The organism is Pseudomonas sp. Lb2C2, assembly GCF_052112205.1.
Taxonomy (GTDB): domain Bacteria; phylum Pseudomonadota; class Gammaproteobacteria; order Pseudomonadales; family Pseudomonadaceae; genus Aquipseudomonas; species Aquipseudomonas kilonensis.
Genome location: NZ_JAUTYW010000001.1, coordinates 918,752 through 974,852, shown reverse-complemented (window position 1 = coordinate 974,852; position 56,101 = coordinate 918,752). Strand labels below are relative to the sequence as shown.

The 56,101-nt window shown below is 60.6% G+C and carries 52 protein-coding genes and 3 tRNA genes (1 of these 55 only partly in view); 29 read left to right on the top strand and 26 right to left on the bottom strand.

Features of this window, described 5'->3' with window-relative positions:
- Positions 1-114 precede the first annotated feature (114 nt).
- From tpx to nudC, 7 genes are all read left to right on the top strand, one after another.
- A complete protein-coding gene (gene tpx / locus Q7F16_RS04135) occupies positions 115-615 on the top strand; it encodes a thiol peroxidase (RefSeq protein ID WP_046065784.1) in 501 nt (166 codons plus the stop codon).
- Positions 616-805: 190 nt separating this feature from the next.
- Positions 806-2,122, top strand: a complete 1,317-nt coding sequence (locus Q7F16_RS04130; protein ID WP_409557225.1) for an MdtA/MuxA family multidrug efflux RND transporter periplasmic adaptor subunit — start codon at positions 806-808, stop codon at positions 2,120-2,122.
- Positions 2,119-5,214: an MdtB/MuxB family multidrug efflux RND transporter permease subunit gene (locus Q7F16_RS04125; protein WP_046065786.1), complete on the top strand. Its 3,096-nt coding sequence runs from the start codon at positions 2,119-2,121 to the stop codon at positions 5,212-5,214. The genes Q7F16_RS04130 and Q7F16_RS04125 overlap by 4 nt, the downstream gene beginning before the upstream one ends.
- A gap of 151 nt (positions 5,215-5,365) precedes the next feature.
- Positions 5,366-8,470, top strand: coding sequence for an efflux RND transporter permease subunit (locus tag Q7F16_RS04120; RefSeq protein ID WP_046065402.1), 3,105 nt, complete (start codon positions 5,366-5,368; stop codon positions 8,468-8,470).
- Positions 8,467-9,948 carry an efflux transporter outer membrane subunit gene (locus Q7F16_RS04115; protein WP_046065401.1) on the top strand — a complete coding sequence of 494 codons (1,482 nt, stop codon included), beginning with the start codon at positions 8,467-8,469 and terminating at the stop codon, positions 9,946-9,948. The genes Q7F16_RS04120 and Q7F16_RS04115 overlap by 4 nt, the downstream gene beginning before the upstream one ends.
- Positions 9,949-10,188: 240 nt before the next feature.
- Complete coding sequence (locus tag Q7F16_RS04110; RefSeq protein WP_003201737.1) at positions 10,189-11,001, top strand: crotonase/enoyl-CoA hydratase family protein; 813 nt, start codon at positions 10,189-10,191, stop codon at positions 10,999-11,001.
- Between the two features lie 6 nt (positions 11,002-11,007).
- The gene (gene nudC / locus Q7F16_RS04105; protein ID WP_046065400.1) at positions 11,008-11,838 is read left to right on the top strand and encodes an NAD(+) diphosphatase; all 831 of its coding nucleotides are present in this window, start codon (positions 11,008-11,010) and stop codon (positions 11,836-11,838) included.
- Here the strand turns inward: nudC and Q7F16_RS04100 are convergent.
- A complete protein-coding gene (locus Q7F16_RS04100; RefSeq protein ID WP_046065399.1) occupies positions 11,806-12,585 on the bottom strand; it encodes a TSUP family transporter in 780 nt (259 codons plus the stop codon). The genes nudC and Q7F16_RS04100 overlap by 33 nt on opposite strands.
- Positions 12,586-12,976: 391 nt before the next feature.
- On the opposite strand from Q7F16_RS04100, the gene Q7F16_RS04095 reads away from it, so the two are divergent.
- From Q7F16_RS04095 to Q7F16_RS04085, 3 genes are all read left to right on the top strand, one after another.
- Positions 12,977-13,050, top strand: a tRNA-Cys gene (locus Q7F16_RS04095).
- A gap of 193 nt (positions 13,051-13,243) precedes the next feature.
- Positions 13,244-13,330: transfer RNA gene (locus tag Q7F16_RS04090), tRNA-Leu, on the top strand.
- A 230-nt stretch (positions 13,331-13,560) separates the two neighbouring features.
- Positions 13,561-14,028 carry a hypothetical protein gene (locus tag Q7F16_RS04085; protein WP_225919186.1) on the top strand — a complete coding sequence of 156 codons (468 nt, stop codon included), beginning with the start codon at positions 13,561-13,563 and terminating at the stop codon, positions 14,026-14,028.
- 99 nt (positions 14,029-14,127) lie between these two features.
- On the opposite strand, the gene Q7F16_RS04080 is transcribed toward Q7F16_RS04085, so the two are convergent.
- Complete coding sequence (locus Q7F16_RS04080; RefSeq protein ID WP_046065398.1) at positions 14,128-14,490, bottom strand: NUDIX hydrolase; 363 nt, start codon at positions 14,488-14,490, stop codon at positions 14,128-14,130.
- Positions 14,491-14,775: 285 nt separating this feature from the next.
- Here Q7F16_RS04080 and Q7F16_RS04075 point away from each other — a divergent pair, with 285 nt between their 5' ends.
- Positions 14,776-14,961, top strand: coding sequence for a hypothetical protein (locus tag Q7F16_RS04075; protein ID WP_041475900.1), 186 nt, complete (start codon positions 14,776-14,778; stop codon positions 14,959-14,961).
- 174 nt (positions 14,962-15,135) lie between these two features.
- Here Q7F16_RS04075 and Q7F16_RS04070 read toward each other — a convergent pair whose 3' ends face one another.
- Positions 15,136-15,366: a hypothetical protein gene (locus tag Q7F16_RS04070; protein ID WP_003201752.1), complete on the bottom strand. Its 231-nt coding sequence runs from the start codon at positions 15,364-15,366 to the stop codon at positions 15,136-15,138.
- Positions 15,367-15,518: 152 nt separating this feature from the next.
- Positions 15,519-15,773, bottom strand: coding sequence for a DUF6555 family protein (locus Q7F16_RS04065; protein WP_014338120.1), 255 nt, complete (start codon positions 15,771-15,773; stop codon positions 15,519-15,521).
- Between the two features lie 221 nt (positions 15,774-15,994).
- Here Q7F16_RS04065 and Q7F16_RS04060 point away from each other — a divergent pair, with 221 nt between their 5' ends.
- On the top strand, positions 15,995-16,894 hold the full coding sequence (locus Q7F16_RS04060; RefSeq protein WP_409557224.1) for a polysaccharide deacetylase family protein: 900 nt from the start codon (positions 15,995-15,997) through the stop codon (positions 16,892-16,894).
- A gap of 103 nt (positions 16,895-16,997) precedes the next feature.
- Positions 16,998-17,189 carry a DUF2188 domain-containing protein gene (locus Q7F16_RS04055; RefSeq protein ID WP_079303114.1) on the top strand — a complete coding sequence of 64 codons (192 nt, stop codon included), beginning with the start codon at positions 16,998-17,000 and terminating at the stop codon, positions 17,187-17,189.
- Between the two features lie 141 nt (positions 17,190-17,330).
- Here the strand turns inward: Q7F16_RS04055 and Q7F16_RS04050 are convergent, their stop codons facing one another.
- From Q7F16_RS04050 to Q7F16_RS04040, 3 genes are all read right to left on the bottom strand, one after another.
- Positions 17,331-19,127, bottom strand: coding sequence for a DAHL domain-containing protein (locus Q7F16_RS04050; RefSeq protein ID WP_409557223.1), 1,797 nt, complete (start codon positions 19,125-19,127; stop codon positions 17,331-17,333).
- Between the two features lie 263 nt (positions 19,128-19,390).
- Entirely contained in the window at positions 19,391-20,245 is an 855-nt protein-coding gene (locus tag Q7F16_RS04045) for an SPFH domain-containing protein (protein ID WP_018601987.1), read from the bottom strand.
- Positions 20,246-20,369: 124 nt separating this feature from the next.
- Positions 20,370-20,457: transfer RNA gene (locus Q7F16_RS04040), tRNA-Ser, on the bottom strand.
- Between the two features lie 124 nt (positions 20,458-20,581).
- Between Q7F16_RS04040 and Q7F16_RS04035 the strand changes: the two genes are divergently transcribed.
- Complete coding sequence (locus tag Q7F16_RS04035) at positions 20,582-21,253, top strand: Bax inhibitor-1/YccA family protein (RefSeq protein WP_014338124.1); 672 nt, start codon at positions 20,582-20,584, stop codon at positions 21,251-21,253.
- A gap of 198 nt (positions 21,254-21,451) precedes the next feature.
- Here Q7F16_RS04035 and mhpT read toward each other — a convergent pair whose 3' ends face one another.
- Positions 21,452-22,675 (bottom strand): 3-(3-hydroxy-phenyl)propionate transporter MhpT, encoded by a 1,224-nt coding sequence (gene mhpT, locus Q7F16_RS04030; RefSeq protein WP_014338125.1) that lies wholly within the window; start codon positions 22,673-22,675, stop codon positions 21,452-21,454.
- Positions 22,676-22,988: 313 nt separating this feature from the next.
- On the opposite strand from mhpT, the gene Q7F16_RS04025 reads away from it, so the two are divergent.
- Positions 22,989-24,296, top strand: a complete 1,308-nt coding sequence (locus tag Q7F16_RS04025) for an OprD family porin (RefSeq protein ID WP_409557222.1) — start codon at positions 22,989-22,991, stop codon at positions 24,294-24,296.
- A gap of 156 nt (positions 24,297-24,452) precedes the next feature.
- On the opposite strand, the gene Q7F16_RS04020 is transcribed toward Q7F16_RS04025, so the two are convergent.
- Positions 24,453-24,938, bottom strand: coding sequence for a MarR family winged helix-turn-helix transcriptional regulator (locus Q7F16_RS04020; protein WP_046065392.1), 486 nt, complete (start codon positions 24,936-24,938; stop codon positions 24,453-24,455).
- 213 nt (positions 24,939-25,151) lie between these two features.
- Here Q7F16_RS04020 and Q7F16_RS04015 point away from each other — a divergent pair, with 213 nt between their 5' ends.
- The 3 genes from Q7F16_RS04015 (at position 25,152) to Q7F16_RS04005 (ending at position 29,558) form a co-directional block, all read left to right on the top strand.
- Positions 25,152-25,982, top strand: a complete 831-nt coding sequence (locus tag Q7F16_RS04015) for a p-hydroxycinnamoyl CoA hydratase/lyase (RefSeq protein ID WP_003202420.1) — start codon at positions 25,152-25,154, stop codon at positions 25,980-25,982.
- 108 nt (positions 25,983-26,090) lie between these two features.
- Entirely contained in the window at positions 26,091-27,539 is a 1,449-nt protein-coding gene (locus tag Q7F16_RS04010) for an aldehyde dehydrogenase (RefSeq protein ID WP_409557221.1), read from the top strand.
- A gap of 141 nt (positions 27,540-27,680) precedes the next feature.
- A complete protein-coding gene (locus Q7F16_RS04005; RefSeq protein ID WP_409557220.1) occupies positions 27,681-29,558 on the top strand; it encodes a feruloyl-CoA synthase in 1,878 nt (625 codons plus the stop codon).
- Between the two features lie 180 nt (positions 29,559-29,738).
- Here Q7F16_RS04005 and Q7F16_RS04000 read toward each other — a convergent pair whose 3' ends face one another.
- Complete coding sequence (locus tag Q7F16_RS04000; protein ID WP_014338130.1) at positions 29,739-30,056, bottom strand: DUF883 family protein; 318 nt, start codon at positions 30,054-30,056, stop codon at positions 29,739-29,741.
- Positions 30,057-30,217: 161 nt separating this feature from the next.
- Between Q7F16_RS04000 and Q7F16_RS03995 the strand changes: the two genes are divergently transcribed.
- Complete coding sequence (locus Q7F16_RS03995) at positions 30,218-30,472, top strand: hypothetical protein (protein WP_003181187.1); 255 nt, start codon at positions 30,218-30,220, stop codon at positions 30,470-30,472.
- Between the two features lie 3 nt (positions 30,473-30,475).
- Here the strand turns inward: Q7F16_RS03995 and Q7F16_RS03990 are convergent, their stop codons facing one another.
- A complete protein-coding gene (locus Q7F16_RS03990) occupies positions 30,476-31,384 on the bottom strand; it encodes a LysR substrate-binding domain-containing protein (protein ID WP_079303879.1) in 909 nt (302 codons plus the stop codon).
- A gap of 86 nt (positions 31,385-31,470) precedes the next feature.
- Here Q7F16_RS03990 and Q7F16_RS03985 point away from each other — a divergent pair, with 86 nt between their 5' ends.
- Positions 31,471-32,394: a carbon-nitrogen hydrolase family protein gene (locus tag Q7F16_RS03985; RefSeq protein WP_003202409.1), complete on the top strand. Its 924-nt coding sequence runs from the start codon at positions 31,471-31,473 to the stop codon at positions 32,392-32,394.
- On the opposite strand, the gene Q7F16_RS03980 is transcribed toward Q7F16_RS03985, so the two are convergent.
- On the bottom strand, positions 32,395-32,865 hold the full coding sequence (locus tag Q7F16_RS03980; RefSeq protein WP_014338133.1) for an LEA type 2 family protein: 471 nt from the start codon (positions 32,863-32,865) through the stop codon (positions 32,395-32,397). It abuts the gene before it with no gap.
- Between the two features lie 300 nt (positions 32,866-33,165).
- On the opposite strand from Q7F16_RS03980, the gene Q7F16_RS03975 reads away from it, so the two are divergent.
- The 4 genes from Q7F16_RS03975 to Q7F16_RS03960 all read left to right on the top strand — a co-directional run bounded on the left by Q7F16_RS03975 (position 33,166) and on the right by Q7F16_RS03960 (position 36,138).
- Positions 33,166-33,882 (top strand): helix-turn-helix transcriptional regulator, encoded by a 717-nt coding sequence (locus tag Q7F16_RS03975; protein WP_014338134.1) that lies wholly within the window; start codon positions 33,166-33,168, stop codon positions 33,880-33,882.
- Between the two features lie 51 nt (positions 33,883-33,933).
- Positions 33,934-34,275, top strand: coding sequence for a nuclear transport factor 2 family protein (locus Q7F16_RS03970; RefSeq protein ID WP_072348557.1), 342 nt, complete (start codon positions 33,934-33,936; stop codon positions 34,273-34,275).
- 189 nt (positions 34,276-34,464) lie between these two features.
- On the top strand, positions 34,465-35,586 hold the full coding sequence (gene zapE, locus Q7F16_RS03965) for a cell division protein ZapE (protein ID WP_046065388.1): 1,122 nt from the start codon (positions 34,465-34,467) through the stop codon (positions 35,584-35,586).
- Positions 35,587-35,643: 57 nt separating this feature from the next.
- Positions 35,644-36,138, top strand: a complete 495-nt coding sequence (locus Q7F16_RS03960; protein WP_046065387.1) for a GNAT family N-acetyltransferase — start codon at positions 35,644-35,646, stop codon at positions 36,136-36,138.
- A 24-nt stretch (positions 36,139-36,162) separates the two neighbouring features.
- On the opposite strand, the gene Q7F16_RS03955 is transcribed toward Q7F16_RS03960, so the two are convergent.
- Positions 36,163-37,902 carry a phosphoethanolamine transferase CptA gene (locus tag Q7F16_RS03955; protein ID WP_409557219.1) on the bottom strand — a complete coding sequence of 580 codons (1,740 nt, stop codon included), beginning with the start codon at positions 37,900-37,902 and terminating at the stop codon, positions 36,163-36,165.
- 383 nt (positions 37,903-38,285) lie between these two features.
- Positions 38,286-38,459: a DUF6026 family protein gene (locus Q7F16_RS03950; RefSeq protein WP_014338139.1), complete on the bottom strand. Its 174-nt coding sequence runs from the start codon at positions 38,457-38,459 to the stop codon at positions 38,286-38,288.
- A 250-nt stretch (positions 38,460-38,709) separates the two neighbouring features.
- On the opposite strand from Q7F16_RS03950, the gene gnd reads away from it, so the two are divergent.
- The 3 genes from gnd to Q7F16_RS03935 are packed head-to-tail and all read left to right on the top strand — an operon-like array spanning position 38,710 to position 42,049.
- Entirely contained in the window at positions 38,710-39,714 is a 1,005-nt protein-coding gene (gene gnd / locus Q7F16_RS03945) for a phosphogluconate dehydrogenase (NAD(+)-dependent, decarboxylating) (protein ID WP_268748629.1), read from the top strand.
- Positions 39,711-41,231 carry a glucose-6-phosphate dehydrogenase gene (zwf, locus tag Q7F16_RS03940; protein WP_409557218.1) on the top strand — a complete coding sequence of 507 codons (1,521 nt, stop codon included), beginning with the start codon at positions 39,711-39,713 and terminating at the stop codon, positions 41,229-41,231. Before gnd ends, zwf begins: the two co-directional genes overlap by 4 nt.
- Entirely contained in the window at positions 41,228-42,049 is an 822-nt protein-coding gene (locus Q7F16_RS03935) for a Cof-type HAD-IIB family hydrolase (RefSeq protein ID WP_046065383.1), read from the top strand. Before zwf ends, Q7F16_RS03935 begins: the two co-directional genes overlap by 4 nt.
- A gap of 158 nt (positions 42,050-42,207) precedes the next feature.
- On the opposite strand, the gene nhaB is transcribed toward Q7F16_RS03935, so the two are convergent.
- The 3 genes from nhaB to Q7F16_RS03920 form a co-directional block, all read right to left on the bottom strand.
- Positions 42,208-43,710 (bottom strand): sodium/proton antiporter NhaB, encoded by a 1,503-nt coding sequence (nhaB, locus tag Q7F16_RS03930; RefSeq protein ID WP_409557217.1) that lies wholly within the window; start codon positions 43,708-43,710, stop codon positions 42,208-42,210.
- A gap of 95 nt (positions 43,711-43,805) precedes the next feature.
- Positions 43,806-44,807 carry a hypothetical protein gene (locus Q7F16_RS03925; RefSeq protein ID WP_409557216.1) on the bottom strand — a complete coding sequence of 334 codons (1,002 nt, stop codon included), beginning with the start codon at positions 44,805-44,807 and terminating at the stop codon, positions 43,806-43,808.
- Between the two features lie 183 nt (positions 44,808-44,990).
- Complete coding sequence (locus Q7F16_RS03920) at positions 44,991-45,257, bottom strand: hypothetical protein (protein ID WP_014338145.1); 267 nt, start codon at positions 45,255-45,257, stop codon at positions 44,991-44,993.
- A 341-nt stretch (positions 45,258-45,598) separates the two neighbouring features.
- Here Q7F16_RS03920 and Q7F16_RS03915 point away from each other — a divergent pair, with 341 nt between their 5' ends.
- Positions 45,599-46,924 carry a sigma-54 dependent transcriptional regulator gene (locus Q7F16_RS03915; RefSeq protein WP_046065380.1) on the top strand — a complete coding sequence of 442 codons (1,326 nt, stop codon included), beginning with the start codon at positions 45,599-45,601 and terminating at the stop codon, positions 46,922-46,924.
- A gap of 167 nt (positions 46,925-47,091) precedes the next feature.
- Here Q7F16_RS03915 and Q7F16_RS03910 read toward each other — a convergent pair whose 3' ends face one another.
- From Q7F16_RS03910 to Q7F16_RS03870, 9 genes are all read right to left on the bottom strand, one after another.
- Positions 47,092-48,375 carry a transporter gene (locus tag Q7F16_RS03910; protein ID WP_041475902.1) on the bottom strand — a complete coding sequence of 428 codons (1,284 nt, stop codon included), beginning with the start codon at positions 48,373-48,375 and terminating at the stop codon, positions 47,092-47,094.
- A 46-nt stretch (positions 48,376-48,421) separates the two neighbouring features.
- Positions 48,422-49,168 carry a hypothetical protein gene (locus tag Q7F16_RS03905; RefSeq protein WP_014338148.1) on the bottom strand — a complete coding sequence of 249 codons (747 nt, stop codon included), beginning with the start codon at positions 49,166-49,168 and terminating at the stop codon, positions 48,422-48,424.
- A gap of 59 nt (positions 49,169-49,227) precedes the next feature.
- On the bottom strand, positions 49,228-49,908 hold the full coding sequence (locus tag Q7F16_RS03900; protein ID WP_014338149.1) for a C39 family peptidase: 681 nt from the start codon (positions 49,906-49,908) through the stop codon (positions 49,228-49,230).
- 172 nt (positions 49,909-50,080) lie between these two features.
- Positions 50,081-51,043, bottom strand: coding sequence for a heme utilization protein (locus Q7F16_RS03895; RefSeq protein WP_409557215.1), 963 nt, complete (start codon positions 51,041-51,043; stop codon positions 50,081-50,083).
- Between the two features lie 62 nt (positions 51,044-51,105).
- Positions 51,106-51,699, bottom strand: a complete 594-nt coding sequence (locus Q7F16_RS03890) for an adhesin (protein WP_204126699.1) — start codon at positions 51,697-51,699, stop codon at positions 51,106-51,108.
- Position 51,700: 1 nt separating this feature from the next.
- The gene (locus Q7F16_RS03885) at positions 51,701-52,147 is read right to left on the bottom strand and encodes a hypothetical protein (RefSeq protein ID WP_014338152.1); all 447 of its coding nucleotides are present in this window, start codon (positions 52,145-52,147) and stop codon (positions 51,701-51,703) included.
- A gap of 322 nt (positions 52,148-52,469) precedes the next feature.
- Positions 52,470-52,994 carry an AAA family ATPase gene (locus Q7F16_RS03880; RefSeq protein WP_409557231.1) on the bottom strand — a complete coding sequence of 175 codons (525 nt, stop codon included), beginning with the start codon at positions 52,992-52,994 and terminating at the stop codon, positions 52,470-52,472.
- Complete coding sequence (pnuC, locus tag Q7F16_RS03875; RefSeq protein WP_079303863.1) at positions 52,991-53,554, bottom strand: nicotinamide riboside transporter PnuC; 564 nt, start codon at positions 53,552-53,554, stop codon at positions 52,991-52,993. The genes Q7F16_RS03880 and pnuC overlap by 4 nt, the downstream gene beginning before the upstream one ends.
- Before the next feature lie 264 nt (positions 53,555-53,818).
- The gene (locus Q7F16_RS03870) at positions 53,819-55,453 is read right to left on the bottom strand and encodes a methyl-accepting chemotaxis protein (protein WP_095962193.1); all 1,635 of its coding nucleotides are present in this window, start codon (positions 55,451-55,453) and stop codon (positions 53,819-53,821) included.
- 273 nt (positions 55,454-55,726) lie between these two features.
- Between Q7F16_RS03870 and Q7F16_RS03865 the strand changes: the two genes are divergently transcribed.
- Positions 55,727-56,101: the 5' portion of an undecaprenyl-diphosphate phosphatase gene (locus tag Q7F16_RS03865; protein WP_079303861.1), read on the top strand. The gene runs 456 nt beyond the window's last position; 375 of the gene's 831 nt are visible here — the first part of the coding sequence; it begins with the start codon at positions 55,727-55,729; its stop codon lies beyond the right edge, outside the window.

The following is a 56,101-nucleotide window of genomic DNA, read 5'->3' as shown; positions in this document are numbered from 1 at the left end:
GCTTAGGAGGTGAGGTCGACGCCATGTCTTTTTATGTCCGGCCATAGGTCGCGCAAGCATTTCGTGGTTAACTCCGGCCTCACCATTTTCAAACCTGTCAGAAGGAATCCGTTCATGGCTCAAGTCACCCTCAAAGGCAACCCGGTCCAAGTCAACGGCCAGTTGCCACAAGCCGGTTCCAAGGCGCCAGCCTTTTCCCTGGTTGCCGGCAATCTGTCGGACGTTTCCCTGAAGGACTTCGCCGGCAAGCGCAAAGTGCTGAACATTTTCCCAAGTGTCGACACGCCGACCTGCGCCACCTCCGTGCGCAAGTTCAATGCCCAGGCCAACGACCTGACCAACACCGTGGTGCTGTGCATTTCCGCCGACCTGCCGTTTGCCCAGGCGCGTTTCTGCGGTGCCGAAGGCCTGGAAAACGTCCAGAACCTGTCCACACTGCGCGGTGCCGAATTCATCCAGGACTACGGCGTGGCAATTGCTGATGGCCCGCTCAAAGGCCTCACCGCCCGTGCCGTGGTGGTGCTGGACGAAAACGACACTGTGCTGCACAGCGAACTGGTCAAGGAAATCGGTGAAGAGCCGAACTATGACGCTGCCCTGGCCGTTCTGAAATAAGTGGAATGAAATAAGGTATTTATTACAATTGTTAACGGCCTGGCTTATCCAGGCCGTTTTCTTTTGTACTTCAAGGCTTTAGCCGACTATGTGCCAGGTAAGCCCAACGTAAATTGCCGGTAAAGGCGCTTTGCTAAACACCCGCCAGTGCTTATCGTTCAGCCTCCCGTAAAAGAAGTCCACGCGCCCAATGGTTGATCACTCCATGCAATCCTCTGTTTCCCGCAATTCCCGTCGCTGGCTGTTCGGCCTGTTCATCGTATTGGTTGTCGCGGTGCTGGCCTGGAAGTTCTGGCCCAGTGGCTCGGCCCAGAAGCCTGGGGAAGGGGATAAAGCCGCGGCGGGGCACATGGGGCGTTCGGGTGGTATGCGGCCAGGGTTCGGTGGGGCGACGGGGCCGATCCCGGTTCGGGTGGCGCCGGTGGTGACCGGGGATTTTCCGCTGTACTTCAAGGCGCTGGGCACGGTCACGGCCCTCAATACCATCAACGTGCGCAGCCGCGTGGGCGGCGAACTGGTCAGGATCGCCTTCGAAGAAGGGCAAATGGTCAAGGCTGGAGACTTGCTGGCCGAGATCGACCCGCGTCCGTACCAGAACGCCTTGCTCCAGGCCGAAGGCACGCTGTTGCAGAACCAGGCCCAGTTGAAAAATGCCCAGGTAGACTTCGAGCGGTATCGCGGCCTGTACGCCGAAGACAGTATTGCCAAGCAGACCCTCGACACCGCCGCGGCGCTGGTAGGCCAATACCAGGGCACGGTCAAGACCAACCAGGCGGCAGTCAACGACGCCAAGCTCAACCTCGAATTCACCAGGATCCGCGCGCCCATCTCCGGGCGGGTCGGCCTGCGGCAGCTGGACACCGGCAACCTGGTGGCGGCCAACGACACCACCGCCCTGGCGGTCATCACCCAGACCCAACCCATCAGCGTCGTGTTCACCTTGCCGGAGAACAACCTCGACACGGTGCTCGCCCGTTACCGCAGCGGGGCGAAACTGCCGGTCGAAGCCTGGGACCGGGGCGACGTGAAGCTCCAGGCCAGCGGTGTGTTGCAAAGCCTGGACAACCAGATCGATATCACCACCGGCACCCTGAAGTTCAAGGCCCGCTACGAGAACCGTGACCAGTCGCTGTTCCCCAACCAGTTCGTCAATGTCCACCTGCTGGCCGACACCCTCAAAGGCGTGACCCTGGCGCCGACGGCGGCCATCCAGTTCGGCACCAATGGCACCTTCGTCTATGCCCTGGAGGGCGACAAGAAGGTCACCATCAAAAAGCTGAAGATCGGCGCCAGCGACGGTGCGAACACGGTCGTCACCGAAGGCTTGGCCGCCGGTGACCGGGTGGTGCTCGAAGGCACCGATCGCTTGAAGGAAGGCAGCGAAGTGGAAGTGGTCAGCGACAGCCAGGAAGTGCCCACCACGCCGACCGAGCACCTGCAGGGCAAGTCCGCAGCGGCGCCCACTGAGCCGGCCGCGGCCGACCAGGCGAAAAAGGGCGGCGCATGAATTTCTCGCGACTGTTCATCCTTCGCCCGGTCGCCACGACACTGAGCATGCTGGCGATCATCCTGGCCGGCCTGATCGCCTATCGGCTGCTGCCGGTGTCGGCACTGCCCCAAGTCGATTACCCGACCATCCGCGTGATGACCCTGTACCCGGGCGCCAGTCCCGATGTGATGACCAGTGCGGTGACCGCGCCCCTGGAGCGGCAGTTCGGACAGATGCCGGGCCTGACGCAAATGGCCTCCACCAGTTCCGGCGGTGCGTCGGTGATTACCCTGCGCTTCAACCTCGACATCAACATGGATGTCGCCGAGCAGCAGGTGCAGGCTGCGATCAACGCCGCCACCAACCTGCTGCCCGACGACCTGCCGGCGCCGCCGGTGTACAACAAGGTCAACCCGGCCGACACCCCGGTGCTGACCCTGGCAATCACCTCCAAGACCATGCTGCTGCCCAAGCTCAATGACTTGGTGGACACGCGCATGGCGCAGAAGATCGCCCAGATCAGCGGTGTGGGCATGGTCACCATCGCCGGTGGCCAACGCCAGGCCGTGCGAATCAAGGTCAATCCCGAGGCCCTGGCGGCCAACGGCCTGAACCTGGCCGATGTACGCACGCTGATCGGCGCTTCCAACGTCAACCAGCCCAAGGGCAACTTCGACGGCCCGACCCGGGTCTCGATGCTAGATGCCAACGACCAACTGACCTCGCCCAAGGACTACGGCGAGCTGATCCTGGCCTACGCCAATGGCGCGCCGTTGCGGCTCAAGGACGTGGCACAGATCGTCGACGGCGCCGAAAACGAACGCCTGGCTGCATGGGCCAACGAAAACCAGGCCGTGCTGCTGAACATCCAGCGCCAGCCGGGGGCCAATGTCATCGAGGTGGTGGACCGGATCAAGGCCCTGCTGCCGAGCATCACCGACAACCTGCCGGCCGGCCTGGATGTCACCGTGCTGACCGACCGCACCCAGACCATCCGCGCTTCGGTTACCGATGTGCAGCATGAATTGCTGATCGCCATTGCGCTGGTGGTCATGGTGACCTTCCTGTTCCTGCGTCGGGTCAGCGCCACGATCATCCCGTCGGTGGCCGTGCCGTTGTCGCTGATCGGCACCTTCGGCGTGATGTACCTGGCCGGTTTTTCCATCAATAACCTGACCCTGATGGCCTTGACGATTGCCACCGGTTTTGTGGTGGACGATGCCATTGTCATGCTGGAGAACATCGCCCGTTACATCGAGGAGGGCGACAGCCCGTTGCAGGCCGCGCTCAAGGGCGCGAAGCAGATCGGCTTTACGCTGATTTCCCTGACGCTGTCGCTGATTGCCGTGCTGATTCCGCTGCTGTTCATGGCCGACGTCGTGGGGCGGTTGTTTCGTGAGTTCGCCATCACCCTGGCGGTGGCGATCCTGATTTCCCTGGTGGTGTCCCTGACCCTGACGCCGATGATGTGCGCCCGCTTGCTCAAGCGCGAGCCCAAGGAAGCAGAGCAGGGCCGTTTCTATCGCGCCAGCGGCGCCTGGATCGACTGGTTGATCGCCGCCTACGGACGCAAGTTGCAGTGGGTGCTCAAGCATCAGCCACTGACCCTGTTGGTGGCGGTGGGCAGCCTGGTACTGACGGTGGTGCTGTACCTGGCCGTGCCCAAGGGGTTCTTTCCGGTGCAGGACACCGGCGTGATCCAGGGCATTTCCGAGGCGCCGCAATCGATCTCCTTTGCCGCCATGAGCGAGCGCCAGCAGCAACTGGCGAAAGTGATTCTCGCCGACCCGGCGGTGCAGAGCCTGTCGTCCTACATCGGCGTGGACGGCGATAACGCCACGCTCAACAGCGGGCGCCTGCTGATCAACCTCAAGCCCCACAGTGAACGGGATGACAGCGCCACCGAGATCATTGCCCGCTTGCAGCCGCAATTGGATCGGCTGGTGGGCATTCGCCTGTTCATGCAGCCGGTGCAGGACCTGACCATTGAAGACCGGGTCAGCCGCACCCAATACCAGTTCAGCCTGTCATCGCCGGATGCCGAGTTGCTCAGCCTGTGGAGCGGGCGCCTGGTCGAGGCCCTGGCCCAACAGGCGGAGCTGACCGATGTGGCCAGCGACCTGCAGGACAAGGGCCTGCAGGTCTACCTGGTGATCGACCGCGACGCGGCCTCACGCCTGGGCGTCTCGGTGTCGAACATCACCGATGCACTCTATGACGCCTTCGGCCAGCGGCAGATTTCCACCATCTACACCCAGGCCAGCCAGTACCGCGTGGTGTTGCAGGCCCAGGCCGGGGAACGGATCGGGCCCCAGGCGCTGGACCAGATTCACGTCAAGACCACCGACGGTGGGCAGGTGCGGCTGTCGAGCCTGGCCCGGGTCGAAGAACGCCAGGCGCAACTGGCGATTGCCCACATTGGCCAGTTTCCGGCGGTGATGATGTCGTTCAACCTCGCGCCGGGCGTGGCCCTGGGGCATGCGGTGGACGTGATCGAAAAGGTCCAGCAGGACATTGGCATGCCGGTGGGTGTGCAGACCGAGTTCCAGGGCGCGGCCCAGGCATTCCAGGCGTCGCTGTCGAGTACCTTGCTGCTGATCCTGGCAGCGGTGGTGACCATGTACATCGTGCTGGGCGTGCTGTACGAAAGCTACATCCACCCGATCACCATTCTTTCCACCTTGCCCTCGGCGGCCATCGGTGCCTTGCTGGCCTTGATCCTCAGCGGCAATGACCTGGGCATGATCGCGATCATCGGCATCATTCTGCTGATCGGCATCGTCAAGAAGAACGCGATCATGATGATCGACTTCGCCCTCGACGCCGAGCGCAACCAGGGCATGGACCCGCAGACAGCGATCTACCAGGCTGCATTGCTGCGCTTCCGCCCGATCCTGATGACCACCCTGGCGGCCTTGTTCGGCGCAATACCGCTGATGTTCGCCACCGGCTCCGGCGCCGAACTGCGTCAGCCCCTGGGCTTGGTGATGGTAGGTGGGTTGTTGGTGAGCCAGGTGTTGACGCTGTTCACGACGCCGGTGATCTACCTGTATTTCGATCGACTGGGGCGTCGGTTTGCCAGGCCTGAAGCGGATGAGGTGGAGGTATGACGGCATTCTTGGCGTGCAAGGGCTTTTCGTGGCGAGGGAGCTTGCTCCCGCTGGGCTGCGCAGCGGCCCTTTTTGTGAGCGCTGCGCACTCAAGCGGGAGCAAGCTCCCTCGCCACGAAAGCCTGTCCATTGAAGCAAGGGGCTGTGGTCGATGAACCTCTCCGGCCCCTTCATCCGCCGCCCGGTCGCAACCATGCTCCTGAGCTTCGCCATCATGCTGCTCGGTGGCGTGAGCTTCGGCCTGCTGCCGGTTGCGCCGCTGCCGCAAATGGATTTCCCGGTGATCGTGGTCCAGGCCAACCTGCCCGGGGCCAGCCCCGAGGTGATGGCTTCAACGGTGGCTACGCCCCTGGAGCGTTCCTTCGGCGCCATCGCCGGGGTCAACACCATGAGCAGCCGTTCCAGCCAGGGTTCTACCCGCGTCATTCTGCAATTCGACCTGGACCGTGACATCAACGGCGCTGCCCGGGAAGTGCAGGCGGCCATCAATGCGTCGCGCAACCTGTTGCCCAGCGGCATGCGCAGCATGCCCACCTACAAGAAGGTCAACCCGTCCCAGGCGCCGATCATGGTGCTGTCGCTGACCTCGGATGTATTGGAAAAAGGCCAGCTCTACGACTTGGCATCGACCATTCTCTCCCAGAGCCTGTCCCAGGTGGCGGGTGTCGGCGAGGTGCAGATCGGCGGCAGTTCGTTGCCGGCGGTGCGCATCGAACTGGAGCCGCAGTTGCTCAATCAGTACGGCGTGGCCCTGGACGATGTGCGCACGGCCATTGCCGATAGCAACGTGCGCCGGCCCAAGGGGTCGGTGGAGGACGACCGGCGCATGTGGCAGGTCCAGGCCAATGACCAGTTGGAAAAGGCCAAGGACTACGAAACGCTGATCATCCGTTACCAGGACGGCTCGGTATTGCGGCTCAAGGACGTGGCGAAAGTCACTGACAGCGTCGAGGATCGCTACAACAGCGGTTTCTTCAACAACGATGCCGCCGTGTTGCTGGTGATCAACCGCCAGGCCGGGGCCAACATCATCGAGACGGTCAACGAGATCAAGGCGCAACTGCCAGCGCTGCAGGCCGTGCTACCGGCCAGCGTCAAGCTGAACCTGGCGATGGACCGCTCGCCGGTGATCAAGGCCACCCTGCATGAAGCGGAAATGACCTTGCTGATCGCCGTGGCCCTGGTGGTGCTGGTGGTGTTCCTGTTCCTCGGCAATTTCCGCGCCTCGCTGATCCCGACCCTGGCGGTGCCGGTGTCGCTGGTGGGCACGTTTGCGGTGATGTACCTGTACGGTTTTTCCCTGAACAACCTGTCGCTGATGGCGTTGATCCTGGCGACCGGGCTGGTGGTGGACGACGCCATCGTGGTGCTGGAGAACATCTCCCGGCATATCGACGAAGGCGTGCCACCGATGAAGGCCGCGTACCGGGGAGCCGAGGAGGTGGGCTTTACCCTATTGTCGATGAACGTCTCGCTGGTGGCGGTGTTCCTGTCGATCCTGTTCATGGGCGGGATCATCGAGAGCCTGTTCCGCGAATTTTCCATCACCCTGGCGGCGTCCATCGTGGTCTCGCTGGTGGTCTCGCTGACCCTCACACCGATGCTCTGCGCCCGTTGGCTCAAGCCCCACGTGCCGGGGCAGGAGAACCGCCTGCAGCGCTGGAGCCAGCGGCTCAATGAGCGCATGGTCCGTGGTTACGCGATCAGCCTGGACTGGGTGCTGCGCCATCGACGCCTGACTTTGTTGAGCCTGCTGGTGACCATCGGCGTGAACGTCGCGTTGTATGTGGTGGTGCCGAAAACCTTCATGCCGCAGCAGGACACCGGCCAGTTGATCGGTTTCGTGCGTGGCGACGACGGGCTGTCGTTCAACGTGATGCAGCCGAAGATGGAAATTTTCCGCCGCGCCGTGCTCAAGGACGAGGCGGTGCAAAGCGTCGCCGGTTTCATCGGTGGCAACAACGGCACCAACAACGCCTTCATGCTGGTGCGCCTCAAGCCGATCAAGGAGCGTAATATTTCTGCACAAAAGGTCATCGAGCGCCTTCGTAAAGAAATGCCCAAGGTCCCCGGCGCTCAATTGATGTTGATGGCCGACCAGGACCTGCAGTTCGGTGGCGGTCGCGAGCAGACCACCTCGCAGTATTCCTACATCCTGCAAAGCGCCGACCTGGCGTCGCTGCGCGCGTGGTACCCCAAGGTCGTGGCGGCCTTCCGGGCCTTGCCGGAGCTGACTGCCATCGATGCTCGTGACGGTGGCGGGGCGCAACAGGTGACGCTGGTGGTGGATCGCGACCAGGCCAAGCGCCTGGGCATCGACATGGACATGGTCACCGCGGTGCTCAACAATGCCTACAGCCAGCGGCAGATATCCACCATCTACGACAGCCTCAACCAGTACCAGGTGGTGATGGAGGTCAATCCCAAGTATGCCCAGGACCCGAGTACTCTCGAGCAGGTCCAGGTGATCACCGCCGATGGCGCGCGCGTGCCGCTGTCGGCCATTGCCCACTACGAGAACAGCCTGGAGGACGACCGGGTCAGCCATGAAGGCCAATTCGCGTCCGAGGGCATTTCCTTTGACATGGCCGAAGGTGTCACGGTGGAGCAGGGCACCGCGGCCATCGAGCGGGCACTTGCCAAGCTTGGGATGCCTGAGGACGTCATCGCGAAAATGGCCGGCACCGCCGATGCGTTCGCCGCCACCCAGAAAAGCCAACCGTTCATGATCCTCGGGGCGTTACTGGCAGTGTACCTGGTGTTGGGTGTGCTCTATGAAAGCTACATCCATCCGCTGACCATCCTGTCTACGTTGCCATCGGCCGGGGTCGGCGCGTTGCTGTCGATCTACGCGCTGGGTGGCGAGTTCAGCCTGATCTCGCTGTTGGGACTGTTCCTGCTGATCGGCGTGGTGAAGAAAAACGCCATCCTGATGATCGATCTGGCGCTGCAACTGGAACGTGCCGGACAGACGCCACTGGAGTCGATCCGCAGCGCTTGCCTGCTGCGGTTGCGGCCGATCCTGATGACCACGCTGGCGGCGATCCTCGGCGCCTTGCCGCTGCTGCTCGGCGCCGCCGAAGGCTCGGAAATGCGCCAGCCGCTGGGCCTGACCATCATCGGTGGGTTGGTGTTCAGCCAGGTACTGACGCTCTACACCACCCCGGTGGTTTACCTTTATCTCGACAAGCTGCGCCATCGCTTCAATCGCTGGCGCGGTGTGCGCACTGATGCTGCCCTGGAAACTCCGCTATGACCGACCGTTCGCCTTTCAATCTTGCCGCAACGCTGGCGACCGCCCGTGGCTCGCGGGTGCTGAGCCTGGTGCTGTGCGTGGCGATGCTCAGTGCCTGTGCCGTCGGCCCGGATTATCAACGTCCCCAGGCTGCCGCCCCGGTGCAATACAAGGAGGCCCAGGGCTGGCGTCAGGCCAACCCTAGCGATGCGATGGCCAGGGGCGCCTGGTGGGAGCTGTACGGCGATGCGCAACTCAATGGCCTGGTGGACCAGCTCAATGCGTCCAACCAGACCGTGGCCCAGGCCGACGCCCAGTACCGGCAGGCCCGGGCGCTGGTGCGCAATGCCCGTGGCGCATTTTTCCCCACCGTGGACCTGACCGTTGGCAAGACCCGCTCCAGCCAGGGCACCGGCAGCAGCAGTTCGAGCCTGAGCAGTTCGTCCAGCGGCATTCGCGACACCTACAGCGCCCAGGCCGGCGTCAGTTGGGAGGCGGACGTGTGGGGCAAGCTGCGTCGCACCCTGGAAGCCGACGAGGCGAGCGCCCAAGCCAGTTTTGCCGACCTGGCGGCGATGCGCCTGAGCCAGCAATCGGAACTGGTGCAGAACTACTTGCAGTTGCGGGTGATCGATGAACAGAAGCGCCTGTTGCAGACCACCGTCGACAATTATCAGCGCTCCCTGAAAATGACCGAAAACCAGTACCGCGCCGGAGTGTCCGGCAGGGACGCGGTGGCCCAGGCGCAAAACCAGCTCAAGACTACCCAGGGCGACCTGATCGACCTGATCTGGCAGCGGGCCCAGTTTGAAAACGCCATCGCCGTGCTGATCGGCCTGCCGCCGGCCGAGTTCAACCTGGCCGAGACCCAGGACATCCCGTCGCTGCCGCAGATCCCGGTGGCATTGCCGTCGCAACTGCTCGAACGCCGGCCGGATATCGCCTCGGCAGAGCGTTCGGTAATGGCCGCCAACGCCAACATCGGGGTCGCCAAGGCTGCGTATTACCCAGACCTGACCCTGAGCCTCAGTGGCGGCTACAGCAGCAGTACCTACGACAACTGGGTGAGCGTCCCGAACCGCTTCTGGTCGGTAGGGCCACAACTGGCGATGACGCTGTTCGATGGCGGCCAGCGTTCGGCGGAAGTCGACCGTACCGTCGCGGCGTATGACCAGACCGTTGCCACCTATCGCCAGACGGTGCTCGACGGCTTGCGCGAGGTGGAAAACTACATGATCCAGCTCAAGGTGCTGGAAGACGAAGCCCGCGTGCGCCAGGAGGCCCTGGACGCCGCCCGGGAATCCTTGCGTCTGACGCAGAACCAGTACAAGGCCGGCTTGATTGCCTACCTCGACGTGATCACCGTCCAGGCCACGGCCTTGAGCAATGAGCGCAGTGTGCTGAGCCTGCAACAGAGCCGCTTGATCGCCAGCGTGCAGTTGATTGCCGCATTGGGTGGGGGGTGGGATGGGCAGTTGGAGGCGGACGAGAAACCCTGATCACTGTTGATGGGTAAGTGGGAGCATGGCTTGCCCGCGATGAAGGCAATGCGGTCTTTCAGGGATCGAGTTGCCTTCATCGCGGGCAAGCCTTGCTCCCACGGAGCTCCCCCTTTTCCATAAGAATTTCCTTGGTCACGTCGGCAGTCAGTCCCGCTTTTGGCCGATGCACTGCCTACGTCCTGTCGCGATGGCTTGTTATAGTTCAAGCCTCTTTTCAGCCGGTAAAGGATCACTGCCATGTCGCAATACCAAGCGTTCAACGTCGAACTTGCAGACAACATTGCCCATGTGCAGATCAATCGCCCGGAAAAGATCAATTCGATGAACGCCGCGTTCTGGAGCGAGATCATCGAGATATTCCAATGGATCGACGATACCGATGCCGCACGGGTGGTGGTGCTCAGCGGTGCCGGCAAGCATTTTTCCTCGGGGATAGACCTGATGATGCTGGCGGGCGTGGCCAACGAGCTGGGCAAGGACGTAGGGCGCAATGCACGCCTGCTGCGGCGCAAGATCCTGCAACTGCAAGCCTCGTTCAACGCCGTGGACAATTGCCGCAAACCCGTGCTCGCCGCGATCCAAGGCTACTGCCTGGGCGGGGCCATCGACCTGATTGCCGCCTGCGACATGCGTTACGCGGCCGAGGACGCGCAATTCTCCATCAAGGAGATCGATATCGGCATGGCCGCCGATGTTGGCACATTGCAACGCTTGCCCCGGATCATCGGGGACGGCATGCTGCGTGAACTCGCTTATACGGGGCGCACTTTTGGTGCCGACGAAGCGCGCAGCATCGGCCTGGTCAATCGTGTCTACAGCGACACTGCCAGTCTGCTCGACGGCGTGATGGGCATCGCCCGGGAAATCGCCGCCAAGTCGCCGATTGCCGTGACCGGCACCAAGGAAATGATCAGCTACATGCGCGACCACCGCATTGACGACGGCCTGGAGTACGTCGCCACCTGGAACGCCGCCATGTTGCAATCGACCGACCTGCGCGTGGCCATGGCCGCCCATATGAGCAAACAGAAACCTGAATTTCAGGATTGATTGACCATGATTTCACGCTGGACCACCGCAGTACTCGATACCGCTCTTCCAGGCGGCTGGGCCGTGGCTCGCAGCCCCGAAGGCTTTCTGTTCGATGACAACGGCGCACTGTTCCCCCGCGAATGGCTCAAGCGCCAAGACTTGTCGATCCTCGCCGAGCACGGCATCGGTCACCTGGATGGCGAGCCGGTCTACCTGTTGGAACTGCACAGCCCGCTGGACATTCCTGGCTGTAACTGGAAAGGCCTGCGGGCGTTCATGCTTGAGGATGACCACACACTGTACAAAGTGTTGGGCTATGCCGCGCAGATCGGCACCTGGGCCCGGGAGCATCGTTTCTGTGGCAGTTGCGGCAAGCGTATGGGCCAGATTCCGTTGGAGCGGGCCATGTATTGCGATGCCTGTGAACTGCGGCACTATCCGCGGATTTCACCGAGCATGATCGTGTTGATTACCCGCGGCGATGAAGTCCTGCTGGCCCGTTCACCGCGCTTCGTCACGGGCGTCTACAGCACCCTGGCGGGGTTTGCCGAGCCTGGCGAGTCGGCCGAGGATTGCCTGGTTCGCGAGGTGCGCGAAGAAGTCAGTATCGAGGTGAAGAACATCCAGTACATGGGCAGCCAGTGCTGGCCGTTCCCTCATTCGATGATGCTCGGTTTCCACGCTGAATATGCCGGCGGCGACATCGTGCCCCAGGAAGATGAAATCGAGGACGCCCAATGGTTCAACGTCCACGACCTGCCACCGTTGCCGGCCTCGCGCTCCATCGCCCGCTACCTGATCGACCTTTATGTGGCGCGGCGCTTAGGCCACGCTGAACCAGTGCTGCCAGGCTAGGCGCACGGTCAGGCCCAGCACCACGGTAATGAACACCGGTCGGATGAACTTCGCGCCGCCGCTGATGGCGGTGCGAGCGCCGAAGAACGCACCGATCATCACCGACACGCCCATGCTCAGGCCGATGACCCAGTCCACTTGCCCGGAAAAGATGAACACCGACAGCGCCGCGATGTTGCTGACGAAGTTCATGCTGCGGGCCACGCCACTGGCCTTGACCAGGTCGATGGGGTAGAGCAGCAGGCTGCTCACCGTCCAGAATGCCCCTGTACCCGGCCCGGCCACGCCGTCATAGAAACCCAGGCTGAAGCCTTGGGGCGACTGCCATGTCTTCTTGATCGGTGCGTCGCTGTCCAGCGGCGCCTTGGGCGTGCCGCCGAACAACAGGTACAGGCCACAGGCGAAGACGATCACCGGCAGCATCTTGTTCAGCCATTCGGCGGGCAGGTAATGGGCGACGATGGCACCGGTCAGGGCCCCGATCAGAGTGCCGACGAGGGCATGGGTCCACTGCCTCGGGTGGAACAGCTTGCGCTTGTAGAAGGTGAAGCTGGCCGTCGCCGAGCCGAAAGTCGAACTGAGTTTGTTGGTGCCCAGGACCAGGTGAGGTGGCAGGCCTGCGGTCAGCAGCGCTGGCGTGGTCAGCAACCCACCGCCACCGGCAATGGCATCGATGAAACCGGCAATGAAGGCGACAACAGCAAGGATAGCGAGTGTAGTGAGGTCAACACTGAGTTCAAAAGGCATGGAATGGGCTTATTCGGCAGGTCGCAGAAGGGCTGCGGGAAAGGCCGGTATGTTACCCATAATGGTGCGCGGCTGCGACAGCCTCCAAGATCTGCGGCATTCCCCGTGGCGAGAGAGCTTGCTCCTGCTGGGCTGTGCAGCAGCCCAAAAGTCTTCCACCCTCCACCTGACACCCGAAGGTGTTTGTGTGGCGGAAGCTGGCCGTTGGACGAATTTTTTTTGAAATCAAGGGGTTGCCAGCCTAGGCAAATGAGTACATAATTGCGCCCATCGAACGCACTGGGACGTAAAAAATCTCAATGTTTTCAAGGAGATAGCGACGCATAGGTGTCCTGTATCCTGATCAGGTTTGTACGCGGTTGATGTGGCAGCATTGCATCAAGCGTTCTGAGGCCGAATAGCAAAATGGTTATGCAGTGGATTGCAAATCCACCTACGCCGGTTCGATTCCGACTTCGGCCTCCACTTTTAAAAAGCTCTGTAGATCTATGATTTACGGAGCTTTTTTATTTTCGAAGCATTGAAAGCTTTTGTCTTGAAAAGGACATGAGCTACCTTGCTTCACAGGGGCGGGATGTATATATTCCCCCTCTTGCTGCACCAGCCAGAACATCGGCCACTGGATTTTGCCGACGTTCCCATGGCTAACCGCGCTACCGCCCGAATGGCGAAACTGGTAGACGCATGGGACTTAAAATCCCCCGCTCGTAAGGGCGTGCCGGTTCGATTCCGGCTTCGGGCACCATCTAAAATCAAGGGTTTGCGAGCGAAAGCTAATGCAAACCCTTGTTCGTTTCCGCTTCTGAAAAACTGTCATGGAACGGAGCCCAAGCCTCTGGGCATTTTCAGGCGCGAACCTCTACACTCGGCGCTGAGATTAGGGTGAAGTGGTCAGGCGGATATCTCCCGTCCAGGCCCTGTCGAGCACGCTAATCCTTAACCATGGAGAGGTATCTAGTGAAAACAATTGCAACGATGAGTCTGTTGGCCTTGATGAGCAGCGGTGCCGCATACGCGGGGGAGACAACCTCCGCTGATGGTAAAACCCTGGCCGTAAATTTTGGCGAGCCGACGGTCAAGCAAGTTCTGCACTATCGGAAAATGTACGACAAGAAGCCCTTTCCCGATGCGGAAATTTATTACTACAGCAACGGCTTGTACAAGATCATCTCTCAGGGAGAAAACCATTACGGTGTCTATGTCTTGCAGGGGCAACACACCGACGAGACATACACCGTGAAGTTCATCTCCCTGCCTTCCCCGGACTGGGGAAATAAAACCGCGTATCACCAGCTCACCTTTATTCGAGGTGATGCACAAAACGTGTTTATCCAGAATGCAATTGTCGACACCGGCGAGGCCATTGCCCAGCAGAACGGGACCTATACGCAGGAAAAGAATACCGTGGTCAATCCGATCAGTACCGCCTGGAACAAAAAGTGAGTAGTCGCGCCAAAACTATTTGATTATTACCTTTAAAAACAATTGGTTGCATAACATTTCTCATGCAACCAATTCGGTTTTGATCCTCCTGCCGGCTCGTCACAACCGCCGCCGAAACGCCTCGAGAATGTCCCGCATCCCCTTTTTCATTTGCAATTGGGCAATGGCATCCAGCGGGTGCCAGAGGCAATCGCTGATCTCATTCTGTGGTTTGGCCGCCGTCGAGTCGCTGACCGATGCTTCGAACACATGATGTTCGGTCTGCCCGTCATTGATTCGCATCAAGTAGAGCAGGTTCTCGACGTCCAGCCCGGTTTCCTCTGCCAATTCCCGGATGGCTGCCCCGGCATGGGTTTCGCCGCGCTCGACGGTACCACCCGGCAGCACCCAGCGGCTATTGGCTTTGCGAACCAGGAGGATGTGGCGATTTTCCTCGCAGATGACGGTCGCTCGAATTTTCATGGCCGTGCTCAATCAGTGACTGTCATTAAACTGAAATATAACTGCAATATTCGGGCCTGGCATTATCTGCTTCGTTCAAATGTCGACTTCTTCAAGGTCTTACCCCGTACGACCGCGACGAAGCGGGAATGGTTGAGCTTATTTGAGGCGGTCGTCGCTCCAGCCCCTCTGTCCGACCGCCAGCACTAGGTTTTCGACCGGTTATCGCCTCAAATGAATCAGCTTCAAAAAAATGAATCCATGTTGGGTGCATTGGCCGGCCCCGATAGGGGAAGGAAGCGAGAAATGACCACCGTTGAAGACTTCAAGATCAAATCCCATGAGCTCCTGGTGGAGCTGGATACGGCAACATCGGAAATGATGAAGCTCATATGTGTTCATCAAATGAGCGGATCGATTTGGGATGAGGCGGTCCAGCGTCAACATGAAGCCTATGAGCAGTGGGTTGCTTATCTGAACGAGCGGGGATAGGCGCCAACGCTTTGATCGGCGCCTGCAAGGCTGTGTCTAATTTCGTGCTGGCGTTGCGCTTCCCTTTTTTGTTTCTGCACCGGTGCCTATCAATTTCGAGGTGCAAAAAAATCCCGCGCTCCATCAGTTTTCCAACCGGTAGAACTCAGGGGGAAACAGGTCTGGCGCAGTGCCTCAGCGGAACTTGGGCAGAGGCGGTTCAGCAGGCTTGAGCGACGTTAGCGCGCTTTGGATCGACGGGGCGTCTTTATCGATGTCGTTGAGCCGGTCCCGGATGCGCACCGCGGTGGGATGCCCGCCTTGGTGGTCGACCCAGTCGGCGATTTCCTTGCAGGCTGCCGTGAGCCTGGCCTGACGCGATTCCAGCAAGGTGAGCAGGGTGGTGATGGACTCTTTTTCGGACATGTCACACCTCCATTCAGGGGTTGATGAGGCAGCACAAAACCCGCCAGGGGCGGGCTGTGCCGTGGTTTAAGCGTAGTTGAGTTATTTGAGGTCTGTCGAAGAATCCGGCGTCCGGCTAGACAGCCGGTGTACCGGAAACAATGTAAGTGGCGTTAGCCGGACTCCTTGACCCAAGACGGCGCGACGCTCGCCCGCCAGCGCACGTCGGTAATACCGTATTTTTCAGCAAGGGGCTTGGAGACCCGCTTGACCTTTTCTCTGCCGAATTTCGGTATGCGCCCGACCCCCGCATCGCAACTGGCCCAATGCCAAGCCTCGGAATTATTCATCGCTTCTGCGCGAATAATGAATGACTTGGGTTCGCCATGGAGCATGTAGTCGATGATGTAAAGCGATGGCCCGCCCATAAATCCTCCCTAAGTAGTCCTATACGGATGGATGCAAAGGCATGCGGAAAATTCCATCGGATTTCCGGACGGTCAAATTAATACCGCCCAGCGTAGAGCACGGAGCAACAGCAAATTTTGCAAACAAGGAACCAAACCCGGTTACCCTTCTCCAAGGTGAGCTTCAGCACCAAGGCCAGGGATCAAAGGCGAGGCAGTGCGGCATCAACAAAAGGCAAAACATGAAAAACATCGCCAGGGTGCTGTTCATCGCAGCCCTTGCTATTGGTTTGTCGGGCTGCATTGGCGCCCCCATCGTACTGACGCCGCAAACCGAACAACGCTTGCGCGAACAACCCCCGATCCGTTTCCTGCTGACATTCGATGATGGGCCCAGCGCCTCGTCTATCTGGAACCCTAGCCTGGAGGTGCTGGACGCACTCGCAGACAACCCGGTACAGCCCGGCATCAAGGCGGTGTTTTTCCTGCAGACCCGTGCGCCGCGTGCCGGGGGCAGTGATATTGGCCGCTCGGTGATGCGCCGTCAGCAGCAGGAAGGCCATGTGCTGGGCTTTCATACGGCGACCCACTGGCACACCAATCACCGGTCCTTGAATCCTGACGAGCTGGAACAATCACTCACCCACGGCAGTAGTGATATTGCCGCTATGACCGGTGCGGCACCCACCTTGGTCAGGCCACCCTTCTGGAGCTTCGACAGGCGCACCGCTGCCGCGTACCGACAACATGGCCTGCACATTCTGTTGACCGACCTGAGCGCAAATGACGGCAAAGTCTGGGGCATCACGATGAGTCCGCGGCGGCGGATCAACCTGACCCGGCAACTCTCCGAAGTGCGCGAGCGCATCGCCGCCGGGCAATTGCCAGTGGTGGATGGGGTCATTCCGGTGGTGGTGACGTTTCACGACATCAATCGTTATACCGCCCGGCATGCTCGCGAATACCTGCAAATCCTGCTCGACAGTGCCAAGGCGACTGGCGTGAGGACCGCCGCCGAGCCGTTCTATGATGACCACCAGGCGCTGGCGCGAGCGGCCTTGGCTCGGACGGTCGATCGCAGCACTGAGCCCGTGCATTTGCCGGGGCTGTGGGACTGGTTGTGGGATTCGGATTCCCACTGAGGGCGCTACGGGTGCAGTGGGTGTCGCGACGTTCGGTTGGCCACCCTGGGCAATCAGCGTGTATGGTAAGCCGTGCACCCTTGGTTAAAGTCGGAGGTGACTGATGAGTACTGCGATGCTGACGAAAATGCACATCAACGGTTATGACGTCCTCAGCGTAAACAGCGGCCCATGGAGGGTCTGTACCCAGGCTGACCGGCTGGGCTCCTTTGCTTCCCGTGAGGAAGCGCTGGCCTACGCCGCCGCGTTGCCGACCCGTAGAAGCCGTAGCGGCCGGCCTGTGAACACGAAATAGGTGGATGTTCACCGATACTGTTTAGTCGACAAACCCGTGGCGAGGGAGCTTGCTCCCGCTTGAGTGCGAAGCGCTCACAAAAAAGGGCTGCTGCGCAGCCCAGCGGGAGCAAGCTCCCTCGCCACAGGGTCTCCGACAGAGTCAGACGCGCGCCAACTCCAGCGGTATCTCCAGGGTAAACAGGGCGCCTTGCCCCGGTCCGTCGCTATGGACATGGAGGCGGCCATTCATTTCAACTGCCGCCAGGGCGCAGCTGTGCAAGCCAAACCCATGGCCGTCCTTGCGGGTCGTGAAGCCGTGGTTGAAGATGCGGGCCAGGTTTTCCGGGGAAATGCCTTCGCCGCGGTCCTTGACGCTGACGCATAGCGTCGTTTCGTCGAGGATGCGAATCCCCAGGGTCATTTCCCGTGGGTGCTCACTGATGTGCGACATAGCGAACTTGGCGTTGCTGATCAGGTTGATCAGGATCAACAGCAACCTGTGCTTGTCCCCCATGATCGCCGGAACGTCCTGATATTCCTTGATGACGGTGACGTGATGCCGACTGAGCGCGCCCGAGTTCATGCGTAGCGCATCTTCGAACAGATCGCTGACATTGAGCGGTTCGATCAGCCTGGCGGCCCCCGCATAGGTTTGTTGGGTGGTGACGATTTCCTTGATGTGATCGATGCTCTTGGTCAACTGCGCCAATTCATCGATAAGCAGTTTCTGTTCGGCGGCGATGGAGTCGACCAGCTCGTTGAAATAACGCGGCAGCAACCGGCCTTTTTCATCATGGGTGATGAACTGACCAAGATCCTCGGCATGTTCATTCATCATATTGACCGCCTTGGTGAGCCCGAGCGTCTTGCTGGTCCTTAACTTGCGGGTCACAAGCTCGGCTGAAATGTTCACGCTGTTGAGCACATTCCCGACGTTGTGCAACACATTCGTGGCGATCTCTGCCATGCCTGCCATTCGGGCCGCATCCACCAGTTCGCGTTCGGCCTCCATCAACTCACGGGTGCGTTCCTGCACGCGCTCTTCGAGGCGTTCATTGGACGTTTGCAGTGCCTGGTTGATCTGATTGATCATGGCGTAACTGCGAACCAGGCGCACCGCCAGGTAGATCATCAACAGCGCCATCAAGCTGGCACACACGGCCAGGTAGATATGGTATTGACGGTCGGTTGCGGCGGTCCTGCGTTGTGTCTCGTTCAGCAGTTCGTTGATGCTGTCCAGCTCCTGGGCAACCGGAATGACGCTGATGCGATCAAGCAGGTCATTGACGACAGGTTGTTCCTGGACGATGGTCTTGACGTGCTGGATCAGGGTAATGAAGTGCGCCTGATAGGTCGCGGGCAACTGGTCGATGTAGGGTTCCAGCTCGGTTAATCTGCCTTGCACTTCCAGGGCTTTGTCCGAGGTGACATCAAGTGCGAACTCCAGTGTCGTCAGGGTCAATTCAAGTACATTGGACGCCGCGGTCAGGCGCTCCATGGGGCTTTCGATGCTCATCTCCTTGAGCAGTGTCTGAATCTGGTCTTCGACCTGCGGCAGCGCGTCCAGGGACGTGCGCAGATTGGCGTTGTGCTGTTCGAATTGCTCTACCAGCGAGGTCTTGTTCTTGACGGCGTCCACATAGCCCTTGCGCCTGGAGGCCCAAAGCGCCGCCAAGGGGCCGGAGCTGTTGAGTCGCTCCAACTGCTGCCAGCGGCTGTCCGCCTCCGCTGGCGGCGCCAGTGACAGATTGTGGTTGACGCCGATCTTTTTCCTGAGGATTTTGCCGTTCCAGTTCGCGTCGGCCTGCTTGAGTTGGCGGATGAAGTCGCGAGATTCGAAGTAGGTCGATGAGTCGTACGTGTATGACTTGATCAAAAAGAATATCAGTGCGGAAAAGACAACAAGCGCGACGGCCAACAGGGCGGGCCATTTATATTTTCTGATAATCGTGGTCACGCTATTCTCCTATTAGGGCGCTTATCGAAGGAGTCGGTGAGTTCCCGAGGGGGGAGAGACGCTCAAGGCGTGAGCCGAAGGGGGAAAAAGGTAATCGTCGTACGGATGGTCGTGTCGGTTTGCTTTTGCCTGGGTACACGTTGAGCTCCCTGCTAACGATGAACGTCGGGTTCATGGTTGAGTGTAGCGCTAACGAGAGGGGCCTTGCTGCGGGAGCGCTCCGGGACGGAGCAGGCGCGGCCTGGCAGGCCGCGCCTGTGGTGTTACTTGATGTCGATGAAGGGCAGGGCGCCGTTCGGCAGTACGGTGGTTGGCAATACACCATTCCAGCGCTCAGCCTTGGTCAGTTCCACCAGGTTCTGGTTGCTGGCCAGGGCCTGGGCCCGCGCCTTGATGGCTTCGGCTTCGGCTTTGCCGCGCAACTCGGTCGCCAGTGCGTCTGCCTTGGCCTGCGCCACTTGCGAATCGGCCTCTGCCTGGGCCTGGGTTACCCGAATCTGCGCTTGCACCTGTTCGGTGGCGAGCTGCTGTTCACGGGTCTTGACCTGGACTTCCGCGGCCATGCGCGCTTCGATGGCCTTCTCGTAGGCGTCACTGAAGTCGATGTTCTCGACCTGGACGCTGTCGATGATCACGGGACCGGTGATGGTGGCCTTGATGGCCGTGGAAATGTCGTTGACCAGCTGGACGCGGTTCTGCACGGCGGCCACGGCGTTGAACTTGCCAAAGACGTTTTCCACCTGGGTAGGCACCTGGCGGCTGATCATCCGGTCGCGGATGCCTTCAAGGTCCTTGAACTGGGTATAGACCTTCGCGACATCGGAAGGCGCGATGTGCCAGGACACGGACACCTTGAGCTCGGCGGACTGTTGGTCCTTGCTGTAGGCCTGGAGGTCTTCATAAGCCGTCACTTGGCTCTGGACGCTGATCAGGCGTACCGACTCGATGAACGGCATCTTGAAGGACAGTCCCGGTTCAACCACCCCGACCAGTGCCCCGTTGCGCAGCAGCACGCCGCGCTCGGTTTCGTCGACCGTGTACCAACTGCCAAAGAAGACGCATAACAAGAGGATGCCCGCGATTGCAGCAACGATGGAACCGATGGTTTTACTGGTCACTTTTCTTTCCTTGAGTGGCTGGGGAGGGTTTGCCATAGCTGTGTCCAATGCTGAAGCTGCAATCGGCATTCTGAATGCCAGACACGAAAAAGCCCTGAATAATCAGGGCTTTTTCGTTAGAAGATGGCGGAGGCGATGGGATTCGAACTCATGGACCTGTTACAGTCGACGGTTTTCAAGACCGTTGCCTTAAACCACTCGGCCACACCTCCGTATTGCGTTGCGGGCGCCATAATACCCGAATGAAACACACTGTCAAACTCTCTACGTAGCTTGTTACAGAGCGTCTGTTATGATCCTTGCCACTGAATGTTTCAAAACCGGAGGAGTGTCGCCATGCGCGAACAGGATTACGCAGTGAACAACAGCGTGCAGGCTGAGCAGCTAGAGGTTAGCCGCGTCCTGCGCAACACTTATGGCCTGCTGGCACTTACACTCGCTTTCAGCGGTGTGATGGCCTACGTCGCACAACAGATGCGGGTGGGTTACCCGAACATCTTCGTCGTGCTGATCGGTTTCTACGGCCTGTTCTTCCTCACCAACAAACTCCGTGATTCGGCCTGGGGCCTGGTGTCGGCGTTCGCCCTGACCGGCTTCATGGGCTTTTTGCTCGGCCCGATCCTCAATCGCTACCTGCAGATGCAGGGCGGCGCCGAAGTGGTCAGCTCGGCCTTTGCAATGACGGCGCTGGTCTTTGGTGGCCTGTCGGCCTACGTGCTGATTTCCCGCAAGGACATGAGTTTCCTGGGTGGCTTCATCACCGCAGGTTTCTTCGTCCTGCTGGGGGCAGTGCTGGCCAGCTTCTTCTTCCAGATCAGCGGTCTGCAACTGGCGATCAGCGCTGGCTTCGTGCTGTTCTCGTCGGTCTGCATCCTGTACCAGACCAGCGCCATCATCCACGGCGGCGAGCGTAACTACATCATGGCCACTGTCAGCCTGTATGTATCGATCTACAACCTGTTCGTCAGCTTGCTGCAGTTGTTTGGCCTGATGGGCCGCGACGACTGATTGCATTTTGATGAGTGACAAGCCCGCTTCGGCGTGATGCTGTTCATATAGAAAAACGGCGCTTCCTTCAGCAATGGGAAGCGCCTTTTTTTTGGGTTCTTTTATCTGAGGGGTGAATATCCGTTGCTGCGGTCACGACGGCTGTCGGTTTCGCCCTTATGTATGGACTCGCTTCCAGTGTCTACCCGCTTTTCAACGTCAGGAGTTCTCCCCAACCGGGTTCGTCGCACTCAACCGCGGCTCTGCCGAATGACGAATCACACTAAGAATAGCCAGCGTCGCAACCACCAACCCAGGAGAAGTCGCCAGCAATACGGCAGTGGTTCCGCCCCCGGCCGCCAGGATCTGCCCGGCGGCCAGAGGCCCGGCCACCGACCCCAGGCGTCCGATGGCCACTGCAGCACCAACCCCCGTCGCACGGATGGCCGTAGGGTAGGAGGGCGGTGCCAGGGCATAGAGGACCAATTGCGCGGCCATGACGAACAACCCGGCGGCGAACCCGGCAATGGCCATCGGCACGATGCCGACGGACAACCCGACCCCGGCCAGGGCGCTCAGCAGACCGGCATAGACGAACAGCACCACCTTGATGCCGTTGCAGCGGTCCAGCAACAGGCCACCGAGCAACGAGCCAAGCGCTCCGCCGATGTTGAACAGCATCTGCACCAGGCCGGCCTGAGGTTTGCTGAAGCCTTGTTCCAGCAGCAACGACGGTAGCCAGTTGAGCAACATGTACATCACCGTCAGGGTGAAGAAATAGCTCAGCCACAGCGCCAAGGTGGTACGGCCGCGACCTTCACCGAACAGCGCCTGGGCGGTGGTGCCGCGCGATGAGCTGCCATCCTGCGCCTGGCGAAAGGCGCTGGACTCGGGGAGCCACAGGAGCATCAGCGGGACCACCAGCAGGGGCGCCAACCCACCGATGAAAAACGTCATCTGCCAGTGCTCGCCAAACAGCATGGCGACCACTGCCGCCAACGCACCGCCCAACGGCACGCCCGCATACATCACGCTGATGGCCGTGCCCCGGCGCTGCTCGCCCACGGCTTCGGCACACAGGGCGATGAGGTTGGGCAGGGCGGCGCCCAGGCCCAGGCCGGTCATGAAACGCACCAGCAAGAGGCTTGAAAAGTGTTCGACATAAGCGGTGCTGAGGGAAAATACGCCGAACAGCAAGACCGCGGCGACGAGGATTTTCTTACGACCGATGCGATCCGCGATCCAGCCACCGAAGAACGCACCCGGCAACAGCCCGATGATCCCGGCGCTGAATACCCAACCCATCATTTTCGGGTCGAGGGCAAACGTCTGTCGCAGCCCTGCGGCTGCGGTACCGGCTGACTGCAGGTCGAAACCCTCGATCAACGCAACGATGAAACACAAGGCGATGGTCAGCGTCGCACGACGCGCCGGCTGGTTCATGGCAAATCCTCTTATTGTTTTTGTGAGGGGGCACCGACTCGGAGGAAAACCGACGGGTGTATTTAAGATTAACAAAGCTAACTAAAAAATGAAGGCGGCCAAAGGGAAGTCAATAACGGAGCAGATCATCAAGAAAATCAGCGGTTTGGTGAAAAAATGCAGGCCAATTGATAAATTAGTTAATGATATTAATGTTCGATTATCGGTCATTCTGGATTGACGAAGCCCCCGTGCCGTTTCCATTCTTGGTTCGCACGGCCCCTATCACCAAGGCTGGGCCGATCAAAACAACAACAATAAGTGGATATCGAACATGCCAAACCTTGCCCGGGACGCCTCGATGGCGCACCCTGTTTTATCGCTTGTCCATTTGCTGGCCTGCCTCGGGCTGAGTCTGGGGGCTCCTGCCTTGCGGGCGGAGGGCTTCATCGACGACAGCCACGGCACCCTGACCCTGCGCAATTACTACATGGACCGCGACTACAAGGACGACGGCGCCAAGACCGCGACCAGGGAGTGGGCTCAAGGCGTGTTCATGAACGTCGAGTCGGGATTTACCCCAGGTCTGGTCGGGTTCGGCCTCGACGTGAGGGGATTGCTGGGCATCAAACTCGACTCGTCGCCGGACCGAAGCGGCACCGAACTGCTGCCGGTGTCGAGCAGCGACAAGCGCGCGGCGGATGAGTATTCGCGCCTGGGCGTGACCGGCAAGCTGCGTTTTGCGCAAACCACGGTGAAGACCGGCGATGTGTCGATCTTCCTGCCGTTCGCCTTTGCCAGCCCGTCGCGGCTGCTGCCGCAGACCTTTCGCGGGACGACCCTCAGTTCCAAGGACATCGACGGCTTGACGTTGAACACCGGTTATATCGATCGCATCGCCCGGCGTGATTCCACCGACTACCAACCGATGAGCATCGCCTCGCCCAACCGTCGTTTCAACGGTGCGGCGACTTCTTCCCATATGGCGTATGTGGGCGGCGACTACCAGGTCAACAAAGACCTCAGCCTGCGGGCTTACCACGCCGAAGTGGCGGACCTGTACCAACAGGACACCCTGGCGTTGTTGCATAACCTGCCCTTGGGCGATGGCGTCCTGACCACCGACCTGCGCAGTTTTTTCAGTGATGAAGATGGTGCGGCCAAGGCGGGGAAGGTGGATAACCGCAATGTCTCGGCGCTGGTCGGCTATCGCCTGGGCGGGCATCGGGTGAGCCTGGGCTACATGCATTCCAGTGGCGATACGGCCACACCTTACGTGTCTGGCACCGAGTTGATGGGCTTGAGTGAAATGACCATGAGCTCGGATTTCCTCAATGCCAAGGAACGCACCTGGCAGGCGATCCATGACTACGACTTTGCGGCCGTGGGCGTGCCGGGCCTGCGGAGCCGGCTGCGTTATGTGCGTGGCGATCACATCGAACTGGCGGCCCTCAATGCCGAGGATCGCAAGGAGCGCGAGTTCCAGATGGAGCTGGGGTACGTGATCCAGGGCGGCCCGCTGAAAAACGTCGGGCTGCTGGCACGCAAATCGATCTATCGCAACAACTTCCCAGGTACGGCGGCATTTCGCGACGAGAACCAGACCCGGTTCCTGGTGACGTACAGCGTGCCGATCTGGTGAGTTTCCAGGTGCCTGGCTTGCTCTTGTGGGAGCAAGGCTTGCCCGCGATGAAAGCGCTGCGGTTTCTCAGGAATCGAGGTGCCTTCGTCGCGAGCAAGCTTTGCTCCCACATAGCCGGAGCTTGCGTCCTCGCCACAGGGAACACCGCCAGGTTTGCTACTGGTAAACCTTCTTCAACAACCGCAGCAACTCCTCACGCTCAGTCCCTGAAAGGGTCGCCGTGGAGTCAAGGTCGCTCTGTGCGGCGATTTGCTTGAGTTCCTTGAGCAGGGTCTCGCCCGTCTTGCTCAGGAAAATCCCATAGGAGCGCTTGTCCGGCTTGCACCGCACGCGCACGGCCAGGGCCCGGCTTTCCAGCTTGTTGAGCAGCGGCACCACTTGCGGTGGTTCGATCGTCAGGGCCTTGGCCAGGTCGGCCTGCATCAGGCCGGGATTCTGGTCGATGATCGCCAGGGCCGAAAACTGGGCAGGGCGCAGATCGTGGACGGCAAGCCGGCCAATCAGGTTCTGGAACAGTTTCAACTGGGCGCGACGCAGGGCGTAACCGATCAGGTCGTCCAGCGCGGAGTCCAGCGGCGCTTGCGCGTCGGTACCGGCGGCCAGGGGCTCGGCGGGTTCGGCAAGCTTGGAAGACTTGGCCATCGAAGTGAGCTTCCTCAAGGTAAGTGATTAACAAGGCTATCCAGTTTGCCGGGGTTGCGGCGCCTTGGCTACGGGCTCGCGCATATTCAAGATTTGTAATTTTCGATCCAGGCCCGGGAAAATACAGATAAATCGATTAATAGTTAATTGACATAACTAATTTTCCGGTTTAGTTTTTGATCATCTTCAGCCAAGAACAAGAGAGCACGCATCATGAGCAATTACGAAGGTCGCTGGAAAACGGTCAAGGTCGATATCGAGGAGGGCATCGCCTGGGTCACCCTCAATCGCCCGGAAAAACGCAACGCCATGAGCCCGACCCTCAACCGCGAGATGATCGACGTGCTCGAGACGCTGGAGCAGGATCCGGCCGCTGGCGTATTGGTGCTGACCGGGGCCGGTGATGCCTGGACCGCCGGCATGGACCTCAAGGAATATTTCCGCGAAGTGGATGCCGGGCCGGAAATCCTCCAGGAAAAAATCCGTCGTGAAGCCTCGCAATGGCAATGGAAGCTGCTGCGCATGTACGCCAAGCCAACCATCGCCATGGTTAACGGCTGGTGCTTTGGTGGCGGTTTCAGCCCGCTAGTGGCGTGCGACCTGGCGATCTGCGCCGACGAAGCGACCTTCGGGCTCTCGGAAATCAACTGGGGCATCCCGCCGGGTAACCTGGTCAGCAAGGCCATGGCCGATACCGTGGGCCATCGCCAATCGCTGTACTACATCATGACCGGCAAGACCTTCGGCGGGCAGAAAGCCGCCGAGATGGGCCTGGTCAACGAAAGCGTGCCCCTGGCGCAACTGCGTGAAGTCACTGTGGAGCTGGCGCGCAACCTGCTGGAGAAGAATCCGGTGGTGCTGCGAGCCGCCAAGCATGGTTTCAAGCGCTGCCGCGAGCTGACCTGGGAGCAGAACGAGGATTACCTGTACGCCAAGCTCGACCAGTCGCGCCTGCTCGACACCGAAGGCGGGCGCGAGCAGGGCATGAAGCAGTTCCTGGACGACAAGAGCATCAAGCCTGGCTTGCAAACCTATAAGCGCTGAAACGACAGGCGAATGGCAGGCCGCATCCCGCTGTTCGCTGCGTCGCCCTGGCGCTACTGTTACACCGCTGCGATGTATTCCCGATAAAGACAATAAAGAGGAATCACCATGCTGGACGTGCCCCTGTTGATTGGCGGCCAGTCGTGCCCGGCCCGTGACGGCCGGACCTTCGAACGCTGCAACCCGGTGACGGGTGAGGTGGTGTCTCGCGTGGCCGCCGCCACCCTGGAAGATGCCGATGCCGCCGTGGCCGCAGCCCAAGCGGCGTTTCCCGCCTGGGCCGCACTGGCGCCCAACGAGCGCCGCACACGTCTGTTGCGTGCGGCCGAGCAGTTGCAGGCCCGCAGCAGTGAATTTGTCGCCGCCGCCGGCGAGACCGGCGCCATGGCCAACTGGTACGGTTTCAACGTGCACCTGGCGGCGAACATGCTGCGCGAAGCGGCGTCCATGACCACCCAGATCAACGGCGAAATCATTCCTTCCGACGTGCCTGGCAGTTTCGCCATGGCCCTGCGTCAGCCTTGCGGCGTGGTGCTGGGCATCGCCCCCTGGAACGCTCCGGTGATTCTCGCCACCCGCGCCATCGCCATGCCCCTGGCCTGTGGTAACACCGTGGTGCTCAAGGCTTCCGAGATAAGCCCGGCGGTGCACCGGCTGATCGGCCAGGTGTTGCAAGACGCCGGGCTGGGTGACGGTGTGGTCAACGTGATCTGTAACGCACCTGCCGATGCGCCGGCTATTGTCGAGCGGTTGATCGCCAACCCGGCGGTGCGCCGGGTCAATTTCACCGGTTCGACCCACGTCGGGCGCATCGTCGGCGAACTGTCGGCGCGCCACCTCAAACCCGCGTTGCTGGAGCTCGGTGGCAAGGCGCCGCTGCTGGTGCTGGACGATGCTGATCTGGACGCCGCGGTGCAAGCGGCGGCCTTCGGGGCGTACTTCAACCAAGGCCAGATCTGCATGTCCACCGAGCGACTGATTGTCGATGCCCGCGTGGCGGATGAGTTCATCACCCGCTTGACTGCCAAGATCGCCACCCTGCGCGCCGGTGATCCGGCGGCCGGCGATTCGGTGCTGGGTTCGTTGGTTGACGTCAGTGCCGGCCAGCGTATCAAGGGGCTGATCGACGATGCCCTGGCCAAAGGTGCAACGCTGGTCACGGGTGGACAGTTGGAAGGCAGCATCCTGCAACCAACCTTGCTCGACGGCGTCACTGCGCAGATGCGCCTGTACCGCGAAGAGTCCTTCGGGCCGGTGGCCGTGTTGCTGCGCGGTGACGGCGATGAAGAGCTGCTGCGCCTGGCCAACGATTCCGAGTTCGGCCTGTCGGCCGCTATCTTCAGTCGCGACACGAGCCGTGCGCTGGCCTTGGCCCAGCGGGTCGAGTCGGGCATTTGCCACATCAACGGGCCGACCGTGCACGACGAGGCGCAGATGCCCTTCGGTGGGGTCAAGTCCAGCGGTTACGGCAGCTTTGGCGGCAAGGCGTCCATCGAGCATTTCACCCAGCTGCGTTGGGTGACCTTGCAGAACGGTCCCCGGCATTACCCGATCTGAAACCCGTCGCATCGCGGGCGGTCGAGCCTTGAACGCCGTCGCCCCGATGCAGGCCAGAATAATAATGACAAGGCCGCAGCCTAGTGCTGCCACGCTCCGCTCGCATCGCGACCCGAGTGTGCCTTGGTGGAGGAAATGTACGTGAGTTCCGAGTCCAGATCGTCCTCCCGACCCGAGGCCGGGCGGTATCGCCAGGTGTCGATTGGTCATCCTGCCGTCGAAGTCCGGGAAGAGCGTGGCATCTTGCACATGCGCTCCCTGGAACCCCTGGCCCCGCTGCCGGCGCGATTGCTCGAGCGCCTGGTGCACTGGGCCGAGGTGCGCCCAGAGCAGACGTTTATCGCGGCCCGTGAAGCCGGTGGTGACTGGCGTCGAGTCAGTTATGCGCAGATGCTCGACAGTGTCCGGGCCATCGCCCAAAGCCTGCTCGGTTACGGTTTATCGGCCGAGAAACCCTTGGCGCTGCTCTCCGGCAACGACATCGAGCACCTGCAAATGGCCCTCGGCGCGATGTACGCCGGTATTCCCTATTGCCCGGTATCGCCGGCCTATTCATTGCTGTCCCAGGATTTCGCCAAGCTGCGCCACGTCTGCGATCTGTTGCAACCGGGGCTGGTATTTGTCAGCGAAGCCGCACCGTTCGAGCGGGCGATCACCGCCGTATTGCCAGCGGACGTGCCCTTGATCACGGTGCATGGCGAGATGGCAGGCCGGTCCAGGACAAGCTTCGCCAGCCTGCTGGCCCAACCTGGCGGCGTCGAGGCCGAGCAGGCGTTCGCCGCCACCGGCCCGGACAGCATCGCCAAGTTCCTGTTTACCTCAGGCTCCACCAAGCTGCCCAAGGCGGTGATCACCACCCAGCGTATGCTTTGCGCCAATCAGCAGATGCTGCTGCAGACCTTTCCGGTGTTCGGCGAGGCGCCGCCGGTGCTGGTGGACTGGCTGCCGTGGAACCACACGTTCGGCGGTAGCCACAACGTCGGCATCGTGCTGTACAACGGCGGCACGTTCTACCTGGACGACGGCAAACCTACTGCCCAGGGCTTCGCCGAAACCTTGCGCAACCTCAAGGAAATTTCGCCGACCGCCTACCTGACCGTGCCCAAGGGCTGGGAGGAGCTGGTCAACGCCCTGGAGCGTGATGGGGAGTTGCGCGAGCGCTTTTTCAAGCGCATCAGCCTGTTCTTCTTCGCCGCGGCGGGCCTTTCCCAAAGCACTTGGGACCGACTCGACAAGGTCGCCGAACAGCATTGCGGCGAACGTATCCGCATGATGGCGGGCCTGGGCATGACCGAGGCGGCGCCGTCCTGCACCTTTACCACCGGGCCGTTGTCCATGGCCGGCTACATCGGCCTTCCGGCCCCCGGCTGCGAAGTGCGCCTGGTGCCGGTGGACGGCAAGTTCGAAGGGCGTTTTCGCGGGCCGCACATCATGCCCGGCTACTGGCGCTCGCCGCAGCAGACTGCCGAAGTGTTCGACGAGGACGGCTTCTATTGTTCGGGGGATGCGATCAAGCTGGCCGATGCCAGCCATCCGCAACTGGGGCTGATGTTCGATGGGCGGATTGCCGAGGATTTCAAATTGTCTTCCGGTGTCTTCGTCAGCGTCGGGCCGTTGCGCAACCGGGCGGTGCTGGAGGGCACGCCTTACGTGCAGGATCTGGTGATCACCGCACCGGATCGCGAGTGCCTGGGGGCGCTGGTGTTCCCACGGCTTGCTGAATGCCGGCGCCTGTCAGGTCTGGGCGCGGACGCCAGTGACGCCCTGGTCCTCGCCAGCCCGCCGGTACGCCAATGGTTCGCCGACTGGCTGCAACGCCTGAACCGCGAAGCCAGCGGCAACGCCAGTCGCGTGGAGTGGATCGCCTTGCTCGATGAGCCAGCCTCCATCGACCGCGGTGAAATAACCGACAAGGGCTCGATCAACCAACGGGCGGTGTTGCAGTGGCGGGCGGGGAAGGTCGAGGCGCTGTATCGCGGGGAGGATACGTCGATCCTGCGGGCGGGAGCAGTGGCTTAAAGCAAGACCTTGTGGGTATTTCACGCATTACATGCCCACTCAGCAAATCCCTGTGGGAGCGAGCTTGCTCGCGATAGCGGTGGTTCAGCAGCAGAGATGTTGCCTGATACACCGTCATCGCGAGCAAGCTCGCTCCCACAGTTTTAACCATTCATAAAACCTCTGTGGGGAGGCTGGTGTTTAACGCCGCCCCAGCAACAAGCCCACCACCAGCCCGAAACCGGCGGAAATCGCCACGGTCTGCCAAGGGTGGCCGCCAATATAGACCTCAGTGGCATCGACCATCGGACGGGTACGCTCCCGTGCGCTGGCGACCGAATCAAGCGCTTGCTGCAGTTTCTGGGAGATCTGGCCGCGCAGGTCGTCAGCTTCTTCACCCACCAGTGAGGCACTGCTTTTGAGCAGTTTCTCCGATTCCTCGATCAACGCCTTCAGTTCGCTGAAGGCTTGATCCTTGATTTGCTCTCCATTCGCTTGCACGGTGCTTTTACGGGCCATTGAAGTACTCCTTGCTGATGATGGCATTGAACAATGGAGTGCTGCGCTTGAGCAAAAGTTGCAACCTCCGACCTTGGCAGCGCAGCCCCATCACAAATCGTGGTTAAGACGTTTCCCTGCAAGGTGTAAGATGGCGCCTATTTACGCAACAGGTAATTCCCATGAGCTTCAATCTGGCTGACAAGCCCCTGGCCGAGCGTGCCGCGCTGGAAGACGAAAAATCCCGACTTTTTGAACTGTGGCAAAACAACCTGGGCAAAGCCAAGGGCGATGCTGCCCGCTTGTTTGGCGAGCGCTCCAAGCGCAAGGGCAAGTGGGCCGAGTGGGTGCGTGCCGAACTGGACGGCATGTCGCCGCCGGAGTACGCCAACATGGTGCGCAGTGAGGTCAATCGACTGATGGCTGCCAACAAGTAAGCCTTAGGCGAATGTTGCCGTAATGGCCTCGCGAACCTTGAGCATCGTCGGTTCCATTTGCGTGTGGGTTCGCCATCCCAGTTCGATGGGGTAACGGGGCAAGGCCAGGGGGCAAGGTAGCAAGGCCAGGCCGCTGAGGTCGGCGATGGCCCGGGCGGCATGGGTCGGGATGGTCGCCACAGCCTGGCTGCCCTTGAGCAGGAACGGCAACGCGGCAAAGTGGGTGGTCGAGGCACAGACTCGCCGACTCAGGCCAAGCCCGGCCAGCCCTTCATCGGTGATGCCGATGAAGCCCCCCGAAGACACCAGCAGATGCTCGCGGGCCACGAACGCCTCCAGGCTGAGGGATTGTTGGCCCTGCGCAAGGCTCGCCGGGTCCAGGAGGCAGGCGTAATCGCCTTCGCCCAACACCTGGCGGCTGAGCAACCGCTGGGCGAAACCGCCCGCCGTGATCGCCAGGTCAAGGTCGCGCTCCATCAGGGCCCGGCCGACGATCTGACTGTGGGTCTGGCGGAAAATCAAGCGCAGGCCCGGCGCGCGGTGGGCCACTTCTTCGATCAAGCGTCGCCCATGGGCAATCTCGAAATCGTCCGACAGGCCGACGATGATCGAGCGGCCTTCGTAATGGCTGGCATCCGGGTCGACCATCGCCAGGCTCTGGCGGCATTTATCCAGTGCTTCGCTGATCACCGGCTTCAGCTGGTTGGCCCGCAGCGTCGGCGCCAGGCCCCGGCCCGTTCGCACGAATAATTGATCGTCATACAAACCGCGAAGCCTGCGCAGCGCAGCGCTGATGGCCGACTGGGTCACGCCCAGGCGCACGGCGGCGCGGCTGGCGCTGGATTCGTCATGCAGGGCTTCGAAGGTCTTGAGCAAATTGAGGTCGATGTCGGCGATATTCATAAGGCTCATATCATTTAGCAGCATTCGGGGCTTTATTCATGATCGGCGGCTGCTTGAGAATCAGCAACACCTGATGATCAAGGAGTTGAAAAACCATGCCCAAATCCATTGTGGCTGCCCTGCAGATCGGCTCGTTGCCCGGCGGCAAGGGCGAGACCCTGGCACAGATCCTTTCCTACGAAGAGGCCATTCGCGAGGCTGGCGCGCGCTTGGTGGTGATGCCTGAGGCGCTGTTGGGTGGCTATCCCAAGGGCGAGGGGTTCGGGACTCAACTGGGTTACCGGCTGCCGGAAGGGCGCGAGGCGTTTGCCCGCTATTTTGCCAATGCCATTGACGTGCCCGGCGTTGAAACCGAAGCGCTGGCCGGGCTGTCGGCCCGTACGGGGGCGAGCCTGGTGCTGGGCGTCATCGAGCGTGTCGGCAGCACCCTGTACTGCACCGCGCTGTATTTCGAACCCGATGCGGGCCTGGTGGCCCGGCACCGCAAGTTGATGCCCACCGGTACCGAGCGGCTGATCTGGGGCAAGGGCGATGGTTCGACCTTGCCCGTGATCGACAGCCAGGTCGGTCGGGTCGGCGCGGCGGTGTGCTGGGAAAACATGATGCCGCTGCTGCGCACCGCGATGTACGCCAAAGGCGTGGAAGTCTGGTGTGCGCCGACGGTGGATGAGCGGGAGATGTGGCAAGTGACCATGCGCCATATCGCCCACGAAGGTCGTTGTTTTGTGGTCAGTGCCTGCCAGGTCCAGGCCTCGCCGCAGGCCCTGGGTATCGAGGTCGCGCACTGGCCGGCCGAGCGGCCATTGATTGCTGGTGGCAGCGTGATTGTCGGGCCCATGGGCGATGTGCTGGCCGGGCCGCTGAAAGACACGGCGGGGTTACTCACCGCCGAAATCGACACCGATGAACTGGTGCGGGCGCGCTACGACTATGACGTGGTCGGGCATTACGCCAGGCCGGATGTGTTCGAGTTGGTGGTGGATGAGCGCGCCAAGCCCGGCGTGCGTTTCACCGCCTGATCACCAGTTGGCGGCGGAGCCCGGCAGGTCGAGGGTTCCGCGGTCGACGAAGCGCAGGGTGCCGAATACGCCGCCGGCGAGCTTGCCCTTGAGCACATAGGGCAGGTTGTCCAGGCTTTGGGTCTGGCTCAGGCCCAAGGTCTGGCGCAACACCGAAAACGCCGAAATGCTCACCGGGACACTGAGAATCGCCTCGGAAAAGCGCGGGATCGAACCGCTCTGGTCACTGACTCCCGTCGCAAGCGTACGGCCGTTGACCTCCAGGTCCAGCGCCACGCCGTTGTAGTCGATGGCGGTTTCGTTGGGGTTCTGCACGCGCAGTTTCACAGCGAAACGCACCTCCAGGCCCTGGTTGGGCAATGGCTCGATGCCGACCACGTTGATGTTCAGCGGGTCACGGTGCGGGAAGAGGGCGCAGGCGCTCAGGCTGAGCAGTATCAGGAAAACGGAAAGGCCGAGGATTCTGCGCATGGATAGACTCTCAACGAATGAAAAAGCGGAAGCGATCAAGCACGATACCCCACAGTTGCCTTACGGCAACCGACGAACCCTTGGATAGGGTGCTTTTGTGGCGAGGGAGCTTGCTCCCGCTGGGCTGCGTAGCGGCCCCAAGCTTTTGCGGTTGCTGCGCAACCGAGCGGGAGCAAGCTCCCTCGCCACAAAAACCCATGCCACACCGATGTATGCGAGACATAGTAGGAGGGCTCCTGACAGTTTCTGACACCAGCCTCTGCTAATCTGCGTCATCTTTTTCTTTGCGGACTGTCCATCGTGTCGCGTACCACTCGTCTGCTCACTTTGCTGCAAGTCCTGCGCGGCAAGCGTTGCCCGGTCACCGCTGCGACGTTGGCGGGCGAACTGAACGTCTCCGAGCGCACCTTGTACCGCGACATTGCCGAACTCACGGCCCTCGGTGCACCGATCCAGGGCGAGGCGGGCATTGGTTATGTCTTGCGCAGTGGCCTGTTCCTGCCGCCACTGATGTTCACCGCCGATGAAATCGAGGCCATTGTGCTGGGCTTGCGCTACGTGGATCAGCGCGCCGACGAGGTGCTGGGCAAGGCGGCGGCTGACGCGCTGGCGAAGGTCGCTGCGGTGCTGGCGCCCGATGTGCGAGACGCGTTGCGCAACCCTACGGTGTTGCCTGGCCCGCCGGGTTATGGCTATCCGCAGAACACCGTGGAACTGAATGTCTACCGCCAGGCCATTCGCGCTCAGGCCAAGCTGCACATCGATTACGCCGATGTGAACAAGACCCCGAGCCAGCGCTTGATCTGGCCGCTGGCCCTGGGCTTTTTCAATGAGGCGCGGGTGGTGGTGGCCTGGTGCGAATTGCGCAGCGCCTATCGGACTTTTCGCACCGACCGGATTGCCGCTGCCACCGAGCAAGGCGAGCGTTATCCGGGGCGGCGCAGCGACTTGCTGCGCGACTGGTTTGCGCTGATGAAACTGGACGAAACCGGGCGTTTCACTCCTGACAAAAACTGACACAGCGCTGGTCTAGCATGGTGCCAGATCGATAAAACAAGGAGCCGTATCATGTCCAATCCCGTCTCTTCCCTGGCCCCGGCCATCGCCGGCTACATTGCGGCCGCCAATGCCCGTGACAGTTCGGCGGTGACGCGTTTCTTCGCCGAGGATGCCAACGTGTTCGATGAAGGCCAGCACCGTGTTGGCACCCAGGCCATCGCCCAATGGATGGAAGACACTGCCCGACGCTTCCAGCCACGTGTGGAAGTCCTCAATGTGCAGCAACGCACTGGCAAGGTGCTGGTGCAAAACCTGATCTCCGGGACATTCCCCGGCAGCCCGTTGGAGTTGCGCTATACCTTTCGGCTCGATGAGCAGGGCAAGATCAGTCGGTTGGATATCTCGATTTAAAGTTCTGCACCCAGGTCTGTGGGAGCAAGGCCTGTGGGAGCAAGGCTTGCCCGCGATGAACGATAACGCGGTTTGGCTGTTAGAGCGCAGCGCGACTATCGCGGGCAAGCCTTGCTCCCACGGGCCATGCTCCCCTGCAATCGCCCGCCATGGCATACTCCCCACCTTCGTTTTCCGGACCCGGGCCGTATGACTTTCGACTCCCCCTTGAGTGCCTGGCAGCATGCCATCGAACACCACGGCTTCGTTCAGGATGAGGCCCAGGAATTGGCCATCATGGCGCTGGAGCAATGCCACAAGGCGTTGCATGAAGGTCACAAGTCGATCAAGGGCGTTTATCTCTGGGGGCCGGTGGGGCGTGGCAAGACCTGGCTGATGGACCGTTTTTACGAAAGCCTCAAGGTGCCGGCCCGTCGTCAACACTTCCATCATTTCATGGCGTGGGTGCATCAGCGTTCGTTCCAGCTCACCGGCACGCCGGATCCTTTGCAAGCCCTGGCCCGGGAGCTGAGCGCTGAAGTGCGGGTACTGTGTTTCGACGAACTGTTCGTCAACGACATTGGCGACGCGATCATCCTCGGGCGCCTGTTCCAAGTGATGTTCGAACTGGGCATGGTGATGGTCAGCACCTCCAACCTGCCGCCGGAAGAACTCTATGCCAACGGCCACAATCGTGAGCGTTTCCTACCGACTATCACCGCGATCAATCGATATATGCAGGTCGTGCCGGTGAACGGCTGGCAAGACCATCGCCAGCACCCAGGCCAGTTACAGCAGCGTTATTGGCTGCGCGATCCCGGGCAACCTGATCCGCTGGCCAATGTTTTCATCCAGTTGACCGCCGGGCAAGCGTCGAACAGCGCACCAATTGAAGTCGGTCATCGTCTGCTTGAACCGGTCCAGGCCAGCGATACCGTGCTCTGGAGCCGTTACCCCGACCTTTGCGAACAGCCGTTCTCGGCGTTGGATTTCATGGCGTTGTGCGACCGCTTCAGCGTCATCTTGCTCAGTGACGTGCCGTGCCTGAGCGCCGAACAGCGCGAAGGGCGCATTGCCCGTGGCACCGAGGACGGCGTCGAACGGGTCGCGGCGGGTGATCGCGAACTGCCGCAGTTGTCGATCCATGACGATGGCGTACGGCGCTTCATCGCCCTGGTCGACGAATGTTATGACCGCAAGGTGCCGCTGTGCCTTTCGGCCCAGGTGCCGATGGATGAGTTGTACACCGAGGGCTATCTGCAATTCCCGTTTCGCCGTACGCTCAGTCGCCTCCAGGAAATGCAAATGCAACGTTTTGGTCAGCAGGTCTGACCTGTATCCCGCCGACGGCGTCGAGTCGCCGGTACTACTGAAGTGAGATGGAAGGTCATGGAAGAAGCCAAGGACATTCTTGTTCTGCAAGCCAGCTACAGCAACCCGGTCCACGCCGAAGCGATCTGTCATGTGCTCAATGGCTATGCGCAGGACCCGATGGGAGGGGGGCATTCGTTGCCGGCCGAGGTGCTGTTGCACCTGCCCGGGGAACTGGCCAAGCGCCCCCATGCTTTCAGCGTGCTGGCCTTCGTCAACGGCGAACCGGCGGGGCTGGTCAATTGCTTCGAAGGTTTTTCAACCTTTGCCTGCCGGCCCTTGGTGAACATCCACGACGTGGCGGTCATGCCGGATTTTCGCGGCCTAGGGTTGAGCCAGAAGATGCTGCAGAAGGTCGAGGACATCGCCCGCCAGCGTGGTTGCTGCAAGATTACCCTGGAAGTGCTCGAGGGCAATGCCGTGGCCCAGGGCAGCTACGCCAAGTTCGGCTTTGCCGCTGGCATGTTCGACCCGGCCCACGGGCATATGCAGTTCTGGATCAAGCCCCTGTAAAAGCGGGCATCCGGTCGGCTTCGGTTACTTCTGCACGACTTCAGTCAATGGTGCCTTGCGCTGCATCAGGCTGAAGTCGATCAGGGCCTTGCGCGGGGCTTGATACGGGTTGCCGATCAGCAGCGGACGGGCCTTGAAGTCATCGCTGACCAGGCTCTTGCTGTGGTCCAGCTCATCAAAGCTCAAGCCAGCCATGTCTGCCCAGGTGTGGATCAGGTGCGAGCTGCTGTAGGGCCTTGACAGGTCGCCGGCGAAGTTCCAGTCATGGCTTTCGCGCCATTTGGGTGAAGCCCAGGCCATGAAGGGAATGGTGTACATCGGTGCGGTCGGCTTGCCTTCGTTACGGCCCAGCGTGCCGTGGCCCTGCGAGTCGAACACGTCTTCACCATGGTCCGACAGGTACAACAGGAAACCGTTGGGGTCGGTCTTGGCGTAGCCCTTGATCAGGCTGGACACGACGAAGTCGTTGTACAGCACCGCGTTATCGTAACTGTTGTAGGTCGGAACCTGATCATCACGCAGGCTCGCTGGTACGCCTTGGCGGTCGGTGAACTTGTTGAAGGTCGGCGGGTACCGATACTGGTAACTCATGTGGGTGCCGAGCAGGTGCACCACGATCAGCTTGCGCGGGGCGCTGTCGGCCAGGGCTTTGTTGAACGGTTCGATCACGTCGCCATCGTACTGCGCGGCATTCTGGTTGCGGTTGTTGTTCAGGTACACCTGTTCGTCGGCCTGCTGGGAAAAGGTCGTGAGCATGGTGTTGCGTTTGGTCATGGTCTGCTGGTTGGTTATCCAGAAGGTTTTGTAGCCGGCCTGTTTCATCATGCTCACCAGCGATGGCGTGCTCAGGTACAGGTCCGGGTTCTGTTCGTCGGCGAACGTCAGCACTTGCTGCAACGCTTCGATGGTGTAGGGGCGCGGGGTGATGACGTTATCGAACACCGACAGCTGGTCCTTGAGCTTGTCCAGTTCAGGCGTGGTTTCCCGCGGGTAACCGTAGAGGCTCATGCGCTGGCGGTTGGTGGACTCACCGATCACCAGCACCAGGGTTGCCGGCTCGTTTGCCATGGCATCCTTGAGGTTGCGCAGTGGTGCGATCTTGCTGGCGCTGTGGAGCATGCCTTGCATGTTCTCCAGCTGTTCACCGTAGCGACGATAGGCCACGAGCATCTGCCAGGGCACTGCTGGCTCGATGCGATCTTCGAATTTTTCCAGGCCACCGGCAAAGCTGCCGGTACGCTGGGTCTGCTTGATCAGCGGATAGCCGACCACGGCCAGGACAATGGCAAATGCTGCGACCATGGCCTGGCCCCGGGGCAGGTAAACCGGGCGCAGGCGGGTCCAGAGCCAGTAGCCGACGACGGTGTGGGCCAAAAATGCTGCCACCATCCACCAGGCAAAATATTGTGTCAGGTACTCGCCGGCTTCAGACACGTTCGATTCGAACATGATGAAGATGACGCTCTGGGAAAATTCCTGTTGGTAAATGAAGAAGTAGCCCAGGCTGGCCATGGAACAGGCCCAAAGCACCACGCCGATCAAGGCTGCGAGCAAACGCGTGCGGGCAGGGAAGAGCAGCAGGGGGGCCAGCCACACCGCGCTCATCACGAACGCTTGGCGAAAGCCGGTGAAACCGGAGGTGTCGCTCAACAGAATGAGCAGTTGGGTGATGCCCGAGAAATACCAGAAGAACAGAAACAGCCAGCCGAATCCGGCCCAGTCGAAACCTTTCGCAGTCGTTTTGCTGCGTTTGAACAAGCTCATCAAGCGCTCCAGCTTTTATCGACGAAGCTGTCGGCACCGAATTGGTGACCGCAGGCGTACGCCGAGCAACCCTAAAGGCCGGGAGTATTGCGAGCCGGTTGTGAAAAGTTTGTGAGTTTTTCGAATACAAATCGATGACGGGGTGCGAGCGCACCTTGGTGGGGGATTTATTTGTGGCAGGGGATGTATCTGTGGGAGCAAGGCTTGCCCGCGATGAAAGCGATGCGGTCCTTCAGGAACCGAGGTGCCTGTTTCGCGAGCAAGCTTTGCTCCCACAGCCCTGCGGGGACAAATATCCTCGCCACAGGCGCACATGGCGGACTCGCATGGAAGTGGCACCAGTTTGGCCAGTGTCACTTCCTGGTGCTGTGCCTCAGCGGCGGTTACCGAGCCAGGGACTGGCTCTGGTGGGGCAGCTGTACGTGTTGCAACTGCATGCGCAGCTGCGTCACTTCATCAAGCAGTAGATCGCGTTCTTCCTTGAGTAGGCGCAATTCATCGCGACGAATGGTCACATAAAGGGTTTGGGGAGGACGTGCGGTAACGACAGGGCCCATTGCTCACCTCGCAAATGGCGTACATCAACTATAGAGATGTCGCCATGATTTGGTCGACACCTCTACTATCGGCGCCGATTCTGATTTCTTTTGCTTGTGATTGGAACTTTTTTATTTTTCATGGTCGCTGTGTCTTTGGCCGGATCTTGTGCGTTATCCCTTGTGATCGCTGGAATTACCCGGAAACTATGCAGCAATGCTCTGGACTAACCTCCATTAGTCGATAGTGTTAAATCTTTGACACACCTTTATTTGTAGTAGGGAGCATCAGCACATGCAACTCGGGATCATTGGACTGGGCCGTATGGGCGGCAATATTGCGCGGCGCCTGATGCTCAATGGGCACACCACCGTCGTCTATGACCGCAATGCCGCTTTTGTCGAAAACCTGCACCAGGAAGGCGCGATGGGCGTCGCGGACCTCTCGGCACTGGTCGCCGGCCTGGAAAAGCCACGGGCGGTCTGGGTCATGCTGCCGGCCGGCGCACCCACCGAAGACACCATCAACGCCCTCAGCGAACTGCTTGAGCCGGGTGATGTGATCATTGACGGCGGTAACACGTATTACAAGGACGACATCCGTCGCGCCCAGGCCCTGTCGGAAAAAGGCCTGAGCTACATCGACGTCGGCACCTCTGGTGGCGTTTGGGGCCTGGAGCGCGGCTACTGCATGATGATTGGCGGTGAGGCCGACGTGGTGAAGCGCCTGGACCCGCTGTTCGACAGCCTGGCCCCGGGCATGGGCGACATCCCGCGCACCCGTGACCGCAAGTCCGACGATGACCGCGCCGAACGCGGCTACATCCACGCGGGCCCGGCCGGTTCCGGGCATTTCGTGAAGATGATCCACAACGGCATCGAATACGGAATGATGCAGGCCTTCGCCGAGGGTTTTGACATCCTCAAGACCAAATCCAGCGAAAGCCTGCCGGCTGAGCAGCGTTTTGACCTGAACGTCGCCGATATCGCCGAAGTCTGGCGTCGCGGCAGCGTGGTGTCGTCCTGGCTGCTGGACTTGACCGCCGACGCGCTGGCCAGCGATCCGAAACTGGACGGTTATTCCGGCGAAGTCGCCGACAGCGGAGAAGGCCGCTGGACCATCGAGGCCGCCATTGAGCAAGCGGTGCCGGTTCCGGTCCTGTCCAGTTCGCTGTTCGCCCGTTTCCGCTCGCGCCAGCAAAGCACGTACGGTGACAAAATGCTTTCGGCCATGCGCTTCGGCTTTGGCGGCCACGTGGAGACGCCGAAAAAATGACCTCGATCGGCAGCAAATCCAAGGCAGAACCTGCGCCGCCGACCACGTTGTTTCTGTTCGGCGCCCATGGCGATCTGGTCAAGCGTCTGCTGATGCCGGCGCTTTACCACCTCAGTCGCGACGGTCTGCTGGGCGATGGGCTGCGCATCATCGGGGTTGACCACAACGCCATCAGCGATGTGGATTTTGCCAAGAAACTCGAGGATTTCATCCGTAACGAAGCGGCGAGCAAGGGCGGTGATGCCAACCGCGCGCTCGACCCAGTGCTGTGGGCCAAGCTGGCCCAGGGCATCAGCTACGTCCAGGGTGATTTCCTCGATGAGAGCACCTACCAGGCGCTGGCGGCGAAAATCGCTGCCAGCGGCACTGGCAATGCGGTTTTCTACCTGGCGACCGCGCCGCGCTTTTTCAGTGAAGTGGTCAGCCGCCTCGGTGCGGCCGGGCTGCTTCAGGAGCAGGAGGGGGCCTTCCGGCGGGTGGTGATCGAAAAGCCGTTCGGCTCCGACCTGCATACCGCCGAAGCGCTGAACGCCTGTCTGCTCAAGGTCATGAGTGAGAAACAGATCTATCGCATCGACCATTACCTGGGCAAGGAAACGGTGCAGAACATTCTGGTCAGCCGTTTCTCCAACAGCCTGTTCGAGGCATTTTGGAACAACCACTACATCGACCACGTACAAATCACCGCTGCCGAAACCGTCGGCGTGGAAACCCGTGGCAGTTTCTATGAGCACACCGGCGCCCTGCGGGATATGGTGCCCAATCATCTTTTCCAACTGCTGGCGATGGTGGCCATGGAGCCGCCAGCGGCGTTTGGTGCCGACGCCGTGCGTGGGGAAAAGGCCAAGGTTGTCGGGGCGATCCGGCCCTGGTCGGTGGAGCAGGCCCGGGCCAACTCGGTCCGCGGCCAATACACTGCCGGTGAAGTCGGTGGCAAGGCGGTAAACGGTTATCGCCAGGAGGCCAACGTGGTGCCTGACAGCAGCACCGAGACTTATGTCGCCCTCAAGGTCATGATCGACAACTGGCGCTGGGTCGGCGTGCCGTTTTACCTGCGCACCGGCAAGCGCATGAGCGTGCGGGACACGGAGATCGTCATCTGCTTCAAGCCCGCGCCTTACGCGCAGTTTCGCGACACCGACGTCGACGAACTGCAACCTACGCACTTGAGAATCCAGATTCAGCCCAATGAAGGCATGTGGTTCGACCTGCTGGCCAAGCGGCCGGGGCCGGCACTCGACATGGCCAATATCGAGTTGGGCTTCGCCTACAAGGATTTCTTCGTAATGCAGCCGTCCACAGGTTACGAAACCCTGATCTACGATTGCCTGACCGGCGACCAGACGCTGTTCCAACGTGCCGACAACATCGAAAACGGCTGGCGCGCCGTGCAGCCGTTCCTCGATGCCTGGCAGCAGGATGCAGCGGTCCAGCCCTACAAGGCTGGCGAAGATGGCCCGGCCGCCGCCGATGACTTGCTTGCTCGCGACAGTCGCGTCTGGCACGACCTCGGATGAGTGATCTGATGAAGCATCCCATCCGTTTCCTGCTCAGCGACATGGACGGCACATTGCTGTTGCCCGACCACAGCCTGAACCAGCGCACCATTGAGGCGGTTCGCTCATTGCGCCAGGCCGGTGTGCTGTTCAGCCTCGCCACCGGGCGACCGCCGCGGGCCATGTTGCAGCAGATCGAGGCCCTGGGCGTCGACCTGCCCACGGCGGCGTTCAATGGCGGCACACTGGTTCATCCCGACGGTAGCTTTCTTGCCGTCCATTACCTGCCCCCTGAGGCCGCTCTGACCACGCTGGCCCTGTATGCCGATCAACCCGGCATCGAAGTCTGGGTATTTGCCGATGGCGAATGGCTGGTGCGCGATGCCAACGGTCCGATGGTACCGGTGGAGACGCGTGGTCTGGGCTATCCACCAGTAGAGGTCGAAAGCTTCGAACCATACCTGGAACGGATCGACAAGATCGTCGCCACCAGCGCCAACACCGACCTGCTGGTGGAACTGGAGGCGCGGCTGCACCCGCTGCTCAAGGGCCAGGCCCAGGTGTCGCGTTCGCAACCGATTTACTTGGATGTGACCGCGATGAAGGCCAACAAAGGGGAAGCACTGTCGACCCTGGCAGCCTTCCTTGATGTGCCACTGGAACAGACGGCGGCCATGGGCGACGGTGGCAACGACCCGGCGATGTTCCACCGCGCGGGGTTGTCGATTGCCATGGGGCAGGCGGAGGAGGCGATCAGGCGTCAAGCGGATGTCGTGACCGCTACTGTGATCGACGACGGTGCGGCGCTGGCGATCGAACGCTACATCTTGCCGCGATAGGATGCCCCGGCTTTTGTGGCAGGGGAATTTATTCCCACTGTGGGAGCAAAGCTTGCTCGCGAAACAGGCGCCTCGGTTCCTGATAGACCGCATCGCCTTCATCGCGGGCAAGCCTTGCTCCCACAGAGGGATCCCCTTGCCATCGATGTTCCAATTTTCTACAACCAGTAAGTCACCGCATACCAGCCCAAGCCACCCATTACCACGGTGTAGGGCACGGCCATCCAGACCATCCGGCCATAGGACAGGCGAATCAGCGGGGCGATCGCCGAGGTCAGCAGGAACAGGAAGGCGGCCTGGCCGTTGGGTGTGGCGACGCTCGGCAGGTTGGTGCCGGTGTTGATGGCCACCGCCAGGGTCTCGAACTGTTCGCGGCTCATGTGGCCGTTGACGAAGGCCTGTTTGACCTCGGTAATGTAGATGGTCGCCACGAACACGTTGTCGCTGATGGCCGACAGCAGGCCATTGGCAATGAACAGCATGCCCGGCTGCTGGTCGGCGGGCAGGGCCAGGACCCATTGGATCAGCGGCGTGAACAACTGCTGGTCGTGGATGACCGCCACTACCGCAAAGAACACCACCAACAGCGCCGTGAACGGCATGGCGTCCTTGAACGCATTGCCCAGCCGGTGCTCGTCGGTGATGCCGGTGAAGGCGGTAATCAACACGATGACCATCAGGCCAATCAGGCCGACTTCGGCAATGTGTAACGCCAAGCTCACGATCAGAATCAGCGCGGCGATACCCTGAACGATCAGCGCCGCTCGTTGCCGTGCGGTGCGTTCGCGATTGTCCTGATCGGCGTAGTCGGCCAGCACGGAACGCACGTTGTCTGGCAACAACGTGCCGTAACCGAACCAACGCAGCTTTTCCAGCGCCACGCAGGTCGCTAGCCCGGCTACCAGCACCGGCAGCGATACCGGCGCGACTTTCAGGAAGAATTCGGCGAAATGCCAGCCCATCTCATGGCCGATCAGCAGGTTCTGCGGTTCACCCACCAAGGTGCAGACGCCGCCCAGCGCCGTGCCCACGGCGCCATGCATCAACAGGCTGCGCAGGAACGCCCGGAACTGGTCCAGGTCGGCATGATGCAGCGATGGCAGGTCGTGGTCTTCATCGACGCTACTGTCCTGGCGCGGGTCGTTGCCCGACGCCACACGGTGGTACACCGCATAGAACCCCACGGCGGCGCTGATGATCACCGCGGTAACGGTCAGTGCGTCAAGGAACGCAGACAGGAACGCCGAGAGAAAGCAGAACATCAAGGACAGCATCGCCTTGGAACGCACACCCAAAAGCAGGCGCGAGAACAGGAACAACAGCAGATCCTTCATGAAGTAGATCCCGGCCACCATGAACATCAGCAGCAGGATGACCGGGAAGTTATGCAGCAGTTCGTCGTACAGTGCCTTGGGGGTGGTCATGCCCAGCACCAGGGCCTCGACCAGCAGCAGCCCACCAGGCATCAATGGGTAGCATTTAAGGGCCATGGCGAGGGTAAAAATGAACTCCAGCACCAGCATCCAGCCTGCGACGACCGGGCCCAGGGTCCACAGCACCACGGCATTGAGGATGAGGAAGGTGATGATGCACGCCTTGTACCAGCGCGGTGAGTGGCCAAGAAAGTTGTGCGCGAACGCTTGAGCCATTGGACCGGACATCGGCTGCTCCTTTTAGTTAGAAGCGCGCAAGTTGCCGTAAGAAATGAGGAATATCAAGCGTAAGAATAAATACCGTTCACCCGCGACAATTCGACTCAGGCCCAATACCGCGCAATCACCGCTCGATAAAGCCCCAGGAGCGAGTAACCGCCCACCAGAATCCTCCCATTCGCCTGCACAGCCAGGGTGGTGGCGGTATCGAGGCTGTAGCCGAGTCGAGTGCGAACCCAGCCTTTGCCCTGGACGAAATCCGGGTCGAGGCTGGCATCTGGCAGATGTCGGGCAAGTACGAAATCGGCCTCGATACCGCCGATGGTGGCGCCGGCGGTCAGCAGTTTTCCGTCTGATTGAAGCCGGGCGGCAGTCCACTGACTGGCATTGCTCCCGATCGCCATCAGTTGGCACTGACCCTGGTTGCAATGACGGTCCGGCTTGCCGTCGGGGCGCACTTTCAGGGACAGGCTATGCATCGGATCACGGCTGCTGCCGAACACCTGCAGATCACCGTTCGTGTCCGGGACGATCTGGCTGACCATCACGCTGTGGCCCTGCGCCAGGATCGACAGAAAGCCGTTCTCGCCGAAGCTGTCATCGAGCTTGCCGCTGCTGTCATAGCGGGCAATCAAGCCATGCTGGGGCAAGTCGATGGCGCCGCCGACGACAATGTGGCCGTCAGCCTGGAGCGCCAGGCAGCGGCCTTGCTGATCGAACAGCGCCAGGGCGGGAAAGGTATGGTCGTTGTTTTCGTAGTGCAGGCCGGACAACAGGATATTCCCGTCGGGTAACTCGATCACCTTGCCTGCCGTCGCGTCGAAACCGTTTTCAAACGCGCCGATCACGCAGCCGCGAGTGCCGAAGTCCGGATCGGTTAATCCGTCATGGTTGAGTCTTGCCAGCCCGAACCGGCTGCCGTGGGCCGTCTCGATCCTGGCCGCCACCAGGATTCTTCCTGCGTGGTCGAGGGTCAATCCAGTGGTCAGGCTCGAGGTGCTGTCTTCGAAATGAACCCAGGCTTTGCCGTTGGCGGCAAAGCCTGAGTCAAGCTGTCCGGCGTGGGCCATGGTCCGGGGGAGCACAAACGCGAACTGAGCGAGCATGCCTGCCTCTCCTTGCGTGTCGAAAGGCCCGGAAGGGCGACGACTGCATGAGGGCAACATTCAATCCCTGAATGTGACAATGCACAACTGTCATGTTCTGCGGATACAGCAGCGATTCATGCCATAACAATGGCTTTACAATCCAGAGCCAAGCCTGCAATCGATAACAGGCTTTACCGGTGGTTATTCAGGCATCGACCACGATTGCAATGTGTAACCTTCCTGGCTCAGTTCGGCACGGGCCTGTTTCAACAGGTCGGCCAGTTGGACCGGGTCGGTATAGGCGCTGCTTGGAATCTGGGTGCGGCCAATATGAGTATTGGTGCGGTCGACGACGGTCAGGCTAAGTTCACCGTTACCGTCTTGTGGAGCCCAGGCCACGCAGTGGAAAGGACGGAATGCGCGGTCGGCAATCAAAAGAGCTTCGTTGATACGGAGCGGGGCGTTCATGGCGTTTTCTCTTAAGTGTGCCCAAACAAATGATGTGCCGTCGGTTGGGCGTACCGTGCGGCTGGTTACTTGTACTGATGTCCCGAACCCGCAGGCGGGTCACACATTATTTAAATAAATTTCGATTTTCTTTCAGACCAGGCTTTTTGGCTTTTGTTTGAAAGCGCCATGAAAGAAATACGCCAGCGACAACTAACGAAACGCTCGCTTATAACCAGTTTGACGCGATCTCGATAATCAATCGATACAAGGGGGCGTCAACTTCTTGCTACTGTTACATGCAGGTTTGCCAAACGACTGTTTCTAATCATATTTCCTTATTTTGGCGCCAAGGATCAGTCATGATCGAAGCCAGTACGTCACGTCGTCTGCTCGTGGTTGATCCCTGCGACGATTGTCATCGCCTGTTGCCAGGTCTGCGCACCATTGGCTGGGATGTGGACAGTTGCGCCCTTGAACACGCCGGCGATCGGACGTGTGACGTCGGCCTTTTGCGGTTACAACCTTTTCACCTGGAGCGCCCGGAAGCGGTCAAGGAGTTGATCAGCCGTAGCGGCACCGAATGGATCGCCGTGCTTAACCAGGAAGTGTTGCGCCTGCAAAACGTCGGTGATTTTGTCTGCGAATGGTTTTTCGACTTCCATACCTTGCCGTTCGACGTGTCCAGGGTCCAGGTGACACTGGGCCGGGCGTTTGGCATGGCGCGCCTGCGGGGGCAGGGCTCGGTCCACATTGATCAGCCCGAACATGAGCTGCTGGGCGACAGCAAGCCGATACGCGAATTGCGCAAATTGTTGAGCAAGCTGGCGCCTGCCGAGTCGCCGGTATTGATTCGGGGTGAGAGCGGCACCGGCAAGGAACTGGTGGCGCGCACCCTGCATTGTCAGTCTCACCGGCGCAACAAGCCGTTTATCGCCATTAACTGCGGTGCGATTCCGGAGCACCTGATCCAGTCCGAATTGTTCGGGCATGAGAAGGGCGCGTTCACCGGGGCTCACCAACGCAAGATCGGACGGATCGAGGCGGCTCACGGAGGTACGTTGTTTCTCGATGAAATTGGCGACCTGCCGTTGGAGCTGCAGGCCAACCTGCTGCGTTTTCTGCAGGAAAAGCACATTGAGCGGGTCGGTGGCAGTCAGCCGATTGCGGTCGATGTGCGGGTCTTGGCCGCCACCCATGTGGACCTTGAGGCTGCTATCGAGCACAAACGATTTCGCGAGGATCTGTATTACCGCTTGAACGTGTTGCAAGTGTCGATGGCGCCGTTGCGCGAACGTCATGGTGACCTGGCGATGCTGGCCAGCCACTTTTCCCATTTCTACAGCCAGGAAACCGGCCGCCGTCCCCGCAGCTTCAGCGAGGATGCGTTGGTGGCGATGGGCATGCATGACTGGCCCGGCAATGTGCGGGAGCTGGCCAACCGCGTCCGTCGCGGTTTGGTACTTGCCGAAGGCCGACAAATCGAGGCCCGGGACCTCGGCCTGGCCAGCCACCAGGGTGTCGCGGCACCGATGGGCACGCTGGAGGACTACAAGACCCGCGCCGAGCGCCAGGCCCTGAGCGATGTGCTCAACCGTCACAGTGACAACCTGAGCGTGGCCGCCCGGGTACTGGGCGTGTCCCGGCCGACTTTCTATCGTCTGCTGCACAAGCACCAGATCCGCTAGAACGGTCTACACACACACCTGTGGGAGCGAGCTTGCTCGCGATGAGGCCCTTTCAGTCAGCATGGATGTTGAATGGAAGACCGCTATCGCGAGCAAGCTCGCTCCCACAGGTTTTTTGTTTTGCAGTGCCTTCAGGGATAGGTGCTTATCACATATCCCTGAGAACATCAGAAGTAGTACGGGAATTTGAGACTAAAGGTGAAATCCGGTGCATCGTCGGTCAGCCCGATGGACAGGTTGGGCACGATGGTCAGGTTGTCGGAGGCGGCGACGGTCATGCCGATATTGAAGTAGCCGGCGTTGGCGTCGCTGGAGGTCACCGACTCCCAGTCGCCACCGTCCTGTTTGAGCTTGCTTTTCTTTTGGATCAGGTCAGAGACCGAGAATGACATGCTCATCTTCTCGTTCAAGGCAAAGGCAATGCCCGCGCCGATCTGGAAGCTGTCGCCGATTCGAACCTTGCCCGGCACCTTCTGGTTGACCGTGGAGCTGATGTCGTCGAACGATTCTTCGAAGTTATGGGTGTAGGAAAGGGTGCCGAACAAGACGGCCGGGTCGAAGGTCTTGACCAGCGAAAGCCCGGGCGTGATCGACCATACGCCGTTGCCGGTGGGCAAGTCGTCAGGCACGAACAGGTTGGTGTTGGCCTGGGATTGGCGCAGTTTGATGCCGAACGGGTCCTTGCCGGTGGGGGCCTTGACTCGCAAGGTGACCACTGCGTCCGGGGAGTTGATCGACTCATCCATGAACTTGTAGGCGATGCCGAAGTTGACGTCGCCGATGGTGGGGTCGCGGGTCACGGTTTCTTCGCTGGTGACGCCGGCAGCGCCGTTGTTCGCGCCGCCTGACTGGTACGTGGATTCGCGGTAGATCACCGGGACGTTGAGGTCGAACTGCCAGCGGTTGTCGAAGTTATAGCGACCGGTGAGGTCCAGCGTCCAAGTGTCGGCCTTGATCCGGTCGAGGTTGATGTTGCCCAGGAAAATCGAATCCAGGGCCAGGAAACCGTTGAGGATCAGTTGCCGCGTGTCGTAGCGCGAATAGGTCACGCCAGTCTCGAAACTGAATTTGCCCCCGCCGAAGAAGCCGCTGGCCTCGTCATAGAGGTTGGAGACGCTCTGGGCCGGTTGGGAATCATCGGCCAGGGACTGCCCGTAGCCGCTGCCGCCAGCCGTTGCCGCGCCACCGCCGGCCACGGTCTGGTTGCCTTTCATGTCGGCCGGGGATTTGGCCAGGCGCTTGGGCGGTGGAGAGGCGGGTTGATCCTCCACCTGGCGCACCCGCTGTTCGAGCACCGCCAGGGCCTTTTGCTGGACCTCGTATCGTTGCTTGAGCTCAAGAAGTTCCTGTTTCAGGGCCTCGATGTCCGCATCCGGGGCCGCGTGCAACACGGCCGCCGGGAACAACGTGCTTAAACACATCACAGCGCGCAACGATACGGATCGATACATGAAATATGCCGTCCCTATTTGCCCAATGATCGGAGATCAGCGTAGTTCAGTAACCGAGGTTACGCAGGCCACGCAGTTGGGTCAGATTGCAGTCCAAGGCGCCGGCACTGGGGCCGTTATTGTTGAGCACCACATTGAGTTGCGTCATGTTGTTGACCAGGTTGCTGTTGCCCAGCAGGCGGGTGTTTTGCAGCAAACCGCCTTGGGCCACTTGTTGCAGGCTGCTGCCCTGGTTGTGGCTGGCCTGGATCGCCATTTGCACGCCGCTGCCGGTGGCGGTGACCGCGACGCTGCCGGCGGCGTTGCTGCCGCTGATGGTCTGGCCCTTGGTCAGCAGTTGGCCCTGGGAAGGCACAAGCGCTGGCGCCTGGTTGCTCTCCTTCACATTGATGTTGACGTTGTTGTAGGCCGTATTGCCGTCGCCGGCGGCGCGTACGCTCTGGGTCACGCCCTGGCTCGTGCCAAGACCGGCGCCACCGGTAATGTTGCCGCTGCCCTGTTCCGGGACGCTGCCGTTGCCAGTCTGCTTGACGGTGGAGACATAAAACTCGGGTTTGACAGTGGCAGCCTGGATCTGCATGGTGCTGGTGGCACCGATCAAGTCGCCGCTGGCGTTGCGCCAAGTACTGCTCATGACGATGCCAAAGCTGATGACTCGGCCGGGCATGACATAACGACCGCGCAGCTCGGCAAGCTCCTGGTCCTTGACTTCAATGGGTTTGAAGCCGGCATGGGCATAGCCCGAGGCAGTCGCGAGCAGGCAGGCCAGCGACAGCCAGTGTGAAGTTTTCATGTGCTGCTCCCGGAGCTTCCTGCTCCTTTTTGTACTTATTGTTGGCAGTAGGTCGGCGATTAAAAAAAGTCGCTCTGAATGAAGCCGAAATCCATCAGTTCCGCATCCCTGACCGGGTTGAAACCGTCCAGCTTGTTACGGGCTGTCAGGGGTTGAGGAGGGCTGCGTAGCGCATTGGTCTTGTCATAGCCCGGGCCGACGATCGCGAAGACGATGCCATTCCAGCCTTTGACGAACTCATCATGGGCGTAGCGCTTGTGGCCCAGCACCGGGTCGCCGATGTAGACCCATTGCTTATCGGCCCGCTGCAACACCACGAAATGCTTGTAGCCGCGTATTTCCATCAGAACCACCACCGGGATCGTCACCGCTTCGAGTTTCTCTGGCGGTATCCGGTAGCCTCGGGCACGCATGCCGATGCTTTCCACGTAGCGCTTCATGTCCAGCATGGAAAAACCCTGGGTGCGAACCAGGTCCTGGTCGGCATTGACCAGCATGCCTTTGATGACGTGCTCTTCATCGACGTCAAGCCAATAGGCCTGGCGCAATACCGTGGCCAGTGCGGCGGCGCCGCAACTGAAATCGGTTTTCTGCTCGACGATGTCGCTGAACTTGCGCTCGCGTACGCTTTGCACCGGTTTGTAGACCAGCATGCCGCCAGGCAGGGCGGCGACCGGTATCTGCGCGGCTTCAGCCACGCACGCCAGGCAGAGCAGCAGGGAAACGGCAGTGACACGCATGATCAATACGCCTAGTGGACATCCGGGAAAAAAGCCCCTGTGGGAGCAAATCCGTGGGAGCAAAGCTTGCTCGCGATAGCGGTTTTAAAGCCAACAGAGGTGTCGTATGTGACGACCTCATCGCGAGCAAGCTGTGCTCCCACAGCGTTACTACTCCCACAGCGGTACTTTTTTACATGCAAGCCCTGCAGCCGGCCGCGATGGACAGCGAGTTGCTTTGCTGGTTGCCCACGCCTGCCGACACGTTGGCGCCGCCGTTACCGGAGAAGCCGTTCATGGAGTTGGTCATGGTGGCGTTGTTGATCACAGGGTTTTTCCAACCGTCGCGGGTCAGCACCTGCTGGGTGTTGCTGCCGGCCAGTTCGAAAGTCCCCACGGCGGAGAACTTGAACTTGTCGTCATCGTGACCGCCGTTACCGCCTCTGTTGCCCCAGCCACCATGATCGTCTTCTTCAACGGTGCCGGTGCCTTTGGCCTTGAAGGTGCCAGAAGCGGCGTAGGTGCTGGTGAGCGTGTCGGTTTTGTAGGTCCGTACACCCTTATTGTCGACCACAAGGCCAGTGGAGGACTGATTGGCCTCGGCAGAGGCCTGTGCGACACGGCCACCCGACACTGCGATGGCCAGGTTGTTTTTCTGTTGGTTGAAGTTGCCGGCGGTCACGTTGATGCCGATGTTGCCGGAGCCGTTGTTGCCTGCATTGGTGAGCGAGGCGTTGTTGTGGGTCGAGTTGTTTTTTACATAGTTGTTGGTATTGGTTTGCGTGGCACTTGAGGCGGCGACAGCCGAGCCGAAGATGAAGCTTTCGTCAGCGGTAGCCAGCGCTGCGGCGTTGTCTTGTTGGTTACCGTCGCCAGCGGCGATGTTCGCCCCCATGTTCCCGTTGCTGCCATTGAGGGAATCGGTAGCTTCGGCGGTGTTTTTAGTGCCCTGGTTGAGCACCTCGTTGCCGTCGCTGTTCTGCTCATCAATCACGGTAGCCATCGCGCTGGCGTTGATGGACAGCTGTTCTTCCCACGTTGGGCCTTTGGGACCATGGTGGCCGTGACCATCGCCGTTCCCTCCAGCCTGTGCAGCCATTGCCATGACAGCGGCGAGAGCGAAAACCAATGGTTTGAGTGCCATTGTAGGTTTCATGGTGTTTCTCCTTGCATGTCGTTGGTTAAGTGTTGGTACTTTCTTATGCCCACTGCGCCGGATCAGTCAGCGACCCGGATGCTCAGGGTGTTAGCCATGCGGTTCCCCACCCCGGCACTCTGGTTCACCTGAATCACCCCTCGGCTGCCGGTGAAGGCCTGGTCGCTGGTAACGACCTGGCGACTGCCGGTTGGGGCGCCAGTTGCTCCTGAGTTCGGTAGCAACGCCACGTTCTGTTGAGACAGGGCGCTGTCGTCAATGCTCTGCGGCTGCGCACTGATGCCCACGCGCATGACATTGGCCATCTGGTTGTTGGCTCCGGCGGACTGGTTGACGCCCAGCACACCGTTGCCATTGGTAAAGGATTGGCCGCCGATGCGGGCGGTGGCGTTCATGGAGGGGTTGGCCTGTGTGTCGACCCGTTGCTGCACGCTCGTGCTGGCCTGGGCGTGGCTGCCAATGGCGATGGCCCGAGTATTGGTCTGTTGGATCTGATCGCCGGCCGCCTGGTTGACGTTGAAGTTGCCGGTGTAGTGGCTGCCAGAGTCCTGCAGGTTGGCGTTACTGATCACCGCAACACCCGAATCGGCAAATACGGTGAAAGAGCTGAGCAGGGAAAGCATGAACAGAGTGAGCAGAAACAGCGCGGGCTTCATATCACTGACCTCCCGCCAGCCGACCCAGCGGGGCCAGGCCGGAACTCAACGAGCGGTTGATGGTGCCGGAGATCGCGCCGCCGCTACCGCCACCGTGTCCGGCATTCATGCCCGGCATGCCGTTGGGGTTGGTCACGACGTTCAGGCCCTGCACGCCGGTATTCGGGTTGACGGTGTTGCGGATCGACGAGCCACTGGCCACGCTGGCGAACTCGCCATCGCTCAGTTCGGTACTGGCGGTCGCCTGGTTGATTCGTTCGGAGGGGTTGGCATTGACGGTGGTCGGGTAGGGGTCTTTGCCACCGTTGCGACCAATTGCGATGGGCTGCACGTCACGGTTGAGCACAATGACGCCGTTGCCCTCGGCCTGTGCTGGCAGACTGAGCGTTGCGCTGGCGGCGCAACCGATCAACAGCAGACAGGTCAAACTTCTCTCGAAAGTTCCCACGGCATCGATTCCTTCTCGGTGGGCTGGCCCTGGTCCAGCGTTGCGAAATGGGGCAGAGCAGGTGTCGTGCCGAGTTTTTGAATGCCTTTGGATTCAATAAGTTGAAGTTATGGGGGGGATGCCGGGGAAGGGACCTGTTTCAGCGCTGAGACAAGGTGCATGGTGACCAGGCGGTCACACACTGTCCCAGGGCTCTGGATCCAGGCTTTTGGGGGGGTGTTTCAGAAGCTTGACAGTCTTGATGGCAATTTGGTGAAGCGACGTTGGATCCGGGTTTGCAGCGACCGTGGTGTTTCAGCAATGGAACAGATCACTCTTGTGGTCAGGCTTCAAGCAGGCGGGCAACGGCGGCGAACACTTGCTGCTGGCGTTGCGCCCAATCACCTTCAATGACCTGGAACGGTTGCCGATGTCCGCTCAGCCAAGCTTCGATCGCCTGAAAAAACGCCAGCCGTTCTGCCAGCTCGGGCTGGCAACGCAAACCGTCGCCGGTCCATTCGACCTGCTCGGGGCTCAGCAGCAGGTGCAGGTCATAATGACGGGTCAGCAGAGCCGGCTCGAGCCAGTCCGGGCAGTCGTCGAACAGGGTCTGGCTCCAGAGGATGTTGCTCAACAGGTGCGTGTCGAGGATCAACAGCGCCGGACGGCGGGCACGGGCCTGATCTTCCCAGGCCAGTTGGCCGGAGGCGATGTCGGTGATGTCGGCCAGGCAGGTATCGCGCCGGGTCTGTTCCATGAAGTGGCGCACGTACTCATCCACCCGTACGCCACCAAAGTGTTCCTGCAATTGCGCCGCCAGCCAACTCTTGCCGCTGGATTCCGGGCCAGTCAGGACCACCACCTTCATGCGCGCAGGGCCGGGTCGGCGCGCCATTCTCGCCAGCCTTGCACGGCCAGGAGGGTGAACAGGGCGTAGAGCGCGGCGGTCAGGTGCAGGCCCTTGTAGATGAACAGGCCGACGAAGATCACGTCCAGGACGATCCACAGCGGCCAGCATTGCACGCGTTTTTGCGCCATCCACCACTGGGCGACGAGGCTGAAACCGGTGAGCGCGGCATCGAGCCAGGGCTGGGCGGCATCGGTCCAGTGAGCCATGGCGGCGCCCAACAGCAGGCTGCCTGCCGCGCCGATGGCCAGGCCGAGCAACACCGACGGCCCGCCGAGGCGGCTGACCTGGCGTCCATCATGATTGTTCCCGGCTCGGGTCCATTGCCACCAACCGTAGAGTTGCAGCACCGCGTAGACAACCTGCAGCAGCATGTCCGAGTACAACTTCACCTCGAAAAAAATCCAGCTGTACAGCAACACCATGACCAGGCCGATCGGCCAGCACCAGGGGTTCTGCTTGACGGTCAACCAGACAGCGATCACGCCGAGGGCTGCGGCAAACAGTTCAAGCCCGGACATGGCGGTTCCTTGGGGGAGTAGAAGAGGGCGGCGATTGTAAACGCTATGGCGTGGGCAGCTCCAATACCAATGTTGAATGTACCGTCGCTATCGCGAGCAAGCTCGCTCCCACAAGGGGATTGCGGTGAACACCAATTCGGAGACCAACACAGACCAATGTGGGAGCGAGCTTGCTCGCGATGGCGGAGGGTCAGCTTGCATCAGTGCTGAATGTGCTACCGCTATCGCGAGCAAGCTCGCTCCCACAGGGTGGTCTACCGATCTTTAGACCCGGAACTGCTTGAGCAACCCGTTCAACTCTTCACTCAATGCCTTGAGGCGGGTGCTTGCCTGGCTGGATTGTTCGGCGGCCATGGCGGTGCTGTGGGACAGTCCGGCGGCCTGGGTGACGTTCTGGTTGATGTCTTCCACCACATGGGCCTGTTGCAACGTGGCACTGGCGATGGAGGCGTTCAGGCTGTTGAGGTTGCGCAGGGCCTGGCCGATGGCGTTGAGGCTGGCACCGGCCAGGCCGGCCTGTTCGATGGTCAGTTGCGAGGCGCGGCTGCTGTCGCTGATGACTTTCACGGCGGCTTCGGAATGGGTTTGCAGGCGCTCGATCATCGCCTGGATCTCTGCGGTGGACTTCTGTGTACGCTGGGCCAGCAGCCGCACTTCATCGGCGACCACCGCAAAGCCCCGGCCTTGTTCGCCGGCGCGGGCGGCTTCGATCGCGGCGTTGAGGGCCAGCAGGTTGGTCTGCTCGGCAATGGAGCGAATCACCTCCAGCACGCTGCCAATCTGGGTGCTTTCACTGGCCAGGGTGCGGATCACTTCCACCGCCTGGTCGATGGTCTGGGACAGGCGGTCGATCTGCTGCAAGCTGCCATCGATGTTGACCTGGCCTTGCTGGGCCTGGGATTCGGCGTCGCGCATCTCGCTGGCCGCGTGCTCGGCGTTCTTGGCCACGTCCTGCACGCCATAGGTCACTTCATTGATCGCGGTCGCCACCAGTTCCATTTGTTGCGACTGCTGCTGGCTGCGTTCCTGGGCCTGGGCGGCGTCGTTGCCCAATTCACTGGAGGACTGCCCCAGCGCGCTGGCCGAAGCTTGCAGTTGGGTCACCACTTGCCGCAGCTTGGCGGTAAAGGCGTTGAAATGCCGCGCCAGTTGGGTGACTTCGTCCTGGCCGTGGGTGTCGAGGGTGCGGGTCAGGTCACTTTCGCCGCTGGCGATATTGGCCATGGCGTTGACCGTTTCCTGCAGCGGGCCGACGATGCTGCGCACAATCAGGGTCAACAGCAGGCCCATGAGCAGGGTGATAATCAGGCCGACCACCGAGGCCTTGATCACTTGGGACTGGAACTCGGCCTGGACGTCATCGATGTAAACGCCCGAACCGATGATCCAACCCCAGGGTTCGAACAATTGGACGTAGGAGGTCTTGCCCACCGGCGCCTCGGCGCCTGGCTTCGGCCAGAGGTAGTTGATCATGCCGGCGCCCTTGGACTTGGCGATGGCAACCATCTCGTTGAACAACGCATAACCGTTCGGGTCACGGATCGCCGAGAGGTTCTGGCCTTCAAGCTTCGGGTTGGTCGGGTGCATGACCATGACCGGCGTCAGGTCGTTGATCCAGAAATAGTCACTCTGGTTATAGCGCAGGCCACGCACGGCGCTGAGGGCCTGCTTTTGCGCGGCGTCGCGGGTCAAGGTGCCAGCGGTTTCCAGGCCATGGTAGTAGGTCAGCACACCGCTGGCGGTCTGCACCACATGCTGGGTTTTCTGCACCTTGGCTTGGTAGAGGTCGGTGTGGATCTGTTTAAGCATCAACGCGCCGAGCGTGAACAACATCACGACGGCCACGACCAGGATGAGCCACAAGCGTCGGCTGATCGACACACTGCGCAAGCTATTCATACGCTGTCACTCCGGTTTTTTATTCTTGTCATATCGACGGCCGGCACTGTAGCGCCCGGCCGCTATCGGTCATTGACCTGAGTCACAACGCGGCAGCGTTATCAGGGCTTGTCTGATAGGATTTCGGCCCCGCAGCGCAAAACCTGAGCCTGTTCTGATTTTTCATTGGTTTTTTTTGACAGGTCACGGTTATCGTGCACCCGCCGCGGGGTACCTGCATGACACTTGAATATTGATAAGACCTGCATGAACAGCGTCTTTTTTGGGGGATGAATGGATTTGTGGACCGCCTTTTCGGCACTGATTCTTGGCGTAGTAGAAGGCTTGACGGAGTTTCTGCCGATTTCCAGCACGGGGCACCAGATCATTGTCGCCGACTTGCTTGAGTTCGGTGGCGAACGTGCGATGGCGTTCAACATTATCATCCAGCTCGGCGCGATCCTGGCGGTGGTCTGGGAGTTCCGGCGCAAGATCTTCGACGTGGTGCTGGGGCTGCCGACGCAACCTAGCGCCCGACGGTTTACCGCCAACCTGCTGATCGCCTTCCTGCCTGCCGTGGTCTTGGGTGTGCTGTTCGCCGACTGGATCCACCACTACCTGTTCAACCCGATCACGGTGGCCGCCGCGCTGGTGGTGGGCGGCCTGGTG

What these genes read in the sequence shown, in the direction of transcription:
- tpx (WP_046065784.1), top strand. Translation starts at nt 115, where the DNA reads ATGGCTCAAGTCACCCTCAAAGGCAACCCGGTCCAAGTCAACGGCCAG.
- Q7F16_RS04130 (WP_409557225.1), top strand. Translation starts at nt 806, where the DNA reads ATGGTTGATCACTCCATGCAATCCTCTGTTTCCCGCAATTCCCGTCGC.
- Q7F16_RS04125 (WP_046065786.1), top strand. Translation starts at nt 2,119, where the DNA reads ATGAATTTCTCGCGACTGTTCATCCTTCGCCCGGTCGCCACGACACTG.
- Q7F16_RS04120 (WP_046065402.1), top strand. Translation starts at nt 5,366, where the DNA reads ATGAACCTCTCCGGCCCCTTCATCCGCCGCCCGGTCGCAACCATGCTC.
- Q7F16_RS04115 (WP_046065401.1), top strand. Translation starts at nt 8,467, where the DNA reads ATGACCGACCGTTCGCCTTTCAATCTTGCCGCAACGCTGGCGACCGCC.
- Q7F16_RS04110 (WP_003201737.1), top strand. Translation starts at nt 10,189, where the DNA reads ATGTCGCAATACCAAGCGTTCAACGTCGAACTTGCAGACAACATTGCC.
- nudC (WP_046065400.1), top strand. Translation starts at nt 11,008, where the DNA reads ATGATTTCACGCTGGACCACCGCAGTACTCGATACCGCTCTTCCAGGC.
- Q7F16_RS04100 (WP_046065399.1), bottom strand. Translation starts at nt 12,585, where the DNA reads ATGCCTTTTGAACTCAGTGTTGACCTCACTACACTCGCTATCCTTGCT.
- Q7F16_RS04085 (WP_225919186.1), top strand. Translation starts at nt 13,561, where the DNA reads ATGAGTCTGTTGGCCTTGATGAGCAGCGGTGCCGCATACGCGGGGGAG.
- Q7F16_RS04080 (WP_046065398.1), bottom strand. Translation starts at nt 14,490, where the DNA reads ATGAAAATTCGAGCGACCGTCATCTGCGAGGAAAATCGCCACATCCTC.
- Q7F16_RS04075 (WP_041475900.1), top strand. Translation starts at nt 14,776, where the DNA reads ATGACCACCGTTGAAGACTTCAAGATCAAATCCCATGAGCTCCTGGTG.
- Q7F16_RS04070 (WP_003201752.1), bottom strand. Translation starts at nt 15,366, where the DNA reads ATGTCCGAAAAAGAGTCCATCACCACCCTGCTCACCTTGCTGGAATCG.
- Q7F16_RS04065 (WP_014338120.1), bottom strand. Translation starts at nt 15,773, where the DNA reads ATGGGCGGGCCATCGCTTTACATCATCGACTACATGCTCCATGGCGAA.
- Q7F16_RS04060 (WP_409557224.1), top strand. Translation starts at nt 15,995, where the DNA reads ATGAAAAACATCGCCAGGGTGCTGTTCATCGCAGCCCTTGCTATTGGT.
- Q7F16_RS04055 (WP_079303114.1), top strand. Translation starts at nt 16,998, where the DNA reads ATGAGTACTGCGATGCTGACGAAAATGCACATCAACGGTTATGACGTC.
- Q7F16_RS04035 (WP_014338124.1), top strand. Translation starts at nt 20,582, where the DNA reads ATGCGCGAACAGGATTACGCAGTGAACAACAGCGTGCAGGCTGAGCAG.
- mhpT (WP_014338125.1), bottom strand. Translation starts at nt 22,675, where the DNA reads ATGAACCAGCCGGCGCGTCGTGCGACGCTGACCATCGCCTTGTGTTTC.
- Q7F16_RS04025 (WP_409557222.1), top strand. Translation starts at nt 22,989, where the DNA reads ATGCCAAACCTTGCCCGGGACGCCTCGATGGCGCACCCTGTTTTATCG.
- Q7F16_RS04020 (WP_046065392.1), bottom strand. Translation starts at nt 24,938, where the DNA reads ATGGCCAAGTCTTCCAAGCTTGCCGAACCCGCCGAGCCCCTGGCCGCC.
- Q7F16_RS04015 (WP_003202420.1), top strand. Translation starts at nt 25,152, where the DNA reads ATGAGCAATTACGAAGGTCGCTGGAAAACGGTCAAGGTCGATATCGAG.
- Q7F16_RS04010 (WP_409557221.1), top strand. Translation starts at nt 26,091, where the DNA reads ATGCTGGACGTGCCCCTGTTGATTGGCGGCCAGTCGTGCCCGGCCCGT.
- Q7F16_RS04000 (WP_014338130.1), bottom strand. Translation starts at nt 30,056, where the DNA reads ATGGCCCGTAAAAGCACCGTGCAAGCGAATGGAGAGCAAATCAAGGAT.
- Q7F16_RS03995 (WP_003181187.1), top strand. Translation starts at nt 30,218, where the DNA reads ATGAGCTTCAATCTGGCTGACAAGCCCCTGGCCGAGCGTGCCGCGCTG.
- Q7F16_RS03990 (WP_079303879.1), bottom strand. Translation starts at nt 31,384, where the DNA reads ATGAGCCTTATGAATATCGCCGACATCGACCTCAATTTGCTCAAGACC.
- Q7F16_RS03985 (WP_003202409.1), top strand. Translation starts at nt 31,471, where the DNA reads ATGCCCAAATCCATTGTGGCTGCCCTGCAGATCGGCTCGTTGCCCGGC.
- Q7F16_RS03980 (WP_014338133.1), bottom strand. Translation starts at nt 32,865, where the DNA reads ATGCGCAGAATCCTCGGCCTTTCCGTTTTCCTGATACTGCTCAGCCTG.
- Q7F16_RS03970 (WP_072348557.1), top strand. Translation starts at nt 33,934, where the DNA reads ATGTCCAATCCCGTCTCTTCCCTGGCCCCGGCCATCGCCGGCTACATT.
- zapE (WP_046065388.1), top strand. Translation starts at nt 34,465, where the DNA reads ATGACTTTCGACTCCCCCTTGAGTGCCTGGCAGCATGCCATCGAACAC.
- Q7F16_RS03960 (WP_046065387.1), top strand. Translation starts at nt 35,644, where the DNA reads ATGGAAGAAGCCAAGGACATTCTTGTTCTGCAAGCCAGCTACAGCAAC.
- Q7F16_RS03955 (WP_409557219.1), bottom strand. Translation starts at nt 37,902, where the DNA reads ATGAGCTTGTTCAAACGCAGCAAAACGACTGCGAAAGGTTTCGACTGG.
- Q7F16_RS03950 (WP_014338139.1), bottom strand. Translation starts at nt 38,459, where the DNA reads ATGGGCCCTGTCGTTACCGCACGTCCTCCCCAAACCCTTTATGTGACC.
- zwf (WP_409557218.1), top strand. Translation starts at nt 39,711, where the DNA reads ATGACCTCGATCGGCAGCAAATCCAAGGCAGAACCTGCGCCGCCGACC.
- Q7F16_RS03935 (WP_046065383.1), top strand. Translation starts at nt 41,228, where the DNA reads ATGAGTGATCTGATGAAGCATCCCATCCGTTTCCTGCTCAGCGACATG.
- nhaB (WP_409557217.1), bottom strand. Translation starts at nt 43,710, where the DNA reads ATGTCCGGTCCAATGGCTCAAGCGTTCGCGCACAACTTTCTTGGCCAC.
- Q7F16_RS03925 (WP_409557216.1), bottom strand. Translation starts at nt 44,807, where the DNA reads ATGCTCGCTCAGTTCGCGTTTGTGCTCCCCCGGACCATGGCCCACGCC.
- Q7F16_RS03920 (WP_014338145.1), bottom strand. Translation starts at nt 45,257, where the DNA reads ATGAACGCCCCGCTCCGTATCAACGAAGCTCTTTTGATTGCCGACCGC.
- Q7F16_RS03915 (WP_046065380.1), top strand. Translation starts at nt 45,599, where the DNA reads ATGATCGAAGCCAGTACGTCACGTCGTCTGCTCGTGGTTGATCCCTGC.
- Q7F16_RS03910 (WP_041475902.1), bottom strand. Translation starts at nt 48,375, where the DNA reads ATGTATCGATCCGTATCGTTGCGCGCTGTGATGTGTTTAAGCACGTTG.
- Q7F16_RS03905 (WP_014338148.1), bottom strand. Translation starts at nt 49,168, where the DNA reads ATGAAAACTTCACACTGGCTGTCGCTGGCCTGCCTGCTCGCGACTGCC.
- Q7F16_RS03900 (WP_014338149.1), bottom strand. Translation starts at nt 49,908, where the DNA reads ATGCGTGTCACTGCCGTTTCCCTGCTGCTCTGCCTGGCGTGCGTGGCT.
- Q7F16_RS03895 (WP_409557215.1), bottom strand. Translation starts at nt 51,043, where the DNA reads ATGAAACCTACAATGGCACTCAAACCATTGGTTTTCGCTCTCGCCGCT.
- Q7F16_RS03890 (WP_204126699.1), bottom strand. Translation starts at nt 51,699, where the DNA reads ATGAAGCCCGCGCTGTTTCTGCTCACTCTGTTCATGCTTTCCCTGCTC.
- Q7F16_RS03880 (WP_409557231.1), bottom strand. Translation starts at nt 52,994, where the DNA reads ATGAAGGTGGTGGTCCTGACTGGCCCGGAATCCAGCGGCAAGAGTTGG.
- pnuC (WP_079303863.1), bottom strand. Translation starts at nt 53,554, where the DNA reads ATGTCCGGGCTTGAACTGTTTGCCGCAGCCCTCGGCGTGATCGCTGTC.
- Q7F16_RS03870 (WP_095962193.1), bottom strand. Translation starts at nt 55,453, where the DNA reads ATGAATAGCTTGCGCAGTGTGTCGATCAGCCGACGCTTGTGGCTCATC.